The organism is Pararobbsia silviterrae (assembly GCF_003628125.1).
In the GTDB taxonomy this organism is placed as follows: Bacteria; Pseudomonadota; Gammaproteobacteria; order Burkholderiales; family Burkholderiaceae; genus Pararobbsia; species Pararobbsia silviterrae.
The window spans coordinates 344,883-402,553 of the sequence record NZ_RBZU01000001.1 but is presented as its reverse complement, the minus strand read 5'-3'; the positions used below and the strand labels follow the sequence as shown (position 1 = coordinate 402,553).

Here is a 57,671-nt window from a genome sequence, read left to right as displayed (position 1 = left end):
AACTGCTGTCGCGCGGATCGTGAATCGCCGCGCCGACGCTCGCGCTGCAACGCACGACGCATCCGTCGATCTCATAGGGTTCCAAGAGCGCACGCACGATCCGCAGCGCGACCGTGTCGACCGCATGCGGCGCGACCACGCGTTCGAGCACGACCGCGAATTCGTCGCCGCCGATCCGCGCGACGGCGTCGAGCGCACTGACGCAGCCTTCGAGACGGGCGGCCACGAGGCCGAGCAGGCGATCGCCGCGCGCGTGCCCGAACGTGTCGTTGACGTCCTTGAAATCGTCGAGATCGACGAGCAGCAATGCGATCGGCTGCCGGGTCTCATGCCGGGTCTCATGCGCGCGCTCGAATGCCTCCGCGAAGCGGCGATCGAAACCCTTGCGATTGAGCAGTTCCGTCAGATGATCGACGAGCGTCGTTTGTTCGAGACGCCGAAGCTCTTCGCGTTCGTCGGTGACATCGCGCGAATAGACGTGAATACCGGCGACGCACGCGTCGGCATCCCTGACGGGCTTGTACATGACCTCGAACGTGCGCGGCCCGCTCGGCGACTGCCAGACATAGTCGAACGACACGGGTTCGCCGAGGCGCGCCAACGCCATGTTCGGCGCGACATACGCGTCATAGAGCGCATCGCCCCAGACTTCGCGCACGGTACGCCCGATCATCGCCGAGACCGACCAGCCGAATCGCGCCTCGTACGCGCGATTCGCAAACACGTAGCGTTCGTCGCGATCGAGATAGGCGACGAGATCGGGAATGCGATCGGCGATGGCTTCGATCAGTTGCTTGCGCTCGAGCGCGAGTTTGCCGGCCTCGTGCAGGCCTTCGGTCTTGATCGCGAGTTGCTCCATCAACGACGCAAACGCGCGCGACAAATCGCCGACCTCATCCGAGCGCGTCGTCGCAAGCGCTTTGTAGGCATCCGGATCCTGAGCGCTTTGGAGCACGACGCGATGCATCTGCTGCACGGGCACCAGCAGCCGGCACACCATCACATAGACGAGCAGCGCGCCGAGCGCGAGCGCGACGAGACACACGACGGCGACCTTCGGCCGCGCATTCGCGAACGGCACATAAGCTTCCTCGGGCGGCAGATTCGAGACGAGTTCCCAATGGATCGTTTCGAGCCCGCGATGCGAGATGATCGGCGCGAGCGCGGGCCCCAGCGTCCAGAGTCGCCGCGCGCGATCCTCGCCGCACGATTCGCGCGCACCGCGGGCCGGCGCAAGAATCCGCGACGTATCGGGATGCATGACGTAGACCGACGGCGAGTCCAGTGTGACGAGACAGAACGCGCTCGTCGGCATGGGCCGCATGCTGGCGAGTTCGGTCAGGAAATTCCGGTTCTGAAGATCGAGTCCGCCATTGAGCACGGCGACGACGCGCCCGTCGGCACTCAGCACGGGGACCGACAGCGTCACGACCGGACGGCCCGTCGTACGGCTCAGTTGCGGTCCGGTGATCGTATGCGGTGCGCCCGCCATGATCTCGCGGAAGTACGTGCGATCCACCGCGCTCGGATAACGCGCCAATGGCGTACGCGTATCGAAGATTCGACTGCCGTCGGGCGCCAGCAACTGCAGCCAGTCGAACGAAGCGGGCAGCGCGACCGAGCGCCGTGCGAGGGCCAGCAGCCGGTCGGGATTCGAATCGATCGAGTCGGCAAGCTGCACGGCAACGGCCTGCAGGATCCGGATGCGCAGTTCGAACTTGTCGTCGAGCTGGGTCGCCACGAGCGCGACCTGATTGTCTTGCTGCTCCTGAAGGACGTGCCGCAGGCCGATGTTCGAATAGTGACGCGCAACGAGGATCAACAACAGCATCAACACTGCGAGCACCGCGACGGTCATCGACACAACGCGAGACTTGAGGGACCACCGTTCCATGGTTCTATGCCGTGACCGCAGGGTGCAGATGTCGGAAAGGCCCCTGAAGGAATCGTACGGGCCGGCAAGCGCATTGCCGCGCGGCGTCGTGACTCGGGCCGCGCCGGGCTGGCTCAATCATGGACGGTGAGTATATCTCGCCAGTACGAACACGCGCGATATCGCGGTGCCGCGCGCCGCTTACCGCGCATCGCTTACGGGCGTCACTTAGGTACGCCGCTTAACGCACGTCGCTGAACGCGCGTCATCGATCGACCGCCCGATTTCATGCACCTTGCTTATGGATTAGCAGATTGCTTCGACACGTTCCGGTCAAGGTTTGCGATCCGCATCCGATAAACAGAAGGGTGGCGTGCTCGCGGGAACGCAGCGCGCACGACACGTCGCTGTTTAGCGGAAAAAGACGTTGTTTCGTTCGAGGCACGAGCGCTTTGCGGGTCCTGACGGATTCGACCGACGGCGAGCGAGGCATCGCATCACGGCGGGAGAACATCAGGCGTTCGCGGAGTCCACGATGAAAGACAAGTGCAATGTGCTGTTCCTGTGCTGGGCGAATTCGGCGCGAAGCATCATGGCCGAATCGCTGTTGCGCGAGCTCGGAGGCAAGAAGTTCGGCGCGTTCAGCGCGGGCGTCGAACCCGCCGCGCGCGCGCATCCGCTCGCGCTCGCGCAGCTCGAACCGCACGTGACGTCGGAGCAACCCGTGCATCCCAAGAGCTGGCGACGTTTCGCGGACGCCGACGCGGAACCCATGGACATCATCATCGCCATGTGCGCGCAATCGGGTGCGCTTTCGCCGACGCTCTTTCCGGGCACCCCGATCTTCTGCCGCTGGAATTTTCCCGATCCGGTCGAGGCACAGGGCTCGACCGCCGAGCAGGCTCGCGCATTCGAAAAAGTGTTCCGGCAGATCCTGCGACGTATCAGCGTGTTCGTCGCCTTGCCGCTTCACTCGATGAAGCGCGCGGACACGATCACGACCATCGACAACTTGCGCGAGACCGACCCGAGTGCATCGTTCAAGGTCGATGACGATGCTTGAGCCGCATCGACGCGTCGATGTCTTGGCGTTTCTTTGGTTTGGCGATTCGTTTGAACACGTCGCTGGCCGAGTGCTTAATCTTAAGCATCTTCCTTAGCACCTTGTCTTAGCGATTTTTCTTAGCGTTTAGTCTTAGTGCTTGGTCTTAGCACGATAACCTAACGCTTCGCCTTGGTATTTCGTCTTGATGCATCGTCTCCATGCATCGACCTCACGCATCGACGCAACGCGTGGTCTTGACGCTTTTCCTCGCACACTTTCTTAGCGCTTTATTTTGCCGGCGTTAGCGTCGGCGTTTTCGTTTGCATCGGATCGCAGTCAGCACGATCAAACGCTTCATCGCGTGTATCAAGTTGTCTTTCCGCGATCGCATCCGCAGTCTTCCGCGTCACTCCACGCAGTCCATCCGTCGACGCGCTTGCGCGTCGCAGTCATCCCCATCCGCTTGATCGTAAGACGCTTCTGAAAATCGGGCTTCATCCATTTCAACGGATCGATTCAAGCCGACACTTGAGCGCTTTTCGCGGGACGCAGGCATCAGCGCTGTCGACCGCGACTCACCTGCTGCCGCGCCTGCCGGCAGATCAAGAATATTCAAGGAGACGCCATGGACCCGACCCTTTCCGACGACACGCTGCCCGACAGCGCTGCTCACGCGCCCACGTCCGCCCCCGGTTCAAACGCCCACGAGGATGCGCCTCGCACCGTTCGCGCACGTGACCGGCTTAGATCGATCTTCTCGGGATCGATCGGCAATCTGATCGAGTGGTACGACTGGTATGTGTATTCGGCGTTCGCCTTGTATTTCGCGCGGGCGTTTTTTCCAAGCGGCGATCAAACCGCGCAACTGCTCAATACCGCGGCCGTCTTTGCCGTCGGATTCCTCGCGCGTCCCGCGGGCGGCTGGCTGATGGGTCTGTACGCCGATCGATACGGACGCCGCTCGGCATTGCTGATGTCGATCGTGTTGATGTGCGCGGGCTCGCTGATCATTGCACTGTGTCCGTCGTACGCACAGATCGGCGTTGCGGCGCCTGCCCTGCTCGTGACGGCGCGCTTGTTGCAAGGACTCAGCGTCGGCGGCGAGTACGGAACGTCGGCGACCTATCTGAGCGAAATTGCCAGCGCGCGCCATCGCGGCTTCTATTCGAGCTTCCAGTACGTGACGCTCATCGCGGGGCAATTGCTCGCGCTCGGCTTGCTCGTCGTCTTGCAGCGCCTGATCCTGACCACGGAACAACTCGAAAGCTGGGGATGGCGCATTCCGTTTTTTATCGGCGCGCTGTGCGCGCTCGCCGCGATGCGTTTGCGCGCGACGATGCAGGAAACGGAAGAGTTCACACGGACGCGGGCGACGGGTCGGCAAGGCTCGTCGATCCGCGCGCTTTGCGAGCATCCGCGCGCGGTACTGACGGTCGTCGGGCTCACGATGGGCGGCACGATCGCGTTCTACACGTACTCGATCTATATGCAGAAATTTCTCGTCAATACGGTCGGTCTCGGCAAGCACGACGCGACGCTGATTTCGGCGGTGTCCTTGACCGTTTTCGCGCTGATCCAGCCGCTCGTCGGCGCGCTGTCGGATCGTATCGGACGCCGTCCCGTGCTGATCGCGTTCGGTGTGCTCGGCACGCTGCTGACCGTCCCGATCATGACCGCGATCAGCACGACGCAGAGCGCATGGGTCGCCTTTGCATTAATCGTTGGCGCGCTCGTGATCGTGTCGGGATACACATCGATCAACGCCGTCGTCAAAGCCGAGCTGTTCCCGGCGCAGATCCGCGCGTTGGGCGTCGGCTTGCCGTATGCGCTGACGGTATCGATCTTCGGCGGCACGGCCGAATACATCGCGCTCTGGCTCAAGCAGGCCGGCCATGAATCGCTGTTCTACTGGTATGTGACGGCCGCGATTTTCTGCTCGCTGCTCGTCTATGCAGGCATGCGCGATACGAAACACCACACGATGATTCAGTCGTAAGCGCATCGGGACCGCTTGCCGCGCCGATCGTCAGCCGTCGCCGGATTCGCGTTCGCGCGGCGGCGTGTCGTCGTCGGTCGGCAACACGGTGCGGTTTTCTTCGTAGTGACGTATCTGCCGGATGATGCCGAGCGCAGGTCCCGTGAACAGGATCGCCTGATTGATCACAAGCGTATAAAACCGCGGTTCGAGGTGCACCAGCGTCACAAAGCCGCGCTCGCCGTGCGAAAACGCGATCGGCACGGATTGATCGAGCGTCGTCGGCAGACTGTCATACATGCTTGCCGGACTCGAATGCGGTTGAATTTCGAATTGAGGCACGTTCAATTTCATTGGAATTCCAAAGCATGTCACGCAGTGCGCGCGAACGCGCAATCCGCTTGCGTGATGCAAACCGGCCCAGGCCATGTGAGCCCGGTCCCACGATACCGTCGATGCTCGTATCGAGCATCCGTTTGATCCCGGCACACCGTCCGATGCTACTGAGCCTTCATGCATCGCACTGCGCGCCGTCACACAGAACAGCGGCCCGTCTTGGTTTGCATTGCAGCGAAAACGCGGGCCTTGGCGGAGATTCGCATTCGATGAATCGAATGGTTTTCCCCTCGAAATCGTTGTCGTCGAGCCTGACCGATCCGGCTCGCGCGCATTATGTGCAGAAAAATGCATCGCGTGGGGAAAATGCGTGCAGTCTCGTATTCATGCACTCAAACGCGCGATCGACACGACAGGACGTGCCGATGTGCCGACTGCGACTACACCTCAGATTCACTCAGACATATCGCAATCGAAACACCGCCTCGATGGAACGTTCGATCCGGATTCCTCGCACGCGATGCGATCCGCGTCGTTGACGTGATCGATCACGCGCTCACGACTTGCCGTTGGATTCATGATCGTCGCGCGCGCGTCCTTGCTTCGCGTCGCGAGGACGCTGCGTACGCGAATGCGCCGCATCCGGAAATATCGCTAAACGTATCGCTTTGGCAGACGTTTTCGCTAAACATCGAGCCGTATCGACACGTTTTCGAGAGCGGAGCACACTCGTCGCGCCCATTCCCTGCTTGAGGATTCGATCATCATGCATCGCCTTGTGTCCCCGACGCGCGCGCATCGCGTCATCCTTCGCCTGCGTCGCTGCACCGGTTCGTTCGTGGCCGGCGCGTGTTTCGCGTTGTCCCTCAATATCAGTCATGCGGCCTCGACCGCGACGATGCCCGAGACGCCCGCCGTCGCGTCATCGGCGCTGTCGAACGTGCCTGCCGCGCGCGTGCTGCCCGCTTGGCAAAACGGCGCCGCGCGCGATGCCTTGCTCGCATTCGTGGCCGATGTGACGCGCGAAGGGTCGCCTGACTATGTCGCGCCCGAGGCGCGCATTGCCGTGTTCGATAACGACGGCACGCTCTGGAGCGAAGCGCCGTTGCCGTTCCAGATCGCATTCATGATCGACCAGCTCAAGGCGCACGCGTCCGAGCATCCGGAATGGGCGGATAACCCGGCGTTCAAGGCATTGCTCGCGCATGATCGCGCGGCCATGGCGCAACACAAGAAGGCCTTGCTCGATCTGCTGTCGGCCGCCAATAGCGGCATGACGACCGACGAATACGACGCGTCGATTCAAAAGTGGCTCGCAAACAGCCGTCACCCGACCTTGGACCGCCCGTATACGGAACTCGTGTATCAGCCTCAGCTCGAGTTGCTCGATTATCTTCGCGCCCATGGATTCACGATCTGGATCGTTTCGGGCGGCACGTCGGAATTCATGCGTGTCTGGACTGAACGCGCGTATGGCATTGCGCCCGATCATATCGTCGGCACGCAGGAGAAGCTTCGATACGAGGTCCGCGATGGGCGGTCCGTGCTCGTGCGCGAGCCCGGATTCGATTTCTTCGATGACGGCGCCGGCAAACCGGTCGGGATTTTTCGCGCGATCGGACGACGCCCGATCCTCGCGTTCGGGAATTCGGACGGCGATCGAGAAATGCTCGAATACACGACGAGCGGCCCCGGCAAAACACTCGCGCTGCTCGTGCATCACGACGACGGCGCGCGTGAATTCGCCTATGACAAGGACTCGGAATTCGCGCGACTCGACAAGGCCCTCGACGAGGCCGCGACACGCGGATGGATCGTCGTCAGCATGAAGCGCGACTGGAAGACGATCTATCCCGCGCAGAAGGCGGACGGGACGCGTTGAGGTCGTGAGGCCAAGCGCGGCCGGCGAGACGACGGGCGCTCAGTCCGTGCGGTCGGCCTCTGCGCGCGCCATCACGAGCGCATAACTCGTGCTGCGACCGCCTGCGTCCGATCGCTTGAGCAGGCCGAGATCCTGGAGTTCGCGGATATCGCGTAGTGCCGTATCCGGAGAGCATTTCGTCATGGCGGCCCACTTCGCGGCCGTCATGTTCCCCTCGAATCCATCGAGCAGCCGATTCAGCACTTTGATCTGCCGTTCGTTGAGCACGACACCGCTTAATCGCTGCCAGAAGCGCGTCTTGCCCAGGACGGCATCGACCATGCGATTCGCCTGATTCACGGCCGCACCGAGCGCGTTCAAAAACCACAGCAACCAGGCCGTGACGTCGAGACTGCCCTTCTGGGTCGATTCGAGGATTGCGTAATACGCCTTGCGCTCACGCTGAATCTGGGCGGACAGACTATAAAACCGCTGCGGGCTGCCATCCGCGCGCGCGAGCAGCAAGTCACCGATCGCGCGCGCGATGCGCCCGTTTCCGTCGTCGAACGGATGCAATGTCACAAACCAAAGATGCCCGAGCGCGGCGCGAATCAACGCGGGCTCTCGCGAATCGGCGGGCGGCGTCAGCATCCAATCAAGAAATCGCGCCATTTCGTCGCGCAGTCGCTCAGCGGGCGGTGCTTCGTAATGCACGCGTGAACGGCCGATCGGCCCCGAGACGACTTGCATGGGCCCATGCGCATCGTCGCGCCATGCGGCGACCGTGATCTTGGTCAGCCCGGAATAGCCCGTGGGGAATAAAGCGGCATGCCACGCGAATAACCGGTCTTCGGTGACAGGCGCATTGCAATTCGCCGTCGCATCGATCGTCATGTCGACGACCCCCTCGACGTGTCGATCGACGGGCATCAATGCACCGATATCCACGCCGAGCCGTCGTGCGATCGACGACCGCACCGACGCCGCATTGAGCTGTTCGCCCTCGATCTCGCTCGTCTTCACGACGTCGTCGGTCAGCGCGCCGAGACTGGCCTCGCCACGCAGCCGTTCGTCGACATCGGCTAGCCGACCGAGCAATACGCCCTGGGCGCGGCTGACCCGCGCGAGCGGCTCGGCTAATGCGGCGAGGTCGTAGTGCCAATCAGGCCAGTCGGGCGCCTGCCAGATGTAGAGATAATCTCCGCGTTTCATGCGGAGATTATAGACGCAATCTCCGCATGACGCCTCATTCACCGCATAATTTGCGGAAAATAAGGCGCGATTCGCCGCACGCTCGTATCGCCGACCCGCCGGATGCCAATGGGCCTGTTCAAATAAGGTAGGGGCGAGCGTCCTTCAAACACGCAGCGATCCACGAAATGAGAAAATGCGTCGCGCCGATCCGGGCGTGCCGCCCGCTCGCGCCGCGCGCGACCCATCCGACCGAACGCGCTCGCTTCCACTCGATGGACAGGAATCCCATGAAAGCCATTTGGGCGACATGCGTCGCCGCCGCAGTCTTCACGTTCTCGAACGCCTGCCTCGCGGACGAGACCATCGTGTTCCTTCGTCACGGTGAAAAGCCCGCGGCCGGGCTCGGGCAGCTCGATTGTCAGGGGCTTCAGCGTTCATTGCGCCTGCCCGCGGTGCTGAATCATCTGTTCGGCAAGCCGACGGCGATCTTCGCGCCGAACCCGAGCATCCGGAAAGACGACAGCGGCGCGTCCTACGATTATGTGCGCCCGCTCGCGACGATCGAACCGACCGCGATCGCGTTCTCGCTGCCTGTGAACACCGATATCGGCTTCAAGGACACCGACCGCCTGCGCAAAGCGTTGACCTCGCCCGACTATGCGAACGCGGTGGTCTTCGTCGCGTGGGAGCACCACCTCGCGCGCGCCGCCGTCATCGACCTGCTCAAGCAATACGGCGCGGATCCGGGTCAGGTGCCGAAGTGGAACAGCAACGACTTCGACAGTCTCTACGTCGTGCGGCTCACGACGAACGCCGACGGCAGCCGAAACGCGTCATTCGAACATCGGCGTCAGCAGCTCGACGGACTGCCGACGTCGTGCCCCGGTATCGACGCGTCGATGTAGGGCTTGCACGCGTTCACTGATATTTCTGGAGTTCGGGATCGGTCGTCGGCTGGGCGGGCAAATTCAACATCTGCGCGAGAGCCGCGAGTTTCGGAAGGCCGTCGATATCGGCCCATCGGCCGCCCGACGCGCGATAAATGATCGTCGGCGTTCCCGATAGACCGAGCGACTGGAAGAGCTGCGCATTCGCGTCGAGCTGCGCCTTGACGGCATCGGGGATCGTCGCGAGCGGAGCGATGCCGCCCGATTCGTCCTGCTCCGAATAATTCGTTTCGAGCGTCTTGAGCAGCGCCGCGCCATCCTTCGACACCAGCAGCGCGGCCGCCTTGCCCGGAGAATCGGGCTTCAAAAAGCCCATCGGAATCCAGTGCACCTGCAAACCGACAGCCTCGTACGGCTGAAGCGCCTTCCATGCGAGGTGACAGTAAATGCAGTTCGGATCCATGAAAACATAGATCGTCGTCTTGACCGCCGATCCGCTCGCGCCTTCGACGATCGAAGGCGCATTCTGGAAACCGTTCGCGGCGTTGAACGGCAGGTACGTCGGCGCCGGTCCGTCCGCCGCGTGGGCCAGCAAAGCGGTGCCGAACAGTCCCGCGGCCAGCATGCGTGTTACGAAAGTCTTCATCTTTTATCCGTCGCGGCGCGACACGTCATCGTTACGAATGCCGAATCGATCATGCGCGCAGAGGCGCCGCGCGTCGCGATCCGTCGATCGCGACATTATGCACGCTGCGATTTCACGGCATAAGGCCGGGCGATATTACGGAAAATGAGCGGCCGTCGGCGGCGCTGCGGCGATTCGACATCCGGTAAAACATACACGGTCGCCCGGCATCAGCGCCCGTGCGAAGGCACGCGGAATTCACATACCCCGCATCGGCGACGCACGCCCAAGCGCCATCGATCGCACACCGAACTGCACCGGCAATCCGTACATATCGCGCCGTTTTCGATCGCGATACCCACGTCGACATGCATGTCAATGCCGATCTGAGGACCGTCGCGCCCGTACGATCGGCGCCCTCTCCTTAACCCTAGATCCGAACGATCAACGCACGCGCGCGTTCGCACATCGTACGCAGCCGAGCCACGCGCGTTTCCCTACAGACACCTTGCGTAGTACGCTTTTTTTTCACGTGGCCGCGATTCGAGCGTCAGCACGTGTCCGATTGATAGAACGCATAAAGGCACATCCATGAGACACCCTTATCGAAGCTTCGCGACGCGAATGCTTCATTTCATCGCCGCGGGCCGCTCGCCGCGCTCGGTCGGCCGCACCTTCACCCGTGCCGTCGTCGCGCCGCTCAGCCTCCTCGCGGCGCTGTCGGCCGGCATGACGGGAACGGCCCATGCGGCTGCCGACGCACCCGCCGAAGCACTCGCGAAGCTCGATGTCGCACAGCCCGTCATGCAATGCGCCGATCTCAAGTCGGCCGATCTCGCGAACGGCGGCCCCATCGCGGGAACCGTCACGAGCGCGGAAGTCTCGGGAGGCGGCGACACGGGCTTCTGCGACGTCAAGGGCACCGTCGAAGGCCGTATCCATTTCGAAGCGCGTCTGCCTTTGCAGACGTATACGCAGCGCTTCCTCATGATCGGCTGCGGCGGATACTGCGGCATGGTCAATATCGACAACGGCGGCGTCGATGCAGCCGCGAAGGGCTGTGCGCCGTTGACGTCGAATCGCGTCGCCACGGTCGCGACGGATCTCGGTCACAAGGGCGATTACCCCGACGGCGCATGGGCGAAGGACAACCCGACCGCCGTCGTCGACCTCGCGTATTCGGGCATGCACGCGACAACCGTCGTCGTCAAGAATCTCGTCACGAAGTACTACGGCAAGGCGCCCGCGAAATCCTATTACTCAGGGTGCTCCGACGGCGGCCGTGAGGGTCTCCACGAGGCGCAGCGCTACCCGACCGACTATGACGGCATGCTCGTCGGCGCGCCCGTCATCGACGAAGTCGAGACCAATACGTTCTATCACGCCTGGAACGTGCGTGTGAATTCGAAGCCCGACGGCTCGCCGATTCTCACGGCGAACAAGATCCCCGCGCTCGTCAAGGCCGTCACGCAAGCGTGCGGCGATGCGGGCGGCCTCGTGCAGGACCCGCGCGCATGCACGTTCGACCCGCGTACGATCGCCTGCGCGAAGGGTCAGGACGACGATACGTGTCTGACACAGGAACAGATCGCCGTGGTCCGGAAGATCTGGTCGGGTCCCGTCGACGAACACGGACGTCATCTGACCGCGGGCGACATGCCGATCGGCGGCGAAGCGGGCTGGCTCGGCGGTATGGTGCCGAAGCATGTCGGCGATCCGATCGGCCTCAAGAATTCGGCGGACAAGGCGTTCTCGTGGGACTTCCCGAATTATATGGCTCAGTTCGGCGCCCCCACGGGCATCACGAACGCGAACATGGCGTTCACGTCGGCCGAATACACGAAGCTCACGAAGCTCGACGGTCTCTGGAATCCGACGAATCCGGACCTGCGCGCGTTCATCGCGCACGGCGGCAAGCTCGTGATCTGGCACGGCTGGGCGGATACAGGCGCATCGCCTTTCACGACGCTGAACTACGTGTCGAAGGTCAAGGCGTTCGTGGGCGCCGATGCGTTCGACAAATTCGCGCGCCTTTACATGATCCCCGGCGTCTATCACTGCAACGGCGGCCCCTCGCCCGCGACCGAGGACTTCCTGACGCCGCTGATGAGCTGGGTCGAAACGGGCACCGCGCCGGACAAGGTCGTCGTCAACTTCGTCAAGAGCGAGAAGGATGACACCGTGCTCAAGAGCCGCCCCGTCTTCCCGTATCCGTCGACGGTGCGGTACGCCGGCGGCGATATCAACTCGGCGGACAGCTATGTGCGCGCGGACGTCCCCGCGGGCGTGAGCGACGTCTACGATTTCGCCGGCCTCAAGCACTACTCGCCGGGTAATCAGATGGCCTGCTCGGTCGACGGCGATCACGTGCATTGCGTGAACCACTGATCGCGCATCGCGTTATCCGATTCGATCAATAACGCATCGAGCCGCCACGCGCTGAATCCAGCGCCGGCGGCTTTTTTTATGGATCGGCCGGCAAACCGAACAGCATTCCGCCGATATCCGGCAGACGACTGTCCCCTTCCGTCCCCGACGCAATCGATGCCCGAGCGCTTTCTGCACGATTCGTCCCGCCTTCGCGATTCGCATGACATGAAGGAAACGTTCAAGACCGCGTCCGCTCAGCGCAGCGAAAATCCCGCCTAATCCGGCTGCTCGGCTGTTCGGCTCATCGCTCGGAAGCCACCGCCGGGCCCGGCGAACGGCCGTGAGGTGCACCTGTGGCTCGATTCGTCGACGCCACGGACACCCTCGACAAGCGTTGCATTTAATTCATATATTTCGTTTAATGCAGATATTGCGTTTGGTGCGGCGTTGCACTGCACACCCGGCCCCTGCTGGCCCGACACGCCGCCCATCACGTTGTGCACTTTAAAAAGGCCGTCTTTCATGACCACTGAAGACCGAATCCGCGAGGTCACACCGCCGCTGCTCACCGACGAGGAACTCGAAATGGCGCGCGTCGCGCAGCGCTGCATCATGGAAGCCCTCGACCATTCGAGGGCTGCGGCCATCACCCTGACGACCGATACGGGCACGCATCCGAGCGTCGAAGTGCCGCCGGCGGCGCTGAAATTGATCGGACAACTGCTCGGTGCATTGAGCGAAGGGCGGCCCATCACGCTAATGCCCGCGAAGCGCGAATTCACGACAGTCGAAGCCGCACACTTTCTGAATGTGTCGCGTCCGTTCGTGATCAAGGAAATCACGGAAGGCCGGCTGCCGCATCGAATGGTCGGTACACATCGGCGAATCGCCTTTGACGATCTCGTGCAGTACGCGAACACGATGCGCGAGAAGCAGGCCACGGCACTCGACCGACTGGCCGACAACGCGCGCGAGCTCGGACTCGACTACTGATGGCGGGCAATGCCCAGTACACCGCACTGCTCGATGCCTGCGTCCTGTATTCGATTGCGATCGCGGATGCCCTGCTGAGTCTCGCGACGGCAGGACTCTTCGCGGCCAAATGGTCGACACGTATCGAATCCGAATGGATCGCCGCACTGGAAGCGCAGCGCCCCGACCTCAGGGACCGACTCCTATTTCGGCGAGACTGCATGCGTGAAGCCGTGCCGGACTGGGAGGTCCCGGATACCGCCTGGGGTCCGCTGGCGGCGGCCTACGCGCTGCCGGACCCCGACGATCGGCATGTGCTCGCGGCGGCAGTCGCCGGACACGCCGATTGCATCGTGACGGCCAATCTGCGCGATTTTCCGAGCGGAATCGTCAATGCCTACGGGATCGAAGTCGTGGACCCGGATCGTTTCATCATCCATCAATGGGACCTCGATCCCGTCACGGCGATGACATCGTTCAAACACATGCGCGCGCGCCGGAAAAAACCCGAGACTAGCGCCGACGACTTCGCATACGCGCTTGAGCGCGCCGGACTCCCCGCCACCGCTCGACGCCTGCGCGAAGCCGCCGCGCTGATCTAGGCGCTAAATCGACACCGCGCTCACCGGATCCACCGCGTTGACCGGGTTCATGCGACGGTCGTAGTTATTCTTGAAGATGATGCCCGAGTAATAGACGTGCTCGCGCATCAGTTGCTCGGCGCGGCCGCCGTCGCGTTCGAGCACCGCCGCGACGATCCGGTGATGATCGTCGTGCGAACGCAGAATCACCGCGTGCCCGACCTCCCACAACACGATGCGATCCGACGCGTAAGGAATATTGCGCGCCTGCTCTCCGAACCGGTCGAGCCACGGATTGCCCGACGCGTCGATCAACGTGTTGTGCAGATCGACATTCATCTTCTGATACGGCTCGCGGTCCTCGGGTTCGAGCGCCCCTTTCGCGAGTATCCGGTCGCCGACCGCGAGGCAATCCTTGAGCACCTGCGCGTCGGCTTCCGACACCCCGCGCAGCGCCGCGCTCTTGCACGCGAGCCCTTCGAGCACCCCGCGCACCTCGTACGCCGAGACGATCACGTCGATATCGAACTCGCGCACGACATAGCCGCGCTTGGCCTGATGCACGATCAGCCCCTGATTGACGAGCGCCGCCAGCGCCGCGCGCACCGGCGTGCGCGACACACCCATCGCCAGCGCGGTGGGGATCTCCTCGATGCGCTCACCCGGCTTGTACCGCCCATGCAGGACGGCGTCTCTAAGCTTTTCGGTGACCTGTTCCGACAATGTTTCCAAAACGATGGCTCCGAAGCGAATCTGGAGGATTGAAAGGGTGCCAAGTATACATGCCGACATAAACCATCGCTAACAGCGACGAATGCCGGCGATATCCTTATTTACATGCATACATAACGGCATCCTGAGCCCACAATCCCAGCACGCATTCATCTGATACGGAGGAGACTCCCGTGACCCGCTTCAAATCGCTCCTCGCACTCGCCGTCGGCGCGGCGCATGCCGATACGGATCCAGGCATCACCGACACGACCGTCAAGATCGGCCCGCTCTCGGGCAACGCGATGGCCTAAGGCTTCGACGTCATGAACGCGGCCTAGAGATCGACTACGACTAGATCAACACGGAAGGCGGCGCGCATATCGTCACGCGGCGCTCAACTGAATCGTCGACTCAATCGGTGAGGCGCGCGAAGACGCGCCCATCCTGCTCGACGGTCTCGTACGTTCGAGCGAACACGGGCGGCCGACGCGACTCGGAAAACACTCTGAGCGGCACGACGAACTGACCGTTGATATCGAACCGCCAGCCATGCGACGGGCAGACGAGCACGCATCCCTCGACGCCGCCCGACGCGAGGTCGGATCCTTGATGCGGACAGCGATCATCCCAGACATGCGCGTCGCCGGCCGAGTCGCGCCAGGCGACGAGCTCTCGCGCATCGACGACGACGGCCTTCGCCGACTCGGACGGCAGGTCCCGCGAGTCACACACATACGTCAAGTGAGAGGTCAGGTCGGTCATCGCGTGCATCACGTACAAAGCGGAATCGATGCGGGTCGAACGAGCGGCCGGATCGGGCGAACCGGCATTGTGCGCTTTCGGCGACCGGGACGGAACCATAGGCATTCGGGCGTTTTTCGACTATCGTGAGCCGCACCCGGCGCACGCACGACGCCCTGCCGCACTGCCCCGACCCTGCCCGACATCCATGAACGCGACGCACGACGCCCCTGAAACCCTCACGCAAGCCGGCATGACATCCGTGGCGTTGCTCGTCGCCGGCACGTTCTTCATGGAGAACCTCGACGGAACCGTCATCACGCCCGCGATCCCGCAGATGGCCGCGAGTTTCGCGGTGCCGCCGGTGGCGCTCAATACGGGCGTCAGCGCGTACATGTTGACGCTCGGCATCTTCATTCCCGTCAGCGGCTGGATCGCCGATCGCTTCGGCGCGCGCAAGGTCTTCGCGTCGGCCATCGCGCTGTTCACGTTGGCCTCGCTGCTGTGCGCGCTCGCGCCGACGCTCTCGACTTTCGTGCTCACGCGCATTCTCCAGGGCATCGGCGGCGCGATGATGGTGCCCGTGGGACGGCTCGTCGTCTTGCGCGTGACGCCGAAGGAACGGCTGATCCATGCGATCGCGATGCTGACGTGGCCCGCGCTCGTCGCCCCCGTGCTCGGGCCGCCGCTCGGCGGATGGCTGTCCGAACATGCGAACTGGCGCTGGATCTTCTGGTTGAATCTGCCGCTCGGCGTCGTCGCATGCGGGCTCGCATGGATCCTCGTGCCGCGTGCGCGCGGCAATCGCGCCCTGCGCTTCGACTGGACCGGCTTCGTGTTGTCGGGCGCCGCGCTCTTCTGTCTGCTCTATGTGGCGGAACTGCTCGGCCGCGCGCACATCGCGGGGTTCGAGGCGTTGGCGCTCGCCGTCGTCGGTGTCGCACTGCTCGTGTCGGTCGCGCGTCATCTCAAGCGCACGCCGCATCCGATGGTCGATCTCGCTTCGCTCGACGTCCCGACGTTCGCGGTCACGATATGGGGCGGCTCGCTGTTCCGCATGGGCGTCAGCGCGGTACCGTTCCTGCTTCCGCTGATGTTCCAGATCGGTTTCGGCTACGACGCGTTCAAGGCGGGCGCGCTCCTGATGGCCGTCTTCGCGGGCAATCTCGCGATGAAGCCGATGACGACGTCGATCCTCAAGCGTTTCGGCTTTCGCCGCGTGCTGATCGTGAACGGCCTGCTCAATGCCGCGACGATCGCGGCCTGCGCGACAGTCGGCGCGACCATGCCGCTTGCGCTCGTCTGCGTGATTCTGTTCTTGAGCGGCATGACGCGTTCGATGCAATTCACCGCGCTCAATACGGTCGCGTTCGCCGATATCGAGCAGACCGCGATGGCCGCCGCCAACACGCTGTTTTCCGCGGCTTTTCAGCTCGCAATGGGGCTCGGCATCGCGCTCGCCGCCATTGCGTGGCGCGTGGGCGGCCTTGTCGCGACAGCGGGCGCATCGCCCGCCGCGCCGTTCCGGGTCGCGTTCCTGATCGTTGCGGGGGCCGCGCTGATCGGCGTCTGGGACAGCGTTCGGTTGAATCCGCGCGCGGGCGAGCATGTCGCGCGACGCGCGGGGAAGAAGGCTTGACCCGGAAGGCTTGACCCGGAAGCCTTGACTCGGAAGACCTGACCCGGCGGGCTCGACCCGTATGCCGCGCCTCAGAGATACTCGACGTTGCCGTCCACGCTGATCGCCTGCCCCGAGATGTTTTGACCCGCGGGCGACGCGAGAAACAAAGCCATCGCGGCGATATCCTCGACCGTGACCATCCTGCGCAGCGAGATCTTCTTCAGGTATTCGTCGCGCATCGCCTCGACACTGATATCGAGCGATTGCGCGCGTGCCGCGATTACGCGATCCATGCGTTCGCCTTGGACGACGCCGGGCAGGATCGCATTGACGCGGATATTGTCGGGACCCAGTTCGACGGCGAGCGATTTGACGAGCCCGACGATGGCCCATTTCGTCACCGCATACGGCGTGCGGAACGCATAGCCGAGGCGGCCCGCGACCGACGACATCGCGATGATCGCGGGTGCGTCCGACGTCTGCTTGAGCAAGGGCACCGCCTTGTGCAGGAAATAGAACTGACTGTTCAGGTTCGTCGAGATCGTGCGTTCCCATTGTTCGGGATCGATGTCTTCGACGCCGCCCGTCGGACCCGCGATGCCGGCGTTGTTGATCAGGATGTCGAGACCGCCGAGCTTGGACCGCACATCGTCGATGACACGTTCGACGTCGACGCGCTTCGATACGTCGGCCTGACTGCCGTGAAGGTTCGGGAGCCGGCGCTGGATCGCGTCGACAGCCGAGGCGTCGACATCGCAGATGTAGACCTGCGCGTCGGCCTCGAGAAACGCCTCGGCGATCGCGGCGCCGATGCCCGACGCCGCGCCGGAAATCAGGACTCTGAGCCCTGCTTTCGGCTTCAATCGTTCAATCATGTTCATACGGGACTTCCTTGGACGGTGACATCGACGCCCCGCATGCATCGATTGCGCCGAATGCATGCGGGTACGCCTTCATGGCTTAGGTCAAACCGAGCTCGCTTTGGGCGGGCGTGCGGTCTTCGTATCGGATGGCTTTGGCGAGAAACGGCACGAGCACGAGACTCAGCAGCGATGCGACCACGACGACATTGAAACCCGAATCGCTGCGGCCCGTCATCGTCTCGGCCAAGCCGAACAGATAAGGACCGACGAAGCCGCCCAGCAGACCCACGGTGTTGATGAACGCGAGCCCTGCGGCCGCCTGAATGCCTTGCAAGCGCTTCATCGCGATCGCCCAGTACGACGGCAGAATACCGCCCGCGAAAAAGCCCGTGATGCCGAGCAGCACGATCTGGATCGATTGATCGTGGATCGCGATGAACGCGATGGCGCTGATCAGCATCCCCGCCGTCAACGCGCCGAGGTACGCGCAATCATTGTCGAGTTTGCGATGCAGACGCGGCAGGATGAGCACGCCGATCAGAAAGCCGATGCCGACGCTGCTCGACAGGAACCCGACGAGCAGCGGCGACTTCACGTTCATCTGGTGAACGATCGACGGCGTAAAGAAGTAGAGCCCGACGAAGCCGACCTGATTGAGGAAGTAGATCAGGGCGATCAACACCGTCGAAGGACGCTTGAGCGCGGCGATCCAATTCGCGGTCGTCAGTTCGCGACGGCCATGCACGTCGATGACCGCGTGCGCTTCGAGCGCTTGCGCCTCGTCGCGCGAGAGCCATTTGGCCAGGCTCGGACGATCGGGAAGAATGAAGAACAGCACGACGCCGAAGACGATGGTCGGGATGCCTTCGAGCAGGAACATCCATTGCCAGCCGTGCAGTCCGCCCGCGCCGTCGAGCTGCATGAGACTCGCGCCGAGCGGATTGCCGAGAATCAGCGCGATCGCGGGCGCCGTGTAGATCCATCCGACCGCGACGGGCCGGTCGTGCGGCGCGAACCACAGCGTGACCATATACATGAGCGCCGGAAACAGCCCCGCTTCCGCGATGCCGAGCAGCACGCGCAGCACGTAGAACGACGATTCGCCCTGCACGAACATCATGAGGGTCGAGAGGATGCCCCACGTGACCGCGATCCGCGCGATCCACGTGCGCGGTCCGTATTTATGCGCGGCGAGGTTGCTCGGCACTTCGAGCAGCGCGTAGCCGATAAAGAAAATCCCCGCGCCGAGACCATATGCGGCCGCGCTGATGCCGAGATCGGCCGCGAGGCGCGTCTTGGCCAGCGCGACGTTCGTGCGATCGATGAATGAAAGGAAGTAGATCGCGAACATCAGCGGCAGCAGCCGCTGCATCGCCTTGCGCGTGGCGAGCGTGTGCACGCTGCCCGTGTCTTGATCGATGGGATGGTGAACCATGATGTCTCCTGGAAGCAATCGACGTGCTTTTGTTTTTATGGAGGAACTAAGCGATTCGATGCGCGATGCATTGAGCGCGAAGCGATCGAATCGCGGCTAGGAAAATCGGGCGCTTCGGCTAAAGCGTGACCTTGTCGGCGCCCTTGAGGCCGAGCATCTGTCGCGCATCTGCGGGGGTCGCGATCTCGAACGACAGCGCTTCGAGAATGCCGCGTATCTTGCGAACCTGTTCCGCGTTCGTGCGTGCTTTGACGCCTTTCGCCACGTAGACGCTGTCCTCGAGGCCCACGCGGACGTTGCCGCCCATGATCGCGCCCATCGTCACGAGCGACATCTGGTGTTTGCCGGCGCCGAGAATCGAGAAGTGATAGTTGTCGCGTCCGAACAAACGGTCGGCCGTCGTGCGCATGACCATCATGTTCTCGGGATCGGGACCGAGCCCGCCGAGAATGCCGAAGACCGATTGAATGAAGAACGGCGGCTTGAGCAGGCCGAGGTCGAGGAAATGCGCGAGGTTGTATAAGTGTCCGACGTCGTAACACTCGAACTCGAAGCGCGTACCGTAGTCGGCGAATTCCGTGAGGATGTTCTTGATGTCGCGGAACGTGTTCCGGAAGATCATGTCTTCCATGCCTTCGACGTAGTCCTTCTCCCAGTCGTACTTCCATGACGAAATTTTCGCGGCGATCGGATGCAGCGAAAAATTCATCGAGCCCATGTTCAACGAACACATTTCGGGCTTGGCGAGACGCGGATACGCGAGCCGCTCGTCGAGCGTCATGCGTGTGCTGCCGCCCGTGGTGATGTTGATGACGGCGTCGGTCGCCTGCGCGATCGCGGGAACGAATTGCCGATAGACGGCCGGGCTCGGCGTGGGCCGGCCATCGGACGGATTGCGTGCGTGGAGATGCAGAATCGCGGCGCCGGCTTCGGCGGCTTCGATCGCTTGCGTCGCGATGTCCTCCGGCGTCAGCGGCAGATACTCGGACATCGAAGGCACATGCGCCGAGCCTGTGACCGCGCATGTGATGATGACCTTCCGGTTGGCATTGCTCATGAAAAAATCCTTGTCTCCAACGATATCGCCGACGCTTTGCGAACGCGCGCGTCAGTCTTTGCGTATCGGTATTTCGCTAAGCGCTACGCCGCTCAGTGATCCCATCTATTGCAACGCGCGAGCGTGCGCAAGGCATGCGTAAGGTGGGCGATGCGGGGCGTGATGCACAACGTCCCGCACGACGTCCCGCGCAACGCGAGGCGCGAGGCGATCCGACATGGCGATCGGCGGTCCGCGCCTTGTGACGCCCATGGTAGTGAGATACGATTTCTCGCGTAAGGTCATTTCCGGACACGGGAATGTCCGCCGGGGACACTAATGGAGCGCGCGATGTCGTCGAGATTCCCGCTATTGAACGAGCGGATTTATGCGCCGTACAAGATTGCGGCGTTGGTCGAGGTGCTCGCCGAGCAAGGCATCGCGCCCGAAGACAGCCTCAAGGGCAGCGGAATCGACCCCGCGCATCTGAACGACACATCGGTCCTGACGTCAGTGCGGCAGTACATCGCGGTCTGCAAGAATGCGCTGGCGTTGAAGTGTTCGCCCGAGACGCCCTTCAAGACCGGCGCGCGTTTGCATCTGTCCGCGTATGGCATGTACGGGTATGCCCTGATGTCATGCCTGAAGCTGCGCGACTATTTCCGGCTTGGCGTCAAATATCATCGCCTGGCGACACCGACGTTGACGATCGTCTGGACCGAGTACCCGGATCGCGGCGTATGGACGTTTCCTGATGCGTTCGTATCGAGTCCGTCGCCCGAGCTTCGATCGTTTCTTCTCGAACAGCAATTGACGCAGCACGTCACGCATCTGCAGGACGTCGCGGGTCATACGTGTCCGCCGATCAAGGCGAACCTCTCGTATCCGGCGCCCGCGCATGCCGATTTGTATTCGAAATATTTCGGTTGCGCGTGCGAGTTCGATCAAGCGCAGTGCGAGCTCATTTACGACAGCGCGATCCTCGAACAACAGCCGCAGCTTGCGCATCCGCACTCCGCCGCGCTGCTTCAGGAGACGTGCGATCGATTGATCGGCGAAGCGAAGACATCGTCGGGCGCATCGGGCGAGGTCTATCAGGTGCTCATGCGTAAGCCCGGTGAATTCCCGAGCATGGAGGTCGTCGCCGATGCGTTGAAGATGACGTCGCGAACATTGCGTCGTCATCTCGAAGCCGAGGGCACCTCGTATGTCGCGATCGTCGACGACGTGCGCTGCTCGCTGGCGACCGAGTACTTGAAGACGACGACGATGACCACTGACGACATCGCGATGCTGCTTGGCTTCAGCGACGGCGCGAATTTTCGCCGGGCGCTCAAGCGATGGACGGGGAAGGGACCGGGCGAGTATCGCAAGCAGGCGTGAGCGCAAGTACTTTCGAATTTCAACAAATTCGGTATATTGGATGACCGAGCGCGCCGGCCTAAGGAATCGGGCGGGCGCGCCCTTGCGATTTTGCCGTGCGGTCCCCAAGCGCAATCATGAATATTCCAACACCTCCTGCGCCTCTCGTCGACCACGAGGTCCGCTATTCGACGGGGCTTTCGGGCATCACGATTCCCTACGTGGAACGCGGGAGCGGCGAGCCGCTTCTGTTTATCCATGGTTCCTTATGCGATTACCGGTATTGGACGAGTCAGCTCGCGCCGCTATCGGACGCGTTTCGTTGTATTGCGCTGAGCCTCAGTCACTACTGGCCCGCGTCGGACGCCGGCATTCAGAACGCGTTCGGATGGGCGAATCACGTGGCCGAGGTCGCGGAGTTCATCGAGTCGCTCGATATCGAGCCGGTTCATCTGGTTGGACATTCGCGCGGCGGATGCGTGGCGTTTCAGCTCGCGAAGGCGTATCCGCGTCTCGTCAAGACGCTGACGCTTGCGGATCCCGGCGGGCCCTTGCAGCTCAATGACGCGGTCGATGCGGCGCTGCCTCCCGCGACGAATACGCTGCGCACGCGCGCGGCGGAATTGATCATGAGCGGGTCGGAGGATGCGGGGCTCGAATTGTTCGTCGATTCGGTCAGCATGCCGGGCACGTGGCGCAAAAGCCCCGCGGATTTCCGCATGATGGCGCTCGCGAATGCACAGACCTTGCCCAAGCAATTCCTCGATCCGCTGCCCGCGTATTCGCGCGATCACGCCGTGGACGTCAGGTGCAGGACCTTGCTGATCGATGGGCAAAAGAGCCCGAAGATGTTCCGCAATAATGTCGAGAAGCTCGAGGAGTGGATGCCGTTCTCCGAGCGTCAAACGATCGCCGGCGCGTCGCACGGCATGAATATTTCGAATGCAGGCGCGTTTAATCGGATCGTGCGGCAGTTTGCTTTAGGGTGAGTGCAATAGCGAGGACGTTCATGCAAGACGAAGCGCTGGATCCGGTATCGCTGATGGTGATCGAACATGCATGTCGGCGGCTTGTCGCGCAGTCGGCGCACTGTGTCGATGCGTCGCAGTTCAACGCATTGTCGAATGTATTTTCCGCGAACGCTCGACTGGTGCGCCCGAACGGAAGCGTGCTCGAAGGTCGCGAGGCGATCATTGCGGCGTACACATCGCGGCCCGCCGATCGCATCACGCGGCATCTTGTGCTCAATACTTTGTTTCATTCAGTCCATCAAGCAAGTGCGTCGGCCACAACTCGGATCCTGCTCTGGGCGACGCGCGCGGAAGTCGAACCGGGGCCTTTTGGCCGACCTGTGCGCGGCCCTCAGATCGTCGGTGCGTTTGCAGATACCTTCTTGATCGAGGACGGAGTCTGGCGCATCGCGACGCGGCATGCGTCGTTCGAGATGTGTACGGTCGACAGCTAGTATCGAAGCACGATCAGCCGTCGCGAACCGTTACAGCACACGGTACACATGAATCAGTACGCGATCGGGAAACCGCACGGCCGTCGCGACATGGATGCGGTTCGTGAGCCATCGATAGCCGGGATGCGCGGTCTCGAAGCGGGGTGCGGTTCGAAAATAGGTCGCGTTCTGGACGCTTGCTTGAACGTCTGTTTGAGCGTCTTTTTGGACTTTCGATGCCGTGTCTTCGCTGCCGTTCGCTGCGGCTAGCGACAACAGTCGAAGGCGTTCCGCATCTTCAAGCGACCTGCGAATACCGTTGTTTTCGACGTAAATCACGGCGCCGTCGACGGTCTTGAACATATACCGCGCCGACAATTCGATCGATCCGTCGGGCCGCACGATCTGGCTATCCGCTCCGCCTTCAAGCACGACGGCATCGATTTTGGGTCCTTTGACATGACCCCGCACGATCGGGATCAGACGACGATTACCCAATGCGCCGTGGCCCGTTTCGAGGGGTTCGCTGACTTCGACGTCGATCGTCGCGACGTATTCGGTGGCAATGTCGGGGATCACGGGATCTTGTCTCCTTCGAAGTCGTATTTGAATGTGTCGGCGTTCGGCGTTCGGCGTTCGGCGTTCGGCGTTCGGCGTTCGGCGTTCGGCGTTCGGCGTTCGATTATTTTAAGGCTCGCGATCAAGCCTTGCGATGCGGCCGTGAATTGCGACACGACTGTTGTATCCTGCCGCGTCGACGATGCGGGCTCGATGCTGCGAAAGACAGACAGCGATCGCGCCTTGCAGTCAGCCTACAGATGTTGGCAATGGATATGCAAAGCAAGAACAAGGCTACGTGGATCGGCCTGATCGCGATCCTGCTATGGAGCACGATGGTCGCGCTGATCCGCGGCGTCAGCGAAACCATGGGCGCGACCGGCGGCGCCGCGTTGATCTATACCGCGGCGAGCGCGTGTCTGTGCGTGACGGTCGGCGTTCCGAACCTGAAGACATTCCCGCGCAGATATCTGCTCTGGGGAAGCCTGCTGTTCGTGAGCTACGAGGTGTGCCTGGCGCTGTCGATCGGGTATGCGCATAGCGGCCGTCAGGCCGTCGAGGTCGCGATGGTCAACTATCTCTGGCCGACGTTCACGCTGATTGCCGCGATACTGTTCAACGGGGAAAAAGCGAATCTTTTGGTGGTGCCTGGATTCGTGCTGTCTTTGCTCGGCATCGGGTGCGTGCTTGGCGGGAGTCAAGGATTCGATCTCGCCGACATGGCCGTGAATCTGCGCGACAACCCGCTGAGTTACAGTCTGGCGTTTTTCGGCGCCTTGATCTGGGCCACGTATTGCTCGGTCACGAAGGGGATGGCGAACGGGAAGAACGGCGTCACGTTTTTCTTTATGCTCGTCGCGGCGACGCTATGGGTAAAGTTCCTGCTAGGCGGAGGCGACACGATGGCGTTCACGGCGCGTTCAGTCGCCTATGTGATCTGCGCGGGGGCGGCGATGGGACTGGGCTATGCTGCCTGGAATATCGGTATCTTGCGCGGCAACGTCACGGTGCTTGCGGGCGCGTCCTACTTCACGCCGGTGTTGTCGTCGGCGCTGTCCGCCGCGCTATTGCACGTGCCGCTTTCGGGCGCGTTTTGGAAGGGCGCATTGATGATTTGCGCGGGATCGAGTCTGTGCTGGTTGTCGACACAGATCGGCGTCGGCAGGCAAAGAAAATCACTCAACGTTGAGTAGGGTGCGACCGGAACGATGAAAAGCAAATCGCTTGGCAATCTCCCTGCGGTCACTTCGCTGATCCTTGCGGCGGCTTCGATCCTCGTCTCCGTGTACTTCGGGCAGACGTACCGCATTCACGATGGCGCGTTCTATTTCGCCGCGTTCGCGGGCGTGGTCCTGCTTGTCTCGCTGCTGCTTCGCATGACGCAAGTCACCGTCAAGGACGAGGAGATCAAGCATCAGGACCAGACGATTCCGTTTGCCTATGTGTTCGGCTTTGTCATCTTGCTCGTCTTCTATACGCTCGAATGGTGGTTGCTCGGATGCGTCGGCGCGCCGAACCCTGCGAACGTGGGCGACCTTGCGAACGAAATCGCGACGGGCCTTAGCGTGCAAGGGGCGATTTACTTCTCCGTGATCACGGCGACGACGCTCGGGTATGGAGACCTCGCGCCGCTCACCGACGGCGCGAAAATATTCGCCGCCTCGCAAGCACTCGGGTTCTCCATTTACGCGGTAACGGGCTTGGCCATTCTTTCGGCGAAGCGGAGAAATCCGGTCGAGTGACGCGAAACTTTGGGCAACTCGCTGTTACCGATTCAATCCGCAAGGCTATTCACGCTGTGCGTGATGGAGCAACGTGCTCCGGATACCCCATGGGTAGGCGATGATCGATATGACATCGCGGTGAGCTACGCGGTTCGGTGCTAAGGCGCGAATACGACGACGATGTTTGATGCAAATATCAATTTAATATAAAAGAAATTAACTCAACACGGCACGTTTCGCCAAATTCATTAAATGCAGCACTCGCCGATCGATATTCATCGATATTTTCGATGATCGAAGAAATATATCGTAATGCACTGAATAAAAAACGTTTGCTGTGCGATAGAGTTTCCTCATATCAATTGCTACGATGCCTGCGAGTGAATTTTTCACTCTATGGCGCGCAAAGGAAAAATCCTTTTGTGTCGTCTGTTGTCGGCCAATTCGATACGAGGAAAAATCGATGACTGCGTATGCTGCCGCAAATTCATTACCCATGAGCGCGTTGCCAACAGCAAGTGGCATTGTGCAAACATTTCAGGCGACCGTAACGAATGATGGGGCGTCCACGTATGCACCGGATGGACTGACTGCGGCGCCCATCTTCGGTTTAGGAGCTCAAGCGCTTCAAGGTGCCGAGATCGTCGCAGGCGGTAACGTCACCTTAGTGTCGTATATCGGCCCTTTGCTCAACGATGGCAGCGTGTGTTGGGTGCTGCTGAGTTGCGCGGGCGGTGCGCAGCAAGTTGCGCCCGCAGTCCAGAGCGACCAGGCAATGCAACTTGGCCAAGCGACGGGGCGGTTTCTTTCGGTACAAACGCTGACCGCGTCTGGAACGTTCACGGCTGCGCCCGGTACCACGCTCGTGCATGTCCGCGGGTGGTCTGGCGGTGGGGGCGGAGGCGGTGCGGTGGTGGGCGGCGCAAACGCGGGTGGCGGTGGCGGGGGCGGCGGCTATTTTGAGGGGCTCTTCAATTACACGGGCCCCGTGTCGGTCACAGTGGGTGCTGGTGGGACTGGGGGACTAACAAACGCGACGGCGGCGACAGATGGCGGTGCGACATCTTATGGATCGCTCGCATCGGCCACGGGGGGCATCGCAGGGACGGGGAGCGCCACGGCCATCGGTGGGGCCGGCGGTACGGCAACGGGTGGCTTTCTTAACGTCGGTGGGACGTTAGCGCAGGGCGGTGGCGGGGCTAAGCAGGGAGGGAATGGCGGCTCTACGTTCGGCGGGGCTGGGGGTCTAGGGCATACTGGCACAGATGGTTCTGCAACGGCTCCTGGTTGCGGCGGTGCCGGTGCAGGCTCCGTCACCGGCGGTCTCGGCGGAAACGGCGGCCCGGGTCTGCTCATTATTTTCCAGTACGGTACCGCTGCCGCAGTGGCTTGATCGCAAATCGCTTCGTGGGTCTCACGCTTCGAATGCGACTCACTGAGTGATCGCTTGAATAAAGGTTACGAGCTACGGCGCCCTCGATTCGAGGGCGCCGTCTCTAACGAATGCGTTTTGAGCCAGTCCTTTAAGGCGTCGTTTGCGAACTTCCGAGATTCCTTGCCGATCCCCCGAAACACTTCGGCAAAGCGGAGAAATCCCGCTCAGACAACCTGCCTCTGGTTGAGCGCGCGTTGCAGGAGTTGGGCGATATGCAGCGTCGTCCGATTCACACCGTGTTCGATCTGCTCGCGGCAACTGAATCCGTTTGTGACGACGAACGTCTCCGATGCGGTCGCGCGCAGCAATGGAAAAAGCTTCTCCTCGCCGATCTTCATCGACAGATCGTAGTGTTCCTCATTAAAGCCAAACGAGCCGGCCATTCCGCAGCAGCCTGTATCGAGTAGGGTCCAACGCACGCCGATTCGATCGAGCAAGGCCGTCTCTCGCTTCATGTCGAACAGCGCTTTCTGATGGCAATGTCCATGCAGAACAACGTCGGCATCCAGCGTCGGCCACGCGAAATCCACCGCGGAAACGAAATCGGAAAACATATACGTCTGTTGAGCCAGTTGCTTTGCGAGCGGCTCCGCGGGCAACTGCTTGAGCAACTCGTCCTTGAAGACCGAAAGGCAGCCCGGTTCAAGGCCCACGAGCGGCGTCCCCTGTCGAATGTCGTCGGCGAATTCATGAATGACCTCGCGCAGTAATTCGCGCGCCTGGTCGACCAAACCAAAATCGTAGAGCGGACGTCCGCAACAGAGCCGCTTGCGCGGCAGCACCACCTCATAGCCGAGCGCGGCGAGCACCTCGGTCGCGGCTTGTGCGATGTCCGGCGTGAAGTGATCGTTAAACGTGTCGACCCACAGAATGACCCTGCGCGCGCGCGTGCCCGCTCGTCTCTCGGCGATTCTTTTTTTGCTTGCCGCCATCGATCGGAAGGGCCGCGACGAAAAGGCCGGGATGGGACGCTTGAGCGCAACGCCGGCCACACGCTTGCTCAAGGAAGCCAGCGGCCCGAACGAGGTCGCGAAATTGACCAACCATGGCAACCGTGCCGCAAGCGGGGCCCATTGTCCGATACGGCCCATCATCCACGCCTGACGGGGCCGTCGATGGCGCTCGTAGTAGTGCGACAGAAATTCCGCTTTGTACGAAGCCATATCCGTGTGCGTCGGACAGTCCGACTTGCAGCCCTTGCACGCAAGGCACGTATCGAGCGCTTCCTTGACCTCGGTGCTGTTCCAGCCATCCGTAATCAGATCGCCTTGCAGCATTTCCCAAAACAAATGCGCTCGACCGCGCGTCGAAAACCGTTCCTCACGCGTGGCTCGAAAGCTTGGGCACATCGTGCCGCCATCGAGCGAGCGGCATTTCCCCATGCCGATGCATCGCTCGACCGCGCGCTGCAGACCGTCGCCCTCGGGACTCGAAAACGTCAGCTTGGTCGTCAGACGAACGGGCTTATAGACAGGCCCCATTCGCAGATTCTCATCCGCGCGATAGGCGTTCACGACCTTGCCCGGATTGAGTCGATTCGCCGGATCCCAGATCGCCTTGAACGTTTCCATGGCCCGCATGAGTTCCGGGCCATACATGATCGGCAGGAATTCGGCCTTGGCCTGGCCGTCGCCATGCTCGCCGGACAACGAGCCGCCGAACTTCACGACCAGTTGAGCGGCCTCGCGGAGAAATGCGCGCCACGTGCGGACGCCTTCCGCCGACCGGATATCGAAGGTAATCCGCGCATGTACGCAACCATCTCCGAAATGGCCGTACAAACAGGTCTCGTATCCGAACGTGTCGACGAGCGCCTGGAACTCGCGAAGATAATCGCCAAGACGCAAGGGATCGACCGCCGCATCCTCCCAGCCGACGATGGGATCGGGCCGGCTCGGATCATTCGAAAGCGCAACGGCGGACGCCCCGGTTTCGCGTATCGACCAGATGGCTTGCTGCTGATCTTTTTTGTCGACGACGAGCGCCGTCACACGATCGCCCCCTAGCCCTTCCCTGAAATACGCCGCCGCCGTGTTCGCTTGCCGAAGCGCGTCGGCCACGCTATCCGCACCAAACTCGAGGACGACCCAACCGTCCCCGCCCGGCAGGAGCGCGATTTCTTTTTGCTTAAGACCGCGCGCTTGCAAACCACGAATGATCGCGCGGTCCAGTCCTTCGATTGCGATCGGCGAAAATCGCGTGAAATGCGGCACGGCGTCGGCCGCGGCAAAGATGTCGTCGAATCCGAGAACGAGCAATACGCGGCACGACGGACTTTGGACCAGGCGCACCTTTGCGCGTAGCGTGATGGCGCACGTGCCTTCTGTGCCGACGAGCGCGCGCGCGACGTTGAAGCCATTCTCCGGAAGCAATTGATCGAGGTTGAATCCGGAAACACGACGCTTGATGCCTGGGAAACCCGCTCGAATGTGGTCGGCATAGGTGTCGCGAAGATCGCGCAGTTCGCGGTATATCTCGCCTCTACGCCCGCCCTCTTCGATGATCCGGCCGAGCTCCTCGTCCGATGTGGGCCCGACCCAGAATCGCGCGCCGTCATACGTCACGATCTCCAGCGACTCGACGTTTTCCATGGTCTTGCCGGCCATGACCGAGTGCGCGCCGCATGAATTATTGGCAATCATGCCGCCTAAGGTGCATCGGCTATGCGTCGCGGGGTCGGGGGCGAACGTCAAGCCATATTGCTCGGCCGCATCGCGTAGCTGATCGCAGATCACACCCGGTTCGACGATCGCGGTTCGCGCGTCAGTATCGACGGATACGACGCGATTCACATATTGGCTCGTGTCCGCGACCACGGCGACGTTCACACACTGTCCGTTTTGCGAGGTGCCGCCGCCGCGCGTCAGAAACGGGACGTCCTGTTCCCTGCATACACGTACCGTGTTGACGAGATCTTCCACGTCGACCGGCACCACCGCCCCCAGCGGCACTTGCCGATAGTTGGATGCATCCGAGGCGTACAGCGCCTTGGCGCCCGCGTCGAATCGAACCTCGCCGCGAACCGTCGCGCGAAGTTCGCTCTCAAGATTTTGCAGCAGGGCGGCGCTGGCCTCGAACGGCTTGGCTTCTTTCACGTTGGCTTTGAAACGGTAGAGAGGTCGAACAGGGTCCATGACGTCGCGCGCGGAGCGCGACGTCATCGGTCACGTATACGGAACAATGTTTTACGCACGCGCCTGTGGAACGCGGCGCGTCACGGACGAGGCGTGTGCGTCAAAAGACACACGCGCGGCATGTGGCCCTAGGCTGCGCGAACGTAGGGAACACACGCTCGCCCCATTTGAGACGGGCGAGCGTTGCTCATGCGATGACAACGCACGATGCGTTCAAGCGGACCGCTTGAGGGGAAACACGACGGGCTGCAGCGGCGCGCCGGTTGCGCCGACGATCGGCATGGCCCGACCGATGAACGCCACCTCGTAGACCTTCTCTTTCGCCAATTCCTCAAGCCACAACAGTTCAATGATCGGAATACCGACTTCACTGAACAAATAGGTATGCACGGGGAAGTAGTTATCCGGTTCCGGCGACGGGGCGTTTTCAAGCGAGATGTTGTCGGCGCCGATAATCATCGCGCCCAAGCCGGCCAGATATTCAGCGCCTTCGACGTTCAAGCCCGGCGAGTGCTTCATGAACAGATCGCGATCGGGCCACACCGTCATCATGCCCGTGCGCAGCATCACGACGTCGCCCTTGCGAATCTCGACGCCCTGCTTTGCCATCGCCTCGTCGATATCCGCTTTGCCGATCCCATACGACGGAGGCAGTCGGTCGACGCCCTTGCACGCCGCGATATCGAGCAACACCGCTCTCGCGCAGATGATCGGGAATTTCTCCGGCCCGCATTTGTTCCAATGCCGGCTGCCCAAATCGTCGGCTTCCTTGTATCCGTTCCAGATCTGACCGCGATAACCGAAGTGATTGAAGGTATCGATGTGCGTGCCGCAGTGGGTGTACATCGAGATCGCGTCGCCCGAATAACTGATGAGCTCTTTGCTTTCTTGCGAGACGTTCAACAGCGCGTCGTTTTCGTTGCCCTTCGGCGTATGCGTCATCCAGATCTGAAACGGCGGATCGCCCGCCGCGGACCATGACGGCATGCCGAGAAAATACTTGACCGACACATCGAACGATCGGCTGCTGTCGATCGATCGCATCACGAGATCGCGGCTTTCGTCCGTGATCCAATTGAGTCGGCCGATTTCATCGTCGGGCCCCCACGGGCTAAGACTGACCTTGAGCGTTCGGGGATGGACGTAGTCGCACATGATTTCTCCACTGAATTAGTTCGAGTGACTAATAAGACCGTAAAGCTCGGGATGCCTGTCGCTAAACATCCTGAATTGATGCGGATCCGGTTTGCCGTCTTGAGCATCGATCGTTTGCGTTTTCAGGTCGGCCTGCGCGGGCGACAGATCGGCGGTGATGAGCTCGACGGTGTCGCCGCTCGCTCGCGCCAGGATCTCGCCTTGCAAGCCGAAGATTCGACTATGGCCCAAGAACTGATAGTTGCGCTCCAATCCTATCCGTCCTGACGACAGGACAAAAACATGATTTTCGAGTGCTCTGGCCGGCAGCAACACATCGACGACCGCATTTGCGATGCGCGGCAGGTTGGTGATGTGCAACAGCAGTTGGACACCTTGCAGCGCAAGCACTCGGCTGTGCTCGGGGAAGCGCGCTTCGTAACAGATGCTGAATGCAATGCGCCCGATATCGGTGTCGAACACGGTGATCGGCAAATCGCCGGTGTCGACGAAACGATCGACCCCCAGGTCCGGCAAATGGACTTTCCGATAGGCGTGCACGCGGCCCTGCGGCGTAATGAGAACCGCGGTGTTGTAGAGCTTCTCGGTCGCCCCTGTTCGATCGACTTCGACGAAGCCCAAAGCGATATGCATCTGCGTTTGCGCGGCCAATCGAATCACGTCGGCGATTTCCGGGCCGTCGATATCGAGCCCGTTATCCAAGCCTTCCTGTCGGCTCGCGAAACAATAGCCCGTCAGCATGCACTCGGGAAACACGACGAGCTTGGCATCCTGCTCTGCGGCTTGCAGCGTCATTTGCCGCACGATGTTTTGATTGTGCGGAACATCGTTTAGACGGGGATCGGTTTGTGCCACCGCCACGCGAATAGGTGCCTGCGGTACGTTTAGATCGCTGGCCGAAACCATAAAGCTCTCCAAAGAAAGACGGGTTGTGGATTGAGTGGATCGGGTCGGCCGCTCCATCATTCTCGAACACGATCTAGACCCGAGAATGCGGTGCAATGCGGCGGCGACGATGGATCCACGCGATGCGGTAAAACACACTCGAATGCGCGGCGATGCCATCCCGCTATGCCGCATTCCGCATTACGCGTGCTCGGTTTCGTATCCGAAGTACGCGGCTTCCAGCGTGTCTCCGTTACCCAGTTCATCGGCCTCTTGCGTCTTGACGACTTTGCCGTTGCGCAGCACGAGGACGCGATCGGCAAGATCGAGCACGCGCGAAGTCGATTGTTCGACGACAAGCAAGGTGAGTCCGCTTTCGTTGAGCGTTCGAAGGCCCTCGTAGACCTGATCGGTCACTAAGGGCGCGAGCCCGAGCGAGGGCTCGTCGATCATCATGAGCGAGGGCTTGAGCAACACGGCGCGCGCAATGGCGAGTTGCTGCTGTTCGCCGCCCGAGAGATAACCGGCAGCCCCTTTAAGACGCTTTTCGAGAATGGGAAAGGTCTTGAGCATGCGTTCGAGATCGGCGCGCACATCCGCGCGATCTTTGCGGTGCATCGTCGCGAGCCGCAAATTTTCTTCGACCGTCAGCGTTCCGAAGATGTGGCGTCCTTCGGGCACTAGAGCGAGCCCGCGTCGACACAGTCGCTCAGGCTGCTCGCCGACGATCGGTTGTCCCGCGAAAGCAATCGAGCCCGATCGAGGCTTGAGCAGACCCGAAATGCATTTGAGCAAGGTCGATTTTCCCGCGCCGTTGGGCCCGACGACAAAGACCACTTCTCCCGCGCGAATTGTCAGATCGATGCCGTTAAGCGCCATCAGTTGACCGTATGAAGCATGCAGTTCTTTGATCTCTAACACTCTCGATACCCCCGTTGTCGATCTGCTCGGAATTCGATCCAGTCCGTGTTTTCAAGAGGCTAGGGTTGACCCGAGTCGGACCACAAAGCACTTGACTAACTTTATTGTGCTCTCGAATATTTCATCTGTCCACAGTCCACAGTGGACGAAATTCAGAACGCGAGCCGGATGGCTTGCCTGGGTAGCGGGTCACTAACGAGGGGCAAAAATGCGCAGTTTCTTTAAGCGGGTCGCGGCGGCCATGGCGGTGTTTGGCGTTTTAGGGACAGGGGTTGTTTCGTCTGCGAGCGGAGCGGAGAGTCAGCCGCCCACCATCGGTTTCGCGATCGCCGAGTCCGGTTGGCTGCAAAACTACGACGCCGCGCCGTTCAAGGCCGCCGTGTTGAAGATCGACGAAATCAACAAGGCCGGCGGCCTCTTGGGTCAACCCGTGACCTACAAAGTGATCGACACGAAAACGGATCGGGAGCGCTCGGCGAGTGCGGGCGCGGAACTCGTTCAGGCAGGCGTCAAATTGCTCGTGGTGTCGTGCGACTACGATTTCGGCGCGCCTGCGGCGCTCGCCGCGCAGAAGGCCAAGATCGTCTCGATCAGCTTGTGTGCCGCCGACCCCAAGATGGGCTCGCAGGGCGTCGGGCAATACGCATTCACCGCGACCAGCGCCGCGCAATCCGAAGGCATTGCGATTGCCGAATACGCACAAAAGAAATTGGGCTTGAAGACGACGTATGTGCTTGAAGACACGTCGAACGAATATACGAAATCGGGTTGCGCGGGCTTCCGGGCCGCATGGGCCAAAGACGGCGGCAAGGAAACGATCCTCGGCGACGACACGTTCAAGAACGAAGACCCTTCGATTGCGCCGCAGATCACGCGGATCAACAGCTTGGCGAAGAAGCCGGACTCGGTATTTTTGTGCAGCCGCACGCCGGGCGGCGCATCAGCAGTCCGTCAGCTTCGCGCCGCGGGAATTACCGTGCCGATTCTTAGCATCACCGCGATGGCCGATAACTACTGGCTCAGCGCCGTGCCGAATTTGAAGGACTTTTACGTGCCCGCGCTGATGTCGCTCTATGGTGACGATCCGCGCCCCGCGATGAATGCGTTCGTGAACAATTTCAAAGCGCGTTGGGGCCAACCGCCGGTCTCGTCGTATTCCGTGCTCGGTTATAGCTTGATCGAACAATGGGCCTTCGCCGTGACGAAGGTGAATTCGACCGACACCGACAAGGTCGTCGCGGCCATGAACAGCTTCGACAACCAACCGTTCCTGGCGGGTCCGACGTCGTATCGAAAGGATCTGCATATTCAGGTGAATCGCCCGTGGCTGATCATGGACGTCTCGAACGGCTCGTTTCACGCCGTCGAAATGTACAAAAACCAACTCACGCCGGACACGAAGCTTCTGTTCCGAATCGGCAGCTAAGCATTTCGCCCTCCCCCTTTCCAGCAAGACACATATTTGATCATCGGCGATATGAAAGCAGCTCACGGTTCTCGCATGGTCGCCGAAGGTGTGCATGTCACCTTCGGCGGAATTGCCGCGCTCACGGATGTCACGCTAAGCCTGAGACAAGGTGAAGTCCTCGGGTTAATCGGACCTAACGGGGCCGGCAAGACCACGATGGTCAATGTCTTGAGCGGGTTCCAGCAACCCACGCGGGGGAGCATGAAGTTGGACGACGTCGCAGTGGGCGTCAAGGGTCCGCATATGACTGCCCGCGCGGGAATCGGTCGGACGTTTCAGGCGGGTCGGCTCTTTAGAGGGCTTAGCGTCGGAGAAAATCTCGCCGTTGCGGCCATGAGCGCGGGCCTCGGAAATCGGCTCGCGAGAAAGCGCGCGGCGGAGATCCTCGACTGGATGGAGTGTCTCGACATGATCGATCAACCCTGCGACAGCCTCTCTTATGGAAACGAGCGCCGTATTGGCATCGGTCGAGCCTTGGCGCTCGACCCGAAGTTCGCGTTGCTCGACGAACCCGCGTCGGGCATGAACGAGGCGGAATGTCAGGCATTGATGCATTTGATTGCCGCGATCCCGCGTGACTTCGGCTGTGGCGTGCTGCTGATTGAACACAATATGGACGTCGTCATGGGTGCGTGTGAACGCATCCATGTCCTCGATGGAGGCAAAAGTATTGCGGAGGGCACGCCTGCGGAAATTCAGTCAAACCAAGCCGTGCGTCGGGCCTATCTGGGCGACAAGGCAACACATCGCGATAGCCAACCGGAGGCAGCCTAAATGTATTTTGCTCAAACCATCGTCGATGCCGCCGCGCTGGGTAGCTTGTATGCGCTTGTTGCGCTCGCGATCGGCTTTGTCTTCGGCATCATGCGTCTGATCAATTTCGCGCAAGGCGACTACATCACGATCGGCGCGTATTCCTTGATTGTCCCGAGCGCGGCCGCCGCGCCCGGATTGATGTTCGGGGCATTGCCGATTCCGTTGATGCTATGCGCGATCATTGCGCTGGTCATCGTGATTGCCTTGGTCACGGAGCGCATTGCGTTTCGCCCGCTGCGACAAACGAATGCGGCGACACTCTTGGTGTCGTCGTTCGCGGTCAGTTATTTCCTTCAGCATCTGGTGATGCTCGTGTACACGAGCCGCCCGAAGTCCATCGATATCAGTCACGGCCTCAATACGGTGATCGGCATCGGCGGATTACGCGTACCTGGCACGGAGTTGATCACGATCGGCGTATGCGCGGCGCTGCTCATCGCTTTGTTGATGTTCTTGCGCTTGACGCCGATGGGCATCCAGATGAGAGCCGCGGCCGAGAATTTTCAAATGGCGCGCTTGCTCGGCATTCCGGCGAACCGCATCATCGCGGTCGCCTTTGCGATCAGCGGCGTGCTCTCCGGTGCCGTATCGATGTTGTTCGTGATGCAAACCGGCACGCTCGACATTCATATGGGTTCGCTTCCGGTGATCTATGCGTTTTTCGCCACCGTCATCGGCGGCATGGGTTCGCTTGCGGGCGCCGTTCTTGGCGGCTTTATCGTCGGATGTTTCGGCGTGTTCCTGCAGGCGTACTTGCCGTCCGACCTCCGCCCATTCCGCGATGCGGGCGTGTTCGCGCTTGTCATTTTGACTTTGCTCGTGAAGCCCAACGGACTCATCGCCAATAGCAATAATCGGGAACGCGTATGATCAACCCATCCGATACCGCACGCATCACCCCACCGCGCGCCGCGCTTCCGCATCGAGTCGAGGCTCGGCTAATCGACTGGTCGCCGTTTCTGTTGATCCTTGTTCCGTTGCTCGCCGGCGCGTCACTTGTCGCGGGCTTCGGAAGTCCGGAGTTGCAGAGCATGGTGACGTTGCTGCTGATTCGCGTGGTGACCGTGCTTGGGCTCTATATCTTCATCGGCAACTCGGGAATTATTTCCTTCGGCCAGGTGACGTTCATGGCCATCGCGGCGTATGCGTCGGCGTGGCAGACGTGTTGTGAAGCGCTCAAGCCGATGGTCATGTCCGGTCTTCCCGCGTTTTTGCTCGATCGGAGTTTGCCGATTTGGGTATCCGCATCGACATCGACGGCCTTGGCGGCCGCGGCGGCGTTTGTCGTCGGACTTGTGCTGATGCGACTGTCCGGACTCGCCGCATCGATTTCGACGCTTGCCGTGCTATTCGTGTGGAACACGGTCTATTCGAATTGGGACAGCGTCACAATGGGCACGGGTTCGATTGTGGGACTGCCGACGTTTGTCACGGTGCCGGTCGCTGCTGCCGGTGCGGCGATTGCGCTGCTGATTGCATTTCTTTATCAAAGATCCCGATGGGGACTGCTGTTGCGCGCTAGCCGGGAAGACGAGGTTGCAGCTAAGGCGGCGGGCGTCTCCCTGTATTGGTCGCGTCTGATTGCGTTCACGATATCGGGTGCGGTCATGGGAATGGCGGGCGTCATGCAGGCGCATTTCGTGGGCACGATCTCCGTGGATTCTTATTTTCTTGATTTGACGTTTATTACGTTAGCGATGTTGATCGTGGGCGGAATGCGGAGTATGGCTGGTGCGGTGGTGGGCGTTATTGTGATTCAAGCGGTCACGGAGATTTTTCGTTGGTTGGAGTCGGGTGTCGAGATCGCGGGGACGACGCTGGCGCTGCCGAGCGGTGTTCAGGAATTGGTGCTTTCGGGCGCCATGCTCGTGGTTCTGATGTATCGACGCGAGGGTATAATCGGCGCACGCGAATTTTCGATAGCGAATCTCAAGCGAAAGAAGCTGCGGGCTAGGCAATGAAGAGTGATTCCACGAATATTCCGGCCACGCCGTCCTTGGTGGACCCCGTGGTCATCGACAGCCGCATGTTGTCCGAGCAAGTGGCCACGCATCTCTTCCGTCAATTGGTAAGCGGTCGCTTACGCGGCGGTCAGCGGATCAATGAAGCGGAGCTTGCGCGGACGTTAGGTATTAGCCGCAACCCGATTCGGGAAGCCATTCGAAAGCTTGAAGAGCGCGGGCTGTTGGTATCGGCGCCGCGGCGCGGCACATTTGTCCGTTCGTTCTCGAAGCAGGACATGGCCGATATTTTCTCGTTTCGCACCGTAATCGAAGCGTTTGCGATTCGACAGGCGTTACCGCGCATGACCCCCGAGGACCATGCGGAACTTCGGGGCATCGTACAGAAAATGGTCGATGCGGCGAAAGCGGGCAATGAAATGGCGCTCGTCGAAGCGGATAACGCATTCCATCTGCGTATTGTCGAGTTGTCGGGTAATAGCCAAACGCTGCGCGGATTTTTGAATATTCGCGCGGAAGTGCAAATGTCGATCACGCTCGTGAAGAATCGCTTCGAAAGTCTTGAGGCGGCTGCGGTCGATCATTGGCCGATTATCGATGCGATCGATACGCGCGACGAGGCTACGGCGGTGAAGGCGTTGGAAGAGCATATTCAGGAGGCTTGGCGACGGATTTCGGCGGCGTATCCGGAGGCGGATGCGGACGAGTAGAACGGCGTGCTTGGGGTGTCTCGCCGGCGAAGCGATATTGCGCTGCTCGGGCTTCGACGGTGAAAACAGAGCGCTCGTTGACATCACTCCGCCGGACTCGCGCTTCTTGCGGATGGGACTTCGCGGGGCACTTCACGGCTCACACGTCAGTGACGGCGCGGTGCGGAGCGTTGGGTGAAAAGCTGTGGCGAATAAGAACGTCATCCGCGCCGTCGATTGTCGCCGCGAAGATGTCGTTCGACGAGGCCAGAAAACAGCAAGAATACGTAGACTCTTCACTTCTGAAACACAGGCGTAGGCCCAACGCACAACTCCTTCAGGGCGATACACGAGTATCCGAAGGGTGTCGCCCCGCTGCCAATCTGTTCGCACGTCACGGTTGAGGCCCACCGCGTACACCTCACGGCGAGCGGCGCTTGTGGCACTCCTTTTGCAGCGGCGGTTCGAGCCATAAAATTCGCCATATGCCGAGCGAATTTGTCCGCAAGAATCGGAGTTCTTGCAAACGAGTCCCGACCTATTCTGGTTCGCAGATAAGGAATATAGGGACACTCGTCATGAGCGCCATCGCATCAAGTTACGACACAGACGATGCACGCTGGGAAGCAATTCGCAACCGCGACTCTGTCGCTGACGGTCACTTCGTCTATGCAGTTCGGACGACCGGCGTGTACTGCCGCCCAAGCTCGTCCACACGACTACCCAAGCGCGAGAATGTAGTTTTCTTTGACACGGCGGAAGAAGCAGAGGCAGCAGGCTATCGAAAAAGTCGTCGAGTTAGAGGTGACCAAACGAGCGTCGCCACCGAGCGTGCGGCGCTTGTAGCTCGCATCTGCCGGCTCATCGACGAAGCAGAAACGCCGCTCAACCTCGAGGACCTCGCCACTCTCGCTGGCGTGAGCACCTTCCACTTCCATCGCTTATTCAAGGCGGAGACCGGACTGACGCCAAAGGCGTACGCGTCTGCATCGCGTGCGCGTCGTTTGCGTGAAGAGTTGAGCAACCCCGACGCCAACGTGACGCACGCCATCTATGACGCCGGCTTCAATTCCAACAGCCGATTTTATGAACAATCTCAGCAGTTATTGGGCATGCGAGCTCGGGAGTACCGCTCCGGGGGCACTGGAACCGTCATTCGTTTCGCAGTGGGGCAATGCTCTCTCGGCGCGATTCTGGTTGCGCAAAGCCAGAGCGGTATCTGCGCAATTTTGATAGATGACGACCCAAACACCCTCGTTCGCGATTTGCAGGACCAATTCCCGAAGGCCCAACTCATTGGCGGAGACGCCGAATTCGAACGACTCGTCGCGCAGGTTGTCGGATTTGTCGAAGCGCCTTCAATCGGGCTCAATCTCCCGCTGGATGTGCGGGGAACAGCTTTTCAGGAACGCGTCTGGCAAGCTCTGCGCGAAATTCCACCAGGCACGACAGCAAGCTACACCGACATTGCCAAGCGTATCGGAGCGCCAAAATCCATGCGTGCAGTCGCGCAAGCGTGCGGTGCAAATCACATAGCCGTCGCGGTTCCCTGTCATCGCATCGTACGGCAAGACGGAGACATCTCCGGCTACCGATGGGGCGTAGACCGTAAACGGGAACTGCTCCGCCGAGAAGCTGCGGCGCCGAGCGCTGAAGACACACAAGAGCTCCAATCATGACGCCTGTCGCAACTCTACTGAAGTCGGTCGATGCAAACTACGTCGCGGCACAACTCGATTCCGAAGGATTCGCCGTGTTGTCAGGCGTTCTCGCTCCCGACCGCGCGAAAGAGCTCGCAGCTCAGGCCGATGTATCGGACTCACTCCATAGCGAATCACTGAGCTCAATAAACCGGGGAGTTGGCCATATGCTGCGATTCGGCGCCAAGCTACCTGGGCCATGGGCCACGTGGCGCGATTCACTTTATCGTTGGTTAGTTCCTGTCGCGAATCGCTGGAATGAAGCGTTGAATGTGGACTGCCGCTACCCGGACAAATTTGAAGAATTCCTTGAGCTCAACCGAGAGGCGGGGCAAGTTCAGCGGTTGTCACATATGAATCGCCTCGGCGAGGGGGACTACCTCGCGCTGCATCAGGACACCGAGGGGACAGCAAAGATCCATACGACGCGATGAAGCCAGGAGTCGATTGCTGGATGTGGCCGGATCGCGGCCGTCGCCTTCGCCAAGCGAGCTGCGACACAAAATACCGACGTATTACATGTGGCTCTATCGGAATGACCGTGCGTGGCTCGATGAGCGCATGCTGGAGTTGCCTCGTGGGCGGAGGGCGGAGAAGCGCAGGGTAGATTGGATTGCGCGAGATATCGCTTTGGCGAGGGCTATTCGATCCGCAGCGCAAGCAATACGTGCCTCCGAGGATGTGCCCATCAGAATCAGCCTGAGCGAATTGGGACGGCGAACCGGCCGATCGTCTTGGCTAGAAAAACAGCGCGCCAAACTGCCAATCTGCAGCATCTTGCTCCAGGACGTGCTTGAAACAGTTGCTGAATTTCAGGCGCGACGCTTACAGTGGTGGGAGCGGCATTTGAGAGATAAGGAGGGACTTTCTCCCGCTCCATCCAAACTGCATCGCGTCGCCGGCATTCCTACTCGCCGTCGTGCTTCCGAGGCCGATAGTTTCTCCCGGCACTAGCGAACACCCGCTCCGGGCACGGCCCCTCCCAGTTCAGATCGATCTGCCAGTCCTGCAGTATTGCCATCACGCTCGTGGAGTTCGCGGTCTTCGGAAGGCCCCTTTGCGCGCAATAGTCAACGAGGACAATCGCCTTGTGCCATTCGACACCAGACGAATCACGAATCTGACCACGCGACCACGTATGAGCTGATGGCTGGGCCAAGGCCCACAAAATCCTGCGTATATAGAAGTGCCACGGCGACTCGCACGCGGCATCCAAAACACGTTTAAGTTGGGGAAACCGCGGCAAATCGATGGTGCTGCTGCGCGTCCAACCAATTCGCCTCAGCAGACGATTCCGAGTCCCATTCTGCGGACACTCGGCACTGTCATAGAAACCGGGCACAGACTGCCGAAGTCTCTCAGCCCATGAGGCATCGTCCGGATGGGCGTCTACCGTAGCAATTTCCGCTGCATTGGTCTTACGTCCTCGGTTGCGATCGAGCGCCGATTCCAGCTTTGTGAGTGCGTCAGGATCTTGCCGAATCAGACGCTTCAATAGGCCGTAATGTTCGCGCCATAGAGCATCCAGATCGCAATTTGCGATTCCATTCGACGCATCAATGACTTGCAGCATCAGATCGCTCTGCTTTGGCTTTGCCTCCGGTATCACCGGTCGAATCGAGCGCAAGCCAATCGGCACAGTCGAATCAAGTGCTATCTGGCGATAGTGCTTAAGAAAACTATCGGCATCTTCGTAGAGGAAGTAGGACAGCAGCAAATGCCGCCCAACGTGAACTTCCCAGGTCGTGCTCGCAATCAGGATATGGAACCAACCTGACAACCGAGCAGTGCGATACGCCGGATCAACATGGCTGACTAGTTCTTCGCCGAACTCAGCGACGAGCTGCCGAATCAACTCTTTGCGATCAACCGTGCCCCCGCGGCTCAGGCCCAGTTCCCTGATGCGCGTCCGGTAGAGTTTGATCAGCCCCTCGCGAGACGCTCCACGCCCCCCCGACGCCAACAACTGGGCAGTGAAGCGAGCAAAACCCACAACGTTCTCGTCGGCAGACAACACACTCGCTTCCGACGTTCCGTCGCTCATGTTGGCGCCGCACGCTGGACATCCATGCCAGGGCGTCATGACCAGGTCGTGCTTTCTCTCAAATGGACATCGACATGTGGGACACCTGTCTAGGAGCGGAGTGCAATGACGAAAGCAGGCCAAAACACCCGGTATCTGGTGCGCGCTGTGGATTGCCGGTGTCCCGTACTTCACTTCGTCTTCCTTCAAGCACAAAGGGCAAAGGCGGGTCCACCCATATGCGCCAACCATCCGTTTCGGAAGACTCTGAAGTACCGCGTCGATATTCTCCCGGTTATCCCGTGCGGAGAACCTCGCGCCGGTAAACATCTCGAGCAAGGGAAACAGCGTACTTTCCCGAAGAAGACGGAGCATCGCTGCGGCTGGTCGGCCGGGAAGGCGGTCACAGAGCGCGCCGATATGCGATGGAACCCAGAAAGTGAGCTGGAACGGATCTCGTCGAAACAGATCAGTGTAGGTGTCCCGCGTGGTCGGGTTACCGCTGGTGACGTGATAACGCCCGACCTGGGAAACCAAGCTTTCGCCCGGAATGGCCGGAGCGCACAAGATCTGCGGCCCGAGACCGGCTTGCGTCAGTACCTCGGGCTCATCGTCCCCGTGCGCCCGATCTCCAGAAGGCCGCTCGTCCGCGGCCTCCGCTTCCTTGATGGCTCTTCCCAAACGTCGACTACCTCACTGGAAGCCCTGTGCAACCCCAAACTCAGGACAAACATATTTGCAAAGAGGCAAACATATTTGTAAAGGGGCAAACATAATTGCAAATAATCACCACACACGCAGACAGAAGCCCCCCCTACTCCACCGTCACCGACTTAGCCAAATTTCTCGGCTTATCCACATCCGTCCCACGCGCGCACGCCGTGTGATACGCGAGCAACTGCAGCGGCACCACGTGCAGGATTGGCGACAGCAGACCATAGTGCTCAGGCATGCGGATCACATGCAGCCCTTCCGCGTTGACGATCCGCGTATCCGAATCCGCGAACACATAAAGCTGGCCCCCACGCGCGCGCACCTCCTGAATATTCGACTTGAGCTTCTCAAGCAGCGCGTCGTTCGGCGCGACCGTGACCACCGGCATCGCTTCCGTCACCAGCGCTAACGGACCATGCTTAAGCTCGCCCGCCGGATACGCTTCCGCGTGGATATACGAAATTTCCTTAAGCTTAAGCGCACCCTCAAGCGCAATCGGATAATGCAATCCGCGTCCAAGGAACAACGCATTTTCCTTGCGCGAAAATTCCTCGGCCCAAGCGATAATTTGCGGCTCAAGCGCCAGCACGCTATTCAATGCCGCCGGCAAGTGACGCAATTGATGCGTGAACGACACCTCTTGCGACGCATCAAGCCGCCCACGCAAACGCGCGATCGTGCACGCCAGCACGAACAACGCCGTCAATTGCGTCGTGAACGCCTTCGTCGACGCCACGCCGATTTCCGTCCCCGCATGCGTAAGGAACGACAACGACGTCTGCCGCACCATCGCGCTCGTCGCGACATTGCAGATCGCCATCGTATGCCGATGCCCAAGCGCCTGCGCATGCTTAAGCGCGGCTAACGTATCCGCCGTCTCGCCCGATTGCGAAATTACCAAGACAAGCGCCTTAGGATTCGGCACCGAATCCCGATACCGATACTCGCTCGCGACTTCGACCTGCGTCGGAATCTGTGCAATCGATTCGAGCCAGTATTTGGCCGTCATCCCCGCATACGAACTCGTGCCGCACGCAAGAATCAGAATGCTGTCGATCCCCTTGAGCACCTCGGCCGCCCCTTCTCCGAATTGCTCAGGCGCAAACACATCGCCGCCCGGAATCGTGTCCGAGATCGCACGCGGTTGCTCGAAAATCTCCTTCTGCATGAAATGCCGATACGGCCCCAGCTCGACCGCGCCGCCATACGCCGCCACGTGCCGAACCTCGCGCTCGACAAACCGCCCGTCACGATCGAGGATCCGCACGCCATCGAGCGTCACATCCACGACATCCCCTTCCTCAAGGAAGATGAACCGTTCCGTGCTGCCCGCCAACGCGAGCGCATCCGATGCAAGGAAATTCTCGTGCTCGCCCACACCCGCGACCAACGGCGACCCCTGACGCGCCCCCACGATCCGATGCGGCTCATCCTTGTGAAACACCGCAATCGCATACGCGCCATGCAAACGCGCCACCGTCGCACGCACCGCCTCGAACAAATCGCCGCGATACACGCTATGCACGAGATGCGCGATGACTTCCGTATCCGTCTGCGATACGAATTCATACCCCTTCGCGCGCAACTCCTCACGCAGCACTTCGTAATTCTCAATGATCCCGTTATGCACGATCGCAATCGCATCGCGCGAAAAAATCGGGTGGGCATTGTCCGTCACCGGCGCACCATGCGTCGCCCATCGCGTATGCGCAATCCCCGTCACCGCTTCAAGCTTGCTCTCGCGAATCTGCTCGTCAAGATCCGCCACACGCGCCACGCTTCGCGCACGCTGCGCTTGCCCGTCGATAATCGCGGCGACACCGCACGAGTCATAGCCGCGATATTCGAGCCTGCGAAGACCTTCAACGAGAATCGGCACCACATTGCGCTTTGCGACGGCTCCAACAATCCCACACATGAGCAATATTCCTGAAAGTAAATTGGCGTGAACGGGCTTGACTCAGGCGCTGCTATTTCGACTTCTTCTTGACCGGCCGCACATACCCCTCGCGCGTCTTCTGCGTCTTCTCATTGAGCACGAGCATATCGGGCGCCACGTCCTTCCAGACCGTCGTACCCGCCGCGATCGTCGTATTGCGCCCCACACGCACCGGCGCGACAAGCTGCGTATCCGATCCGACGAAGACATCGTCTTCAATGATCGTCCGGTGCTTGTTCGCCCCATCGTAATTGCACGTGATCGTGCCCGCGCCGATATTCACGCGCGCACCGATATCGGCGTCGCCGATATAGCTCAAGTGATTCGCCTTCGCACCCACACCGAGCACGGCATTCTTGATCTCGACGAAATTGCCGACGTGCGACTCGTCGCCAAGCTCGGCGCCCGGACGCAAGCGCGCATATGGCCCAAGCACGGTGCGCTCGCCGACGACCGCATCGTCGATCGCGGTATAAGCGGCAATCTGCGTCCCCTCGCCGATCTTCGCGTTACGGATCACGCAATTCGGACCGATCGACACACCGTCGCCGATATCGACCTCACCCTCGAATACGCTATTCACATCGATAAACACATCCGCGCCGCATCGCAACGTGCCACGCACATCGATACGCGCGGGATCTGCGAGCGTCACGCCTTCTTCAAGCAAGCGATACGCAGTATTACGTTGCGCAATGCGCTCGAGTTCGGCGAGCTGCATCTTGCTGTTCACACCGAGCGTTTCCCATTCCTCATCGGGCTGCGCAGTCACGACCTCGACGCCATCGCGAATCGCCGATTCGACGACGTCGGTCAAATAGAACTCCTGCTGCGCATTCGTATTCTTGAGCGCGGCCAGCCATGCGGCCAAGCGCGCGGTCGGCGCAATCACGATCCCCGTATTGATCTCGGCGATCTCGCGCTCGGCCTGCGTCGCATCCTTGTGTTCGACGATACGCACGACACGTCCATGCGCATTGCGCACGATGCGGCCGTAACCCGTCGGATCCGCGACATCGACGGTCAACACGCCATACTGTCCGCCCGCGGCCGCCGCGACGAGACGTTCGAGCGTCGACGCGCGCGTCAGCGGCACATCGCCATAGAGTACAAGCGTGGGTACAGATGCATCGAGAAACGGCAGCGCCTGTTGAACCGCATGCCCGGTGCCGAGCTGCTGCGCCTGCACGGCAAATGCGATATCGGGCGCGCCCACCGCATGCTGAACCTGCTCGGCGCCATGTCCGACGACGACGACGAGCTTCGTCGGATTCAATCCGCGCGCGGTTTCGATGACATGGGAAAGCAGCGGCCGGCCGGCCAGGGGATGCAGCACCTTCGGCAAAGCGGAGCGCATGCGCTTGCCTGCGCCCGCCGCCAGAATGACGATATTCACGGCGTGAATTCCCGGAAGAAATGAAGCGGGATTCTAGCACGCACCCCACACGTCAAATCCTTGACGCGTAAGGGCTTACGGGCTCATTTACAACAGTCGCGACGCACGCGCCCAAGCATCGAAAAGCGACGATTCGCGAATCAATCCTCGTCGAATTTGACGAACGAAATGGCCTGCTCCGCGGGACGCGCGGACTCAGTCCCGCACGGATCTTCATCGAACGCGATATCGCCGTTCTGATCGGCCTGCCCCGTCGCACGCAATCCCTCGAAACCGAACAGATTGCGATCCATCAGATGCGACGGCACGACATTCGACAACGCATTGAACATATTCTCGATGCGCCCCGGGAATCGCTTGTCCCAATCGCGAATCATCGCCTTCATTTCCGCACGCTTGAGGTTCGGCTGACTGCCGCACAAAGTGCACGGAATAATCGGGAATTCACGCAGCTCGGCATAACGTTCGAGATCGAGTTCGTTCACGTACGCAAGCGGCCGGATCACGATGTTCTTGCCGTCGTCCGATTGCAGCTTGGGCGGCATGCCCTTGAGCTTGCCGCCGTAAAACAGATTCAAGAACAGCGTCTGCAGAATGTCGTCGCGATGATGGCCGAGCGCGATCTTCGTCGCGCCGAGCTCGCCGGCCACGCGATACAGAATCCCGCGCCGCAGACGCGAACACAGCGAACACGTCGTCTTGCCCTCGGGCACGAGCTTCTTGACGATGCTGTACGTGTCCTGATTCTCGATATGAAACGGCACGCCAAGCTTCGTCAGGTATTCGGGCAGCACATGCTCGGGAAAGCCCGGCTGCTTCTGATCGAGATTCACGGCGACGATCTCGAAGTCGATCGGCGCGCGCTCGCGCAGGCGCAGCAGGATATCGAGCATCGCGTAACTGTCCTTGCCGCCCGACAGGCAGACCATGACCTTGTCGCCATCCTCGATCATCTTGAAGTCGCCGATCGCCTGGCCGACCTGGCGCGCGAGACGCTTGAACAGTTTGTTGTTCTCGTACTGATCGCGCTGCTCGCGGCGCGTGCTCGGATGCACCCGCGCCGGCGCGGCCGCGGCGTCGGTATGCGCCGACTCGGCCGATGCGCGTTCAGCGGACGCGACGTCAGCGGACGCCACATCGGTGGACGCAAGTTCAGGGGACGCAAACAGTGCGCCGGGCTCGTGGGGAGCGTTCATGTCAGGCTGCCTTGATTCTGAAAACTTCGACTCCGACCGATTCGCAGTCCGGATAGGCATCCGGCTTCTCGGTCGACACTCGCACCGCGCGCACGGACGGATGATCGAGCATGGCCTGTGCGATGTCGTCGCACAGCGTTTCCTGCAGATGGACGTGGCCGGCGGCCACGCGTTGTCCAATCGTGTTGCGCATCAGGTTGTAATCGACCACCTCGGTCAGCTTGTCGGCGACGGATGTCGACGCGGCGAGCGTCACGAACAGATCGATGTTGAAAATCACGCGCTGCGTCCCCGCCTTCTCCGACTCGTACGCGCCGATCTTCATCTGCACTTCGTAATTGCGCAGAAACAGCCGGCGACACTCGGCAAGACTCGGGTGGGACAGGACGAAGGACATGGCGGATCTCGTTCTAATGGTCGGCGCCCGGGCGCAGCGACGGGTTCAGGTGCTCGCCGCCGTCGACGAGCAAGGTCGTGCCCGTGACGGCGCGCGCCTCGGCCAGATACAGCGCGGCTTCGACAAGATCGGCCGGACGCGAACCCGCACGCAGCGGCGTCTTTGCATGCGCACGCTCGAACGCCTCCGGACTCTGGTCGAACGACTGCAAGGTCAGCCCCGGCGCAAGCCCGACCACGCGCAGCTTCGGCGCGAGCGACTCGGCAAGCATCGTCGTGGCGGTGTCGAGCGCGGCCTTGCTCAGCGTGTACGACAGGAAATCGGGGTTCAGGTTGTACAGCTTCTGATCGAGCACATTGATCACGACGCCGCGCAAACGCTCGTCGTCGACCGCGGCGTCGGGCGTCACGGCATGCAGCGCCCGCGCCAGCACAAGCGGCGCGCCGACGTTGATCTGCATCATCCGCGCGAGCGTGTCGCAGCGGAAATCGGTCGCGCCGTCCTCCTCGAACACCGCCGCGCTATTGATCACGCAGTTCGGCACGCCCAGCGCATCGGCCAGATCCGGCACGAGACTCGCCACCGCCGCTTCGTCGGCCAGATCGGCCTCGAGCGCGATCGCCCGGCGCCCCAATACCTCGATCTCCTCGACGACCATCGAGGCTGCATCGCGCGATCGGTGATAGTGAACGCCAACATCCCACCCATGCGCCGCGAAGCCGAGCGCGAGCGCACGGCCGATGCGCCGGCCCGCGCCGGTGATCAGCGCGACACGGCGAGGCGGGTCGGAAAGGGTCGAGGTGATTCGGTCGCTCATTTACAATGCCGGGCTATGGCATCTGATCTTGAACCCGGTAGTTTACCTGCTCCCGACGAGGACGGCCTCGCGCACTCGGCGGCCCTCGTGGAGCGCATCGCACGCGAGATCGAGGCGGCCGGCGGCTGGCTGCCTTTCTCGCGCTTCATGGAACTCGCGCTCTACACGCCCGGACTCGGCTACTACAGCGGCGGTTCGGTGCGTTTCGGACGCCGTCCCGAGGACGGCAGCGACTTCGTGACCGCCCCCGAACTCACGCCCCTGTTCGCGCGCACCGTCGCGCGCCCGGTCGCGGACGCGCTGGTCGGCTCGGGCACGCGCACGCTCTACGAATTCGGCGCGGGCACCGGCAAGCTTGCGGCGGGCCTGCTCGAAACGCTCGATCAATGGTCGATCCCGTTCGACCGCTACACGATCGTCGACCTCTCGGGCGCCCTGCGCGAACAACAACGTCAGACGATCGCGGCGCGCGTACCGCATCTCGTCGATCGCGTCGAATGGCTCGACACGCTGCCCGAGCGCATCGAAGGCGTCGTGATCGGCAACGAAGTCCTCGACGCGATGCCGGTCCGGCTCCATACGCGCGCGCAAGACGGCTGGCTCGAACGCGGCGTCGTCGTCGACGCGGAAGGCGGCACGGAAGGCCATGCGGGCACGACGTCCGGATCCGGTACGCGTTCGCGTTTCGCGTGGAGCGACCGCGCCACGCCGCTCGACGACGCGCTGCTGAGCGTGCTCGACACGATCGACGCCGACGAAGGGTTCGTGACGGAATCGCACGAAGCCGCGCGCGCCTTCACGCGCACGCTCGCCGAAAAACTCGAACGCGGCGTGATCCTGCTGATCGACTACGGTTTCCCCGAGCGCGAGTACTACCATCCGCAGCGCGTCGAAGGCACGCTCATGTGCCACTACCGTCACCGCGCGCACGGCGATCCGTTTGTCTACCCGGGCTTGCAGGACATCACGGCGCACGTCGATTTCACGGGCATCGCTCAGGCCGGCATCGACGCGGGCGCCGATCTGCTCGGCTATATGACGCAGGGCCGCTTCCTGCTCAACAGCGGCCTCGCCGACACGCTGACCGAGTTCGATCCGCGCGAAACGCTTTCGTTTCTGCCGGCCGCGAACGCCGTGCAGAAGCTCGTCTCGGAAGCCGAAATGGGCGAGCTCTTCAAGGTCATCGCGTTCGGCAAAGGCGTCGATCCCGATGCGATCACCGCCTTTGTGAGCGGCGACCGGTCGCACACGCTGTAACGCCCGCCGCGTCGAGCGTCACTTCGAACGTCACTTCGACCGCCGCCCGGCGCGACGCGCCGATCACGCCGCGACGATGCCGACGCCGCAACCGCTGCGGCGTTCGGCCGATGATCATGCGGCGCTCAGCGCACGGGCATCATTCACACCGTCGCAAGGGCCGATTCCACAGCCGCCACACGCGCGGCATGCACCGCATCCTTGATCTTCGCGGGCTGGTCCGCGTATTGCGCGGCCACCGCCCCCGCATCGACGCCGCGCGCCGCGTTCAGCGCATGACGCAAGCGGTCCGCCTGCGGATACGCGCTGTCCTCGAAGCCGAGCCTGCCGCGCGCATCGGCTTCGCAGGCCTGAAGTGCCTGCTCGAACCGGTCGGGCTTGCGCAGGCCGTCGCATCGTTCGAGCATGCGCACGATCGCCGCGGCGCCGAACTCGCGCACGCGATGGACGTTGCCGTGCTCGCGCGCGACGAGCACCGCGAGATCGCGGCAGTCGTTCGGCACCTTGAGCCGATCGCACAACGGCTTGAGCAGATCGACGCTGCGCCCCTCGTGTCCGATATGCCGCGGCAGGATATCGGCCGGCGTCGTGCCCTTGCCGAGATCGTGCGTGAGCGCGGCAAAGCGCACGGACAACCCATGTCCCTGCCGCGCGGCGTGATCGAGCACCATCATGACGTGCACGCCCGTATCGACTTCAGGGTGGTAGTCGGCCCGCTGCGGCACGCCCCAGAGCCGGTCGACCTCGGGCAGGATCCGCGCGAGCGCGCCGCAGTCGCGCAAGACCTCGAACATCTTCGACGGCGCGTCTTCCATGAGTCCGCGCGACAGTTCCTGCCAGACGCGCTCGGGCACGAGCGCATCGACTTCGCCCGCCTCGACCATGCGCCGCATGAGTTCGCGCGTCTCGTCGGCGACCGTGAAATCCGAAAACCGCGCCGCGAAGCGCGCCAGCCGCAGAATCCGAACCGGGTCTTCGACAAACGCTTCGCCGACATGGCGAAATACGCGGTCCGCGATATCGCGCCGTCCCTGATACGGATCGACGATCTCGCCGATCCACGTTCCGTCGGGCGCGCACTCGCGCGCCATCGCGTTGATCGTGAGATCGCGCCGCGCGAGGTCCTCTTCGAGCGTCACGTCGGGCGCGAAGTAGAACTGAAACCCGTGATAGCCGAGCGCGGTCTTGCGCTCGGTCCGCGCGAGCGCATATTCCTCCTGCGTGCGCGGATGCAGAAACACCGGAAAGTCCTTGCCGACCGGACGAAACCCTTGCGCGACCATCTGCTCGGGCGTCGCGCCGACGACCACGTAGTCGCGGTCCTTGACGGGCAGGCCGAGCAAGGTATCGCGGATCGCCCCGCCTACGACATAGACTTTCATGCGATCTCGTCGTAAGCGGCGATCGCGGGCTCGCCCTGCGATCCGGCGATCCATTCGACGACGGCCGGCAAGGCCTTCACCCGCTCCATATACGCGCGCGACTCGGACGACAGTCCGACGGGCTCGTACGACATGAAGCGCATGACGACGGGCGCATACATCGCATCGGCAATGCCGAATTCACCGAACAGGAACGGGCCGTCGTGCTTCGCGAGACAGGCGCGCCATAGCGCATCGATGCGCGACACCGAAGGCCGATACTGCTCGCGCTGACCGATATCGGGCCGACGCATCTTGATGTTCATCGGCATCGCCTCGCGGATATCGCTGAAGCCCGAGTGCATTTCGGCGCTGATCGATCGCGCGTGCGCGCGCTCGATCGGATCGGCAGGCCACAGCCGATGCGCGGGATAACGCTCGGCGAGCGTTTCGGCGATCGCGAGCGAATCCCATACGACATGGCCCTCGTCGCACACGAGCGCGGGCACGCGGCCCGACGGCGAATGTTCGAGGATCCGTTCATGCGTATCCGCCTGCCGCAGCAGCACGAGCACTTCGTCGAACGGGATGTCGAAATGCTTGAGCAGCAGCCATGGACGCATCGACCATGACGAGTAGTTCTTGTTGGCAATCACGAGCTTCATGGGGATCTCTCGGGAAAACGTGCAACGTCGAAGCGAGACGCGTCGTCGCTATCGGCGCGCACCCGCGCGATACTCGTCGAACCGGGCCTGCGTCGCGCTGCCTCGCATGTACTCGAGCGCGGCGGCTTCGAGACTCGTGAGCCGCACGCCGAGTTCGGGCGGCAGCCGCACGTCCGACGTCACATCGATCGATAACGAAGCGAGATTATCGCGCGTCAGTTGCGGTTCGCCGGGCAACATTTCAAAACTCAGCGCCTGCAGATGCGCGAGCGACGACGGCAAGCGAATGATCTTGCGCGGATGTCCGATCACGACGCCCGCGAAGCGCACGAGTTCTTCGAGCGTATAACTGCGCGGGCCGACGACGTCATACGTCGTGTTCAACGTCAGATCGAGATCGAGCGCGTTGACGATCGCGTCGGCCAGATCGCCGACGAAGACCGGCTGAATACGCGTATCGGGGCACGCGAGCGGAATCACGGGAAACAGGCGCTGAAGCTTCGCGAACGTGTTCAGAAAGCGATCGCCGGGGCCGAACACGATCGAGGGCCGGAAGATCGTCGTCTGAAGCTCGCGCGCGTCGCGCAGCACGCGCTCGCCGTCGCCCTTCGAACGCAGATACATGCTCGGCCCTTCGGGGTCCGCATGCAGCGCGCTGACGTGCACGACGCGGCGCAGCTTCGTCGCGCGGCACGCGAGCACGAGCTTCTGCGGGAGTTCGACATGCGCGACCGAAAAACCGGGCCCGTACGGATCGCCGCTTCCGCCGTGCAAGACGCCCACGAGATTGATCACGGCATCGCATCCCGATACGAGCGCCGTGAGCTTCTGAAGATCATGGATATCGGTTTCGACGACGTCGACGGGCAGCATGAGCAGAGACTGCGCATGCGCGCGACGCCGCGTCGCGACCTTGACGACATGGCCGCGCGCGACGAGCCGGTTGATCACGCTGGTGCCGATAAACCCGGACGCGCCGAGCACCACCACGGTGTTGTGTTCCAATTTCGCCCTCCCGACGTCGACGATGCGCGTGGCCCGTCATGCGCCGCGCGGGCGCCGCTTCCTAGCCGTAGCGATCGCCGGTGCGCCGAGTCAGGGCTCGATGGTCAGGGCTCGATAAAGCCGAGCCGCACTTTGAGCGATTGCGGTTTGCCTTCAAACAACGCGGCGTAATACACGGTGTTCGACAACACGTTCTTCACGTAGTCGCGCGTCTCGGTGAAGGGAATCGTCTCCGCGAAGATCGCGCCCTCTTCGGGCTTCGCGAGCGCCGCCTTCCATTGACGCGAGCGACCCGGTCCCGCGTTGTAGGCCGCCGAGGCCAGCACGGCCGAACCGTCGAACTGATTGTAGACCATCGACAAATACGTCGTTCCGAGCAGGATATTCGTGTCGATGTCCGACATCTGGTCGGGCGACAAGGGCCCGAGACCGATCTTGCGCGCGACGAGCTTCGCGGTGCCGGGCATCAACTGCATGAGCCCTTGCGCGCCGACGCCCGATTGCGCGGCGATCACGAAGCGCGATTCCTGGCGAATCAGACCGTAGGCCCACTCGACATCGAGATCGTTCTGCTTCGCGTCGCGCTCGACGATGTCCTTGAACGGGGCCGCATAGCGCAGCGAGAAGTCATGCTGTTGCTGCGTGCGATCGGCCGTGTTGACGACGCGGTCATAGAGCTCGATCGACTTCGCATACTGCGCGGCCGCGAGCAACTGATGGTCGGTCATGCCGCGCAACGCCCAGTTCCATTCGCGATTCCCTTCGAAACGCAGATTCATCGCGTAGAAACGCTGCGCGAGCAGGAAACCCGGCACATTGCGCATCGCGCGGATTTCATCGTCGGTCACCGACGTGCGCGGCGGCACGACGATCGGATTGCCGAGCTCTTCGGTCGCAAGCTGTCCGTAGAAATCGAAGCGCGTCGCGACCAGGCCGAAATCGGCGGCCGCGCCGACGGGATCGCCGAGCGCCTTGAGCGCGCGGCCGTGCCAATAGATCCATGCGGGTCGCGCGCGCAGCGCGGCGGGCATCGATTCCGTCGCCCAGCGGACCATCGTCCAGTCGCCGATCGCGAGCGCCGCGCGCACGCGCCATTCATAAGCCGGCGACGAGAGCGGCGCATTGACCGACAAGCGGTACCAATCGACGGCGCCCGGTACTTGCTTGAGCGCGGCCTGATACGCGATCGTGCCCCATCCGATCGCGCGTTCTTCAGGCGCAAGCGCCTGGACGATCGACGAATACGTCGCGGCCGCGATCGCCGGATCGTTGCGCGCCATCCGCGTGATCGCGAGCAATGCGAGCTGATGCGACGGCGCGTTCATCGCGACGCCGCGCGCGAGCAGCAGCGGCGGCTTGTTCGCCGCGAGATCGAGCAGCGTGTCGTCGGGTCGTTGCGGACCGAGCGCATCGGCAATCCGGTTGCCCGTGTTGACGTAGTTGTCCTCGTACGCGATGCGGATCTGCTGCCAGACATCGTCGGACGTGAACTGCCCCTTGAGCGCCAGCGCGGTGATGAGGTCGACGCATGCGTCGCCGTAGTACTTGGGCTCGACGAGCAACGCGCGCGCCGCATCGCCGACGTTCTCGTTGTGATTGAGCCGGCTTTCGAGCGCATAGCACTTGACTTGCGTATCGTCGTCGAGCGCGAAGCGCGGATATTGCGCGTCAAAATTCTTCCAGTCGTGGCGTGCGCCGAGCACGAGCAGATAGTCGTTGCGGAGCCGGTCCGCGATCGCCTGTCCGTCGTATTTGCTCAGAAACGCGAGGATCGCATCGTCGGGAGCGTTCGGGTTCGCGTGGCCGAAGCCGTCGAACAACTGAGGCTTGAGCGCGAAGTAGTCGACGTACGACGGGATCGGATAGCTCGACAACTGCGCCGCGAGACTCGCGGCCTGCGCCGCGTCGTTCTGACGCGCGGCATCGCGAAGCTGAATGAAAGCGAGATCGTCCGTGGAAAGTTCGGCCGGAGCCTGCGAGCGGATCGGCGAAGCACTGCTGCAGGCAACGAGCGCGGTGCCGGCGATCAGGGCGGCGACCACGCGATATACTCGAACGAGACTCTTCGACATCATTGACACGAGGCATTTCAGTGGCGCACAGCATAGCATGCGATCCCGCGCCCGCTGGCTCAAAAACGGCCCTGCGCAAGGCTTTGCTGGCATCGAGACAACAGTTGGTTCACGACCCCGCGCGCGATGCCCGATTCACCGATCGGATCGTGGACCTGCTCGTCGAACGCGCGCCGCGCTGTGTCGCGATCTATTGGCCGATCGCGGGTGAATTCGATCCGAGACCCGCGATCGAGCGCTGGCTCGCGATCGATACGCGCGCGCAATCCGCGCTACCCGTCGTCGTCGAACGACACGCGCCGATGGTGTTCCATGCCTGGCGTCCGGGCGCGCCGACGCGCCGCGGCCTGTTCGGCATTCCCGTGCCCGAGATGCCCATCGACGTCGAACCCGACCTGCTGCTGATTCCGTGCGTCGGCATCGATCGCGCGCGGTTTCGGCTCGGATATGGGGGCGGGTTCTACGATCGCACGCTCGCGGCGTTCGAGGCCCGCGGCGCACGCCGGCCGATCGCCGTCGGCGTGGCGTTCGATGTGGGGCGCGTCGACACCCTCCCGCGCGAGCCGCACGACGTCGCGCTCGATGTGGGCGTGAGCGAGTCGGGCATCTGGTGACGATGCCGCGATGCGCGGACGCCGCGTCGCGCGCCTGTCCCGACACCCGAGGCCCGACGCGGTAAAGTAGCGCGCAACGCATACGACGTACGAGGCCGCCGCCTGTGAAAACCGATACGCGTGATCCGAACCCGACGACGCCCGCCGCGACAGACGCGACAGACGCGATCGGCGCCGCGGATCGGCAAGCGATCCTGACCCGTGCGGGATCGTGGCTCACCGACGCGCGCCTGATCGAGCTGCCTTACGATTTCGAAACCGGCGGCCGGCCGTTTCCGACACGCATGCCGCGCGCACTCGATACGCTGCGCAACGTCTCGAGCGCCGCACGGCGGCCGTTCATCCTGCCCGCGCAGAACCTCGACGTCGTGCATCTGATCAGCGCGATGGGCGTCGTGCTCGGCGACTCGATCATCGGGCTGACGGCGCTCGACTGGCTGCGCCGCACGCATCCGAGTCTCGAACTCGTGCTCTATCGGCCTGCCTCGTCGCCCGACTATGTCGAGCAGTTGTACCGGCTCGCAAAATCGATCGGCCTCGGGACGCTGCGCGATCTGCCCTGGCCCGCCGCGAGCATCGCCAAGGAAGAACGCATCGTCGACATCGGCAATATCGTGTTCTGGCCGTCGTTCGCGACCACGCCGATGATCGATTTCTTCCTTCAGGCGATCGGCGTCGACGCCGCCCAGGTGCCGCCCCATGCGAAAGCGAACCGCTGGCTTGCCGAGCTCGCGCTGCCCGCTCTGCCCGCGCCGTGGCGCGACGCGCCCTACGTGCTGTTCAGTCCCGATGCAAGCAGTCGCGTGCGAACCATTCCGGCGGCGGTCCACGCCGCGTGGATCGATCGGCTCTGGGACGCCTACGGCTTGCCCGTGCTCGGTTTTACGCCGATCGATCATCCGCGCTACACGTCGATCCGGTCGCACGCGCCCGATACCCCGGCCTTCCTGAGCTGGATCCGCCACGCGCGCGCGCTCGTCACGGCGGATTCGGCCGCCGTCCATGCCGCCGCGGGATTCGACGTGCCCACGACCGCGATCTTCACGACGATCGATCCGACCCTGCGTGTACGCGATTACCCGCACTGCACGGCCGTCGATTTCCGGATCGAGGGCCTGTACGGCGTGCATTCGAGCGAAGCGCCCGACGACGTCGAACTTGTCGCGCGCGCATGGCGCGACGCCGCGCTCGATGCGATGCCGCTGCCCGAGCCGCGTCCGGCGCTTCGCGGCGCCGCCGGGTCGCGGGAATCGCATGACGACGCGCGCGAACACCTCAAAACCGTCGCGAATTAAGGGGCGTTCGGCGCTCTGTTTGGCCGATCGATACGCGGCGATTCGGCTACTGTATCGCCTGTACCGTGGCGAAGAGCACGTGCCGGAAGCCGGCCCGCGATCTCGCCACCGCATTGCGTAATACGGTGCGCGCCCGCGGATCCCCCGAAACGCCGGCGTCGCCCGAGATGAATCGCAGAGTCCACATCTCTATTCGATTGCCGAGGCAATATGGCTGGCATTACCCCTGAAGTGAGCGACGATCTGGTCAGCGAGATCGCCCAGCGTCTGACCGTCGAAGGCCGCAAGGTCTCTCCCCTCGAAGTCTGGTCCGAAGTCCATGGCGGGTCGATCGTGACGGTCGCGGCAGCGCTGCGCCGCTGGCGCGAGTCGCAATCGATGATGCTCGGCCAGCATCAGGAACATCCGACGCTGCCCAACGAAATCTCGGATCTGATGCTGTCGGCGCTCGACCGGCTCTGGTCGGCCGCGAACGAGGAAGCACAAAAGGACGCCTCGCGCCGCCTGCGCCTCACGTCGAAGCGCATCGACGAAGCCAACGCCGAGCGCGACGAAGCGCTTCAGGAACTGCAGATCACCGTCGAGGAGCTCGAGGCCAACCGCCGCCGCCAGGGCGAGCTTTCCGATTCGTATCAGGAAAAAAGCGACGAACTCGCGCGCGTCGCCGCGGACCTGATCTACGCGAACAGTCGCGCCGAGCAGGCCGAAGCGCGCTCGACCGACTCGGAGCACAAGATGCTCCAGTTGGCGACCGATCTCGAACGCGCGCGCAATGAACTCGCGGCCGCGAACGAACAGCGCCTCGAGGACAACACCGCGTACGCGCAGCAGTTGAAGGAACTCCAGGCGCTCGCCGATCAGGGCGCGGCGCACGCGGCCCAGGTCAACGCGCTCAACGCGCAGCTCCTGGCGAAGGACGCCGAGATCGCGAAGCTCAACGCTCAGGTCACCGAAGTCAGCGCGCTCGCGAGCGAGCTCGCCAATCAGGCATCCGAAGCCAAGAACGCCGCGGCCGATTCAAGCGCGAAGACCAGCGAAGGCGAAGCCCGCATCGCCGAACTCGGCACGCAGATCGATGGCCTCAACGCGCGGCTTGCCGATGCCGACAAGCGCGTCGCCGAATCGAGCGCCGGTGCTGACGCCCTCGCGAAGCAAGCCGGCGAATATGCGACCAAGGTCGAGCAACTGACGCGCGAAGCCACCGAATCGGCCGCGCGCATCGACGCCCTCTCGCAGCAGGCAAGCGGCGCGGCAGCGCAGATCGACAGCTTGAGCCAGCAAGGCGAGATCTCGGCCGCGCAGGTCGATACGCTGATGTCGAAGAACGCCGAATCGGCTGCGCAACTCGACGCGCTCATCAAGGAACGCGCGCATGCCGCAGCCGAAATGGACACGCTGCGCCGCGAACACGCCGACGCCGCAGCCAAGGCCGAAAGCGTGAGCCTGCGGTATGCCGCGGCCGTCGCGCAGGTCGATGCCCTGACCCAGCAAGCGCAGGAGTCGACGGCTCAGATCAATGCGCTGCAGGAGCAGATCATT

General features: G+C 61.8%; 51 protein-coding genes and 1 pseudogene (2 of these 52 cut by a window edge). 25 read left to right on the top strand and 27 right to left on the bottom strand.

Annotation, left to right across the window (positions count from 1 at the left end):
• A protein-coding gene (locus tag D7S86_RS01755) for a diguanylate cyclase domain-containing protein (protein ID WP_121082646.1) crosses the window boundary here: on the bottom strand, nucleotides 1–1,894 show its 5' portion. 107 nt of this gene lie to the left of the window's left edge; the window shows 1,894 of its 2,001 coding nt (coding positions 1–1,894); its start codon is at nucleotides 1,892–1,894; its stop codon lies beyond the left edge, outside the window.
• Nucleotides 1,895–2,408: 514 nt separating this feature from the next.
• Here D7S86_RS01755 and D7S86_RS01750 point away from each other — a divergent pair.
• Together D7S86_RS01750 and D7S86_RS01745 are read left to right on the top strand one after the other, a co-directional pair.
• A complete protein-coding gene (locus D7S86_RS01750; protein ID WP_121082643.1) occupies nucleotides 2,409–2,936 on the top strand; it encodes an arsenate reductase ArsC in 528 nt (175 codons plus the stop codon).
• Between the two features lie 607 nt (nucleotides 2,937–3,543).
• The gene (locus tag D7S86_RS01745; protein WP_121082641.1) at nucleotides 3,544–4,914 is read left to right on the top strand and encodes an MFS transporter; all 1,371 of its coding nucleotides are present in this window, start codon (nucleotides 3,544–3,546) and stop codon (nucleotides 4,912–4,914) included.
• Between the two features lie 30 nt (nucleotides 4,915–4,944).
• Here the strand turns inward: D7S86_RS01745 and D7S86_RS01740 are convergent, their stop codons facing one another.
• Nucleotides 4,945–5,247: a hypothetical protein gene (locus D7S86_RS01740; protein WP_121082638.1), complete on the bottom strand. Its 303-nt coding sequence runs from the start codon at nucleotides 5,245–5,247 to the stop codon at nucleotides 4,945–4,947.
• 538 nt (nucleotides 5,248–5,785) lie between these two features.
• Nucleotides 5,786–6,109 (bottom strand): hypothetical protein, encoded by a 324-nt coding sequence (locus D7S86_RS29740; RefSeq protein ID WP_166444075.1) that lies wholly within the window; start codon nucleotides 6,107–6,109, stop codon nucleotides 5,786–5,788.
• A gap of 18 nt (nucleotides 6,110–6,127) precedes the next feature.
• Here D7S86_RS29740 and D7S86_RS01730 point away from each other — a divergent pair, with 18 nt between their 5' ends.
• The gene (locus D7S86_RS01730; protein ID WP_338069142.1) at nucleotides 6,128–7,111 is read left to right on the top strand and encodes an HAD family hydrolase; all 984 of its coding nucleotides are present in this window, start codon (nucleotides 6,128–6,130) and stop codon (nucleotides 7,109–7,111) included.
• A 39-nt stretch (nucleotides 7,112–7,150) separates the two neighbouring features.
• Here D7S86_RS01730 and D7S86_RS01725 read toward each other — a convergent pair whose 3' ends face one another.
• Nucleotides 7,151–8,302, bottom strand: a complete 1,152-nt coding sequence (locus tag D7S86_RS01725; RefSeq protein WP_121082630.1) for a Fic family protein — start codon at nucleotides 8,300–8,302, stop codon at nucleotides 7,151–7,153.
• 269 nt (nucleotides 8,303–8,571) lie between these two features.
• Between D7S86_RS01725 and D7S86_RS01720 the strand changes: the two genes are divergently transcribed.
• On the top strand, nucleotides 8,572–9,189 hold the full coding sequence (locus D7S86_RS01720) for a hypothetical protein (protein ID WP_121082627.1): 618 nt from the start codon (nucleotides 8,572–8,574) through the stop codon (nucleotides 9,187–9,189).
• Between the two features lie 13 nt (nucleotides 9,190–9,202).
• On the opposite strand, the gene D7S86_RS01715 is transcribed toward D7S86_RS01720, so the two are convergent.
• Complete coding sequence (locus tag D7S86_RS01715) at nucleotides 9,203–9,817, bottom strand: thioredoxin fold domain-containing protein (protein ID WP_121082624.1); 615 nt, start codon at nucleotides 9,815–9,817, stop codon at nucleotides 9,203–9,205.
• 603 nt (nucleotides 9,818–10,420) lie between these two features.
• Between D7S86_RS01715 and D7S86_RS01710 the strand changes: the two genes are divergently transcribed.
• The 3 genes from D7S86_RS01710 to D7S86_RS01700 all read left to right on the top strand — a co-directional run bounded on the left by D7S86_RS01710 (nucleotide 10,421) and on the right by D7S86_RS01700 (nucleotide 13,740).
• Nucleotides 10,421–12,184, top strand: a complete 1,764-nt coding sequence (locus D7S86_RS01710) for a tannase/feruloyl esterase family alpha/beta hydrolase (protein WP_158601836.1) — start codon at nucleotides 10,421–10,423, stop codon at nucleotides 12,182–12,184.
• A 504-nt stretch (nucleotides 12,185–12,688) separates the two neighbouring features.
• Nucleotides 12,689–13,159, top strand: a complete 471-nt coding sequence (locus D7S86_RS01705; protein WP_121082619.1) for a helix-turn-helix domain-containing protein — start codon at nucleotides 12,689–12,691, stop codon at nucleotides 13,157–13,159.
• On the top strand, nucleotides 13,159–13,740 hold the full coding sequence (locus tag D7S86_RS01700; RefSeq protein ID WP_121082616.1) for a PIN domain-containing protein: 582 nt from the start codon (nucleotides 13,159–13,161) through the stop codon (nucleotides 13,738–13,740). Before D7S86_RS01705 ends, D7S86_RS01700 begins: the two co-directional genes overlap by 1 nt.
• A gap of 3 nt (nucleotides 13,741–13,743) precedes the next feature.
• Here D7S86_RS01700 and D7S86_RS01695 read toward each other — a convergent pair whose 3' ends face one another.
• Together D7S86_RS01695 and D7S86_RS01690 are read right to left on the bottom strand one after the other, a co-directional pair.
• Nucleotides 13,744–14,451 carry a GntR family transcriptional regulator gene (locus D7S86_RS01695; protein WP_121082613.1) on the bottom strand — a complete coding sequence of 236 codons (708 nt, stop codon included), beginning with the start codon at nucleotides 14,449–14,451 and terminating at the stop codon, nucleotides 13,744–13,746.
• Nucleotides 14,452–14,844: 393 nt separating this feature from the next.
• Complete coding sequence (locus tag D7S86_RS01690) at nucleotides 14,845–15,195, bottom strand: Rieske (2Fe-2S) protein (RefSeq protein ID WP_158601835.1); 351 nt, start codon at nucleotides 15,193–15,195, stop codon at nucleotides 14,845–14,847.
• Between the two features lie 187 nt (nucleotides 15,196–15,382).
• Between D7S86_RS01690 and D7S86_RS01685 the strand changes: the two genes are divergently transcribed.
• Entirely contained in the window at nucleotides 15,383–16,813 is a 1,431-nt protein-coding gene (locus D7S86_RS01685) for a DHA2 family efflux MFS transporter permease subunit (RefSeq protein WP_121082608.1), read from the top strand.
• Nucleotides 16,814–16,884: 71 nt separating this feature from the next.
• Here the strand turns inward: D7S86_RS01685 and D7S86_RS01680 are convergent, their stop codons facing one another.
• The 3 genes from D7S86_RS01680 to kce form a co-directional block, all read right to left on the bottom strand.
• Nucleotides 16,885–17,676 (bottom strand): SDR family oxidoreductase, encoded by a 792-nt coding sequence (locus tag D7S86_RS01680; protein ID WP_121082605.1) that lies wholly within the window; start codon nucleotides 17,674–17,676, stop codon nucleotides 16,885–16,887.
• Between the two features lie 79 nt (nucleotides 17,677–17,755).
• The gene (locus tag D7S86_RS01675) at nucleotides 17,756–19,093 is read right to left on the bottom strand and encodes an MFS transporter (RefSeq protein WP_121082603.1); all 1,338 of its coding nucleotides are present in this window, start codon (nucleotides 19,091–19,093) and stop codon (nucleotides 17,756–17,758) included.
• A 118-nt stretch (nucleotides 19,094–19,211) separates the two neighbouring features.
• A complete protein-coding gene (gene kce, locus D7S86_RS01670; RefSeq protein ID WP_121082600.1) occupies nucleotides 19,212–20,150 on the bottom strand; it encodes a 3,5-dioxohexanoate:acetyl-CoA acetone transferase in 939 nt (312 codons plus the stop codon).
• Between the two features lie 330 nt (nucleotides 20,151–20,480).
• Here kce and D7S86_RS01665 point away from each other — a divergent pair, with 330 nt between their 5' ends.
• The 3 genes from D7S86_RS01665 (at nucleotide 20,481) to D7S86_RS01655 (ending at nucleotide 22,956) form a co-directional block, all read left to right on the top strand.
• Complete coding sequence (locus D7S86_RS01665) at nucleotides 20,481–21,512, top strand: AraC family transcriptional regulator (RefSeq protein WP_121084190.1); 1,032 nt, start codon at nucleotides 20,481–20,483, stop codon at nucleotides 21,510–21,512.
• Nucleotides 21,513–21,628: 116 nt separating this feature from the next.
• Nucleotides 21,629–22,480, top strand: a complete 852-nt coding sequence (locus D7S86_RS01660) for an alpha/beta fold hydrolase (protein WP_121082597.1) — start codon at nucleotides 21,629–21,631, stop codon at nucleotides 22,478–22,480.
• A 20-nt stretch (nucleotides 22,481–22,500) separates the two neighbouring features.
• Entirely contained in the window at nucleotides 22,501–22,956 is a 456-nt protein-coding gene (locus D7S86_RS01655; protein WP_121082595.1) for a nuclear transport factor 2 family protein, read from the top strand.
• 30 nt (nucleotides 22,957–22,986) lie between these two features.
• Here D7S86_RS01655 and D7S86_RS01650 read toward each other — a convergent pair whose 3' ends face one another.
• Entirely contained in the window at nucleotides 22,987–23,514 is a 528-nt protein-coding gene (locus D7S86_RS01650) for a DUF3237 domain-containing protein (RefSeq protein ID WP_158601834.1), read from the bottom strand.
• Between the two features lie 254 nt (nucleotides 23,515–23,768).
• Between D7S86_RS01650 and yddG the strand changes: the two genes are divergently transcribed.
• Together yddG and D7S86_RS01640 are read left to right on the top strand one after the other, a co-directional pair.
• A complete protein-coding gene (gene yddG, locus D7S86_RS01645; RefSeq protein ID WP_121084188.1) occupies nucleotides 23,769–24,686 on the top strand; it encodes an aromatic amino acid DMT transporter YddG in 918 nt (305 codons plus the stop codon).
• Between the two features lie 15 nt (nucleotides 24,687–24,701).
• Nucleotides 24,702–25,235: a potassium channel family protein gene (locus D7S86_RS01640; RefSeq protein ID WP_121082589.1), complete on the top strand. Its 534-nt coding sequence runs from the start codon at nucleotides 24,702–24,704 to the stop codon at nucleotides 25,233–25,235.
• Nucleotides 25,236–25,433: 198 nt separating this feature from the next.
• Here the strand turns inward: D7S86_RS01640 and D7S86_RS28980 are convergent, their stop codons facing one another.
• From D7S86_RS28980 to D7S86_RS01615, 5 genes are all read right to left on the bottom strand, one after another.
• Nucleotides 25,434–25,742 (bottom strand): hypothetical protein, encoded by a 309-nt coding sequence (locus D7S86_RS28980; RefSeq protein ID WP_147432194.1) that lies wholly within the window; start codon nucleotides 25,740–25,742, stop codon nucleotides 25,434–25,436.
• Nucleotides 25,743–26,816: 1,074 nt separating this feature from the next.
• The gene (locus tag D7S86_RS01630; protein ID WP_121084186.1) at nucleotides 26,817–29,786 is read right to left on the bottom strand and encodes an FAD-binding and (Fe-S)-binding domain-containing protein; all 2,970 of its coding nucleotides are present in this window, start codon (nucleotides 29,784–29,786) and stop codon (nucleotides 26,817–26,819) included.
• A 213-nt stretch (nucleotides 29,787–29,999) separates the two neighbouring features.
• Nucleotides 30,000–30,941 carry a cyclase family protein gene (locus tag D7S86_RS01625; RefSeq protein ID WP_121082587.1) on the bottom strand — a complete coding sequence of 314 codons (942 nt, stop codon included), beginning with the start codon at nucleotides 30,939–30,941 and terminating at the stop codon, nucleotides 30,000–30,002.
• Between the two features lie 15 nt (nucleotides 30,942–30,956).
• The gene (locus D7S86_RS01620) at nucleotides 30,957–31,847 is read right to left on the bottom strand and encodes a carbon-nitrogen hydrolase family protein (RefSeq protein ID WP_158601833.1); all 891 of its coding nucleotides are present in this window, start codon (nucleotides 31,845–31,847) and stop codon (nucleotides 30,957–30,959) included.
• 180 nt (nucleotides 31,848–32,027) lie between these two features.
• Nucleotides 32,028–32,747 (bottom strand): ABC transporter ATP-binding protein, encoded by a 720-nt coding sequence (locus D7S86_RS01615; protein ID WP_121082581.1) that lies wholly within the window; start codon nucleotides 32,745–32,747, stop codon nucleotides 32,028–32,030.
• Between the two features lie 208 nt (nucleotides 32,748–32,955).
• Between D7S86_RS01615 and D7S86_RS01610 the strand changes: the two genes are divergently transcribed.
• From D7S86_RS01610 to D7S86_RS30590, 8 genes are all read left to right on the top strand, one after another.
• Nucleotides 32,956–34,173 (top strand): ABC transporter substrate-binding protein, encoded by a 1,218-nt coding sequence (locus D7S86_RS01610; protein WP_205962728.1) that lies wholly within the window; start codon nucleotides 32,956–32,958, stop codon nucleotides 34,171–34,173.
• A 75-nt stretch (nucleotides 34,174–34,248) separates the two neighbouring features.
• On the top strand, nucleotides 34,249–34,989 hold the full coding sequence (locus tag D7S86_RS01605) for an ABC transporter ATP-binding protein (RefSeq protein WP_205962727.1): 741 nt from the start codon (nucleotides 34,249–34,251) through the stop codon (nucleotides 34,987–34,989).
• Entirely contained in the window at nucleotides 34,990–35,901 is a 912-nt protein-coding gene (locus tag D7S86_RS01600; RefSeq protein WP_121082576.1) for a branched-chain amino acid ABC transporter permease, read from the top strand.
• Entirely contained in the window at nucleotides 35,898–36,992 is a 1,095-nt protein-coding gene (locus tag D7S86_RS01595) for a branched-chain amino acid ABC transporter permease (protein ID WP_121082573.1), read from the top strand. Before D7S86_RS01600 ends, D7S86_RS01595 begins: the two co-directional genes overlap by 4 nt.
• Nucleotides 36,989–37,702, top strand: coding sequence for a GntR family transcriptional regulator (locus D7S86_RS01590; protein WP_121082570.1), 714 nt, complete (start codon nucleotides 36,989–36,991; stop codon nucleotides 37,700–37,702). The genes D7S86_RS01595 and D7S86_RS01590 overlap by 4 nt, the downstream gene beginning before the upstream one ends.
• Nucleotides 37,703–38,259: 557 nt before the next feature.
• The gene (gene ada, locus D7S86_RS01585; RefSeq protein ID WP_121082568.1) at nucleotides 38,260–39,360 is read left to right on the top strand and encodes a bifunctional DNA-binding transcriptional regulator/O6-methylguanine-DNA methyltransferase Ada; all 1,101 of its coding nucleotides are present in this window, start codon (nucleotides 38,260–38,262) and stop codon (nucleotides 39,358–39,360) included.
• Nucleotides 39,357–39,815 carry a 2OG-Fe(II) oxygenase gene (locus tag D7S86_RS01580; protein ID WP_121082565.1) on the top strand — a complete coding sequence of 153 codons (459 nt, stop codon included), beginning with the start codon at nucleotides 39,357–39,359 and terminating at the stop codon, nucleotides 39,813–39,815. The genes ada and D7S86_RS01580 overlap by 4 nt, the downstream gene beginning before the upstream one ends.
• A 22-nt stretch (nucleotides 39,816–39,837) precedes the next feature.
• Entirely contained in the window at nucleotides 39,838–40,335 is a 498-nt protein-coding gene (locus tag D7S86_RS30590; protein ID WP_420813199.1) for a TnsD family Tn7-like transposition protein, read from the top strand.
• Here the strand turns inward: D7S86_RS30590 and D7S86_RS30055 are convergent.
• From D7S86_RS30055 to D7S86_RS01545, 7 genes and pseudogenes are all read right to left on the bottom strand, one after another.
• Nucleotides 40,289–41,425, bottom strand: coding sequence for a hypothetical protein (locus tag D7S86_RS30055; protein WP_240647951.1), 1,137 nt, complete (start codon nucleotides 41,423–41,425; stop codon nucleotides 40,289–40,291). The two genes, D7S86_RS30590 and D7S86_RS30055, sit on opposite strands and share 47 nt — an antisense overlap.
• Nucleotides 41,426–41,530: 105 nt before the next feature.
• Nucleotides 41,531–41,971 (bottom strand): annotated as a pseudogene (locus tag D7S86_RS30585) (TniQ family protein); the annotation flags it as partial.
• 247 nt (nucleotides 41,972–42,218) lie between these two features.
• Nucleotides 42,219–44,036: a glutamine--fructose-6-phosphate transaminase (isomerizing) gene (glmS, locus tag D7S86_RS01565; protein WP_121082556.1), complete on the bottom strand. Its 1,818-nt coding sequence runs from the start codon at nucleotides 44,034–44,036 to the stop codon at nucleotides 42,219–42,221.
• 52 nt (nucleotides 44,037–44,088) lie between these two features.
• Nucleotides 44,089–45,453, bottom strand: coding sequence for a bifunctional UDP-N-acetylglucosamine diphosphorylase/glucosamine-1-phosphate N-acetyltransferase GlmU (glmU, locus tag D7S86_RS01560; RefSeq protein ID WP_121082554.1), 1,365 nt, complete (start codon nucleotides 45,451–45,453; stop codon nucleotides 44,089–44,091).
• Between the two features lie 140 nt (nucleotides 45,454–45,593).
• Entirely contained in the window at nucleotides 45,594–46,649 is a 1,056-nt protein-coding gene (gene ttcA / locus D7S86_RS01555; RefSeq protein WP_205962726.1) for a tRNA 2-thiocytidine(32) synthetase TtcA, read from the bottom strand.
• A gap of 1 nt (nucleotide 46,650) precedes the next feature.
• Nucleotides 46,651–47,046 carry a dihydroneopterin aldolase gene (locus tag D7S86_RS01550; RefSeq protein WP_121082548.1) on the bottom strand — a complete coding sequence of 132 codons (396 nt, stop codon included), beginning with the start codon at nucleotides 47,044–47,046 and terminating at the stop codon, nucleotides 46,651–46,653.
• Between the two features lie 13 nt (nucleotides 47,047–47,059).
• Entirely contained in the window at nucleotides 47,060–47,863 is an 804-nt protein-coding gene (locus D7S86_RS01545) for an SDR family oxidoreductase (protein ID WP_121082546.1), read from the bottom strand.
• 15 nt (nucleotides 47,864–47,878) lie between these two features.
• On the opposite strand from D7S86_RS01545, the gene D7S86_RS01540 reads away from it, so the two are divergent.
• Entirely contained in the window at nucleotides 47,879–49,120 is a 1,242-nt protein-coding gene (locus D7S86_RS01540) for a class I SAM-dependent methyltransferase (protein ID WP_121082543.1), read from the top strand.
• Nucleotides 49,121–49,263: 143 nt separating this feature from the next.
• Here D7S86_RS01540 and D7S86_RS01535 read toward each other — a convergent pair whose 3' ends face one another.
• The 4 genes from D7S86_RS01535 to D7S86_RS01520 all read right to left on the bottom strand — a co-directional run bounded on the left by D7S86_RS01535 (nucleotide 49,264) and on the right by D7S86_RS01520 (nucleotide 54,223).
• Nucleotides 49,264–50,502 carry a multifunctional CCA addition/repair protein gene (locus D7S86_RS01535; protein WP_121082541.1) on the bottom strand — a complete coding sequence of 413 codons (1,239 nt, stop codon included), beginning with the start codon at nucleotides 50,500–50,502 and terminating at the stop codon, nucleotides 49,264–49,266.
• Nucleotides 50,499–51,146: a glutathione S-transferase family protein gene (locus D7S86_RS01530; RefSeq protein WP_121082539.1), complete on the bottom strand. Its 648-nt coding sequence runs from the start codon at nucleotides 51,144–51,146 to the stop codon at nucleotides 50,499–50,501. The genes D7S86_RS01535 and D7S86_RS01530 overlap by 4 nt, the downstream gene beginning before the upstream one ends.
• A gap of 48 nt (nucleotides 51,147–51,194) precedes the next feature.
• Nucleotides 51,195–52,151: a complex I NDUFA9 subunit family protein gene (locus D7S86_RS01525; protein WP_121082537.1), complete on the bottom strand. Its 957-nt coding sequence runs from the start codon at nucleotides 52,149–52,151 to the stop codon at nucleotides 51,195–51,197.
• 104 nt (nucleotides 52,152–52,255) lie between these two features.
• Nucleotides 52,256–54,223 (bottom strand): lytic transglycosylase domain-containing protein, encoded by a 1,968-nt coding sequence (locus D7S86_RS01520; RefSeq protein WP_121082534.1) that lies wholly within the window; start codon nucleotides 54,221–54,223, stop codon nucleotides 52,256–52,258.
• A 20-nt stretch (nucleotides 54,224–54,243) separates the two neighbouring features.
• Here D7S86_RS01520 and D7S86_RS01515 point away from each other — a divergent pair, with 20 nt between their 5' ends.
• The 3 genes from D7S86_RS01515 to D7S86_RS01505 form a co-directional block, all read left to right on the top strand.
• Nucleotides 54,244–54,837, top strand: a complete 594-nt coding sequence (locus D7S86_RS01515; RefSeq protein WP_276313248.1) for a 5-formyltetrahydrofolate cyclo-ligase — start codon at nucleotides 54,244–54,246, stop codon at nucleotides 54,835–54,837.
• A 104-nt stretch (nucleotides 54,838–54,941) separates the two neighbouring features.
• Nucleotides 54,942–56,132 carry an ADP-heptose--LPS heptosyltransferase gene (locus D7S86_RS01510; protein ID WP_121082531.1) on the top strand — a complete coding sequence of 397 codons (1,191 nt, stop codon included), beginning with the start codon at nucleotides 54,942–54,944 and terminating at the stop codon, nucleotides 56,130–56,132.
• Between the two features lie 210 nt (nucleotides 56,133–56,342).
• A protein-coding gene (locus D7S86_RS01505; RefSeq protein ID WP_121082528.1) for a DNA-binding protein crosses the window boundary here: on the top strand, nucleotides 56,343–57,671 show its 5' portion. It continues 1,110 nt past the right edge of the window; 1,329 of the gene's 2,439 nt are visible here — the first part of the coding sequence; it begins with the start codon at nucleotides 56,343–56,345; the stop codon falls past the right edge of the window.

Coding starts and splice junctions, on each gene's coding strand:
- D7S86_RS01750 (WP_121082643.1), top strand. CDS start 2,409: ATGAAAGACAAGTGCAATGTGCTGTTCCTGTGCTGGGCGAATTCGGCG.
- D7S86_RS01745 (WP_121082641.1), top strand. CDS start 3,544: ATGGACCCGACCCTTTCCGACGACACGCTGCCCGACAGCGCTGCTCAC.
- D7S86_RS01740 (WP_121082638.1), bottom strand. CDS start 5,247: ATGAAATTGAACGTGCCTCAATTCGAAATTCAACCGCATTCGAGTCCG.
- D7S86_RS29740 (WP_166444075.1), bottom strand. CDS start 6,109: ATGACTGATATTGAGGGACAACGCGAAACACGCGCCGGCCACGAACGA.
- D7S86_RS01730 (WP_338069142.1), top strand. CDS start 6,128: ATGCCCGAGACGCCCGCCGTCGCGTCATCGGCGCTGTCGAACGTGCCT.
- D7S86_RS01725 (WP_121082630.1), bottom strand. CDS start 8,302: ATGAAACGCGGAGATTATCTCTACATCTGGCAGGCGCCCGACTGGCCT.
- D7S86_RS01720 (WP_121082627.1), top strand. CDS start 8,572: ATGAAAGCCATTTGGGCGACATGCGTCGCCGCCGCAGTCTTCACGTTC.
- D7S86_RS01715 (WP_121082624.1), bottom strand. CDS start 9,817: ATGAAGACTTTCGTAACACGCATGCTGGCCGCGGGACTGTTCGGCACC.
- D7S86_RS01710 (WP_158601836.1), top strand. CDS start 10,421: ATGCTTCATTTCATCGCCGCGGGCCGCTCGCCGCGCTCGGTCGGCCGC.
- D7S86_RS01705 (WP_121082619.1), top strand. CDS start 12,689: ATGACCACTGAAGACCGAATCCGCGAGGTCACACCGCCGCTGCTCACC.
- D7S86_RS01700 (WP_121082616.1), top strand. CDS start 13,159: ATGGCGGGCAATGCCCAGTACACCGCACTGCTCGATGCCTGCGTCCTG.
- D7S86_RS01690 (WP_158601835.1), bottom strand. CDS start 15,195: ATGACCGACCTGACCTCTCACTTGACGTATGTGTGTGACTCGCGGGAC.
- D7S86_RS01685 (WP_121082608.1), top strand. CDS start 15,383: ATGAACGCGACGCACGACGCCCCTGAAACCCTCACGCAAGCCGGCATG.
- D7S86_RS01680 (WP_121082605.1), bottom strand. CDS start 17,676: ATGAACATGATTGAACGATTGAAGCCGAAAGCAGGGCTCAGAGTCCTG.
- D7S86_RS01675 (WP_121082603.1), bottom strand. CDS start 19,093: ATGGTTCACCATCCCATCGATCAAGACACGGGCAGCGTGCACACGCTC.
- kce (WP_121082600.1), bottom strand. CDS start 20,150: ATGAGCAATGCCAACCGGAAGGTCATCATCACATGCGCGGTCACAGGC.
- D7S86_RS01665 (WP_121084190.1), top strand. CDS start 20,481: ATGTCGTCGAGATTCCCGCTATTGAACGAGCGGATTTATGCGCCGTAC.
- D7S86_RS01660 (WP_121082597.1), top strand. CDS start 21,629: ATGAATATTCCAACACCTCCTGCGCCTCTCGTCGACCACGAGGTCCGC.
- D7S86_RS01655 (WP_121082595.1), top strand. CDS start 22,501: ATGCAAGACGAAGCGCTGGATCCGGTATCGCTGATGGTGATCGAACAT.
- yddG (WP_121084188.1), top strand. CDS start 23,769: ATGCAAAGCAAGAACAAGGCTACGTGGATCGGCCTGATCGCGATCCTG.
- D7S86_RS01640 (WP_121082589.1), top strand. CDS start 24,702: ATGAAAAGCAAATCGCTTGGCAATCTCCCTGCGGTCACTTCGCTGATC.
- D7S86_RS28980 (WP_147432194.1), bottom strand. CDS start 25,742: ATGCCACTTGCTGTTGGCAACGCGCTCATGGGTAATGAATTTGCGGCA.
- D7S86_RS01630 (WP_121084186.1), bottom strand. CDS start 29,786: ATGGACCCTGTTCGACCTCTCTACCGTTTCAAAGCCAACGTGAAAGAA.
- D7S86_RS01625 (WP_121082587.1), bottom strand. CDS start 30,941: ATGTGCGACTACGTCCATCCCCGAACGCTCAAGGTCAGTCTTAGCCCG.
- D7S86_RS01620 (WP_158601833.1), bottom strand. CDS start 31,847: ATGGTTTCGGCCAGCGATCTAAACGTACCGCAGGCACCTATTCGCGTG.
- D7S86_RS01610 (WP_205962728.1), top strand. CDS start 32,956: ATGCGCAGTTTCTTTAAGCGGGTCGCGGCGGCCATGGCGGTGTTTGGC.
- D7S86_RS01605 (WP_205962727.1), top strand. CDS start 34,249: ATGGTCGCCGAAGGTGTGCATGTCACCTTCGGCGGAATTGCCGCGCTC.
- D7S86_RS01600 (WP_121082576.1), top strand. CDS start 34,990: ATGTATTTTGCTCAAACCATCGTCGATGCCGCCGCGCTGGGTAGCTTG.
- D7S86_RS01595 (WP_121082573.1), top strand. CDS start 35,898: ATGATCAACCCATCCGATACCGCACGCATCACCCCACCGCGCGCCGCG.
- D7S86_RS01590 (WP_121082570.1), top strand. CDS start 36,989: ATGAAGAGTGATTCCACGAATATTCCGGCCACGCCGTCCTTGGTGGAC.
- ada (WP_121082568.1), top strand. CDS start 38,260: ATGAGCGCCATCGCATCAAGTTACGACACAGACGATGCACGCTGGGAA.
- D7S86_RS01580 (WP_121082565.1), top strand. CDS start 39,357: ATGACGCCTGTCGCAACTCTACTGAAGTCGGTCGATGCAAACTACGTC.
- D7S86_RS30055 (WP_240647951.1), bottom strand. CDS start 41,425: ATGAGCGACGGAACGTCGGAAGCGAGTGTGTTGTCTGCCGACGAGAAC.
- glmS (WP_121082556.1), bottom strand. CDS start 44,036: ATGTGTGGGATTGTTGGAGCCGTCGCAAAGCGCAATGTGGTGCCGATT.
- ttcA (WP_205962726.1), bottom strand. CDS start 46,649: ATGAACGCTCCCCACGAGCCCGGCGCACTGTTTGCGTCCCCTGAACTT.
- D7S86_RS01550 (WP_121082548.1), bottom strand. CDS start 47,046: ATGTCCTTCGTCCTGTCCCACCCGAGTCTTGCCGAGTGTCGCCGGCTG.
- D7S86_RS01545 (WP_121082546.1), bottom strand. CDS start 47,863: ATGAGCGACCGAATCACCTCGACCCTTTCCGACCCGCCTCGCCGTGTC.
- D7S86_RS01540 (WP_121082543.1), top strand. CDS start 47,879: ATGGCATCTGATCTTGAACCCGGTAGTTTACCTGCTCCCGACGAGGAC.
- D7S86_RS01535 (WP_121082541.1), bottom strand. CDS start 50,502: ATGAAAGTCTATGTCGTAGGCGGGGCGATCCGCGATACCTTGCTCGGC.
- D7S86_RS01530 (WP_121082539.1), bottom strand. CDS start 51,146: ATGAAGCTCGTGATTGCCAACAAGAACTACTCGTCATGGTCGATGCGT.
- D7S86_RS01520 (WP_121082534.1), bottom strand. CDS start 54,223: ATGTCGAAGAGTCTCGTTCGAGTATATCGCGTGGTCGCCGCCCTGATC.